Below are 57,671 nucleotides of genomic sequence, written 5' to 3'. Positions count from 1 at the left end.
ACTTCAAAGAAAATTACCGCATGGTGCGGAATTTCTAATAAAAACTGTTTCATCGATTCCTTCATTTTTATAGTTTTAGGTTCTTTGTCTGTACGAAGCATACCAATTCTTTCGTAACTTGATATGATTTCATCGACAAAGAATTTCTTTCCCTTTTCTTGAAATACTTTTATTTGCCAAGGTTCTTTCATGTAATGTGTCGGGGCATAGGAAGCGTAGTGAAAGATATCCAGTAGTACATGATTCTGTACTTCCTCTTTTTTAAAAGTATGTATGGATCGTCTGTTTTTTATCGAGTCTAAAATAGAAATGCGCTTCATCCTCCCACTTATCCTTTTTACAAATAGCATAGCAGGGCTCCCTTTTAATGGTCAATGGGTTAAGTAAAACGTTGGCCACTCATTACAGTCATAAAATCCATAAAGAACTGCTTATAGTTTAACTGGAAGGCAATGTCATGTTTCTTTAGCTCTACTTCTCCATCTGTGAGAAAAGGTCTGATATCGGCAATGCTTTGCCCGCGCTCCGTCCCTTCAGCTGCCTGTACAATATTTACCGGTAATCTTTCATAGGTAAGCATATCTGGCTTGATTACAGCCATTAAAGTTAACACATCGTGCAATGGACTACCAGTTATGGATGGGTTTCTTTCTTTATAAAAATTATAATAATAGTCTAGTAGCGGTTTTACAATGTCTATCGGACCATATGCATCAATATAGTCCACCATTTTTGGTGTTGCAATCGCTTGCTCTGTTACGTTTAGAGGAATTATTTTTAGATTCTCTGCGTATCGGAGTACTACCTGTGCAGCAACCGGATCACCATAAAAATTAGCTTCTGAGACAGCCGTAATATTACCCGGAACCCAAAAAGCCCCTCCCATTACATAATAACCCTTTACCTTACGCATCAAGTCACCATATAGCAGAAACATTGTTGCTAATGAAGTTAAACGACCAATATTAACGATCAGCAAATCGTCATGTTCTTTAATAATATCCACAATTTCATGAAAGTTTTCTGTGACACCATTCATGAAATTTAGCGGAGGAATAATTGGTCCTAAGCCGAACTCGCCATGGATTTCCGGTACGTAAACTGGGAGTTCACCAGTCATTGGTGCTTCAGCTCCTACAATGATGGTTACCTGTTCAGTCATTTCACTACTTAGTAATGTCCGCACATATTGAATATTGGCCAATGCGTTTTCCCTTGAGATATTCCCATAGTCAGCTACAACTCCGACAACGTCAATATCATCATTTAAATAGGCATAAATAAGTGCAACTGTGTCATCTATTCCAATATCGCCAAAAAGCAATACCTTTTGCGCCACTTTAATCTCCCCCTTTATAAAGTGAAACTTCAATCAGTGGGGATTTTCGTTCTTCCCCCACTGATTGTTAGCTGAACGAATCGGGGTGTTAGCGTCCGTTTACTCCCACTAAAAACTAACGGTTTCACTTCATGTTTTGAAGGGGAGGCTTACGGACGGTTGCACCAGGATAATTTTTACATTACATCCTATTTTATTTAACTACAATTTGTCCTATGCTAAGCAGATTGATATCTTCCATTAACAACAGAGACGAGGTTTCTATATAACACAAAAAAGCATCCCCCTTGCTTCTTTTGCAAGGGAGATGCTTCACATTGTGTTTGTTTATTTTTTCAAGTTATAGAATGAATCTAAGCCACCATATACGCCTAGACCAGCTAATTCGTCTTCAATACGAAGTAATTGATTGTACTTAGCTACACGGTCTGTACGAGAAGGTGCACCCGTTTTAATTTGTCCAGCATTTGTAGCTACAGCGATATCAGCGATTGTTGCATCTTCTGTTTCACCTGAACGGTGAGAGATAACAGCAGTGTATCCAGCGCGTTTCGCCATTTCAATTGCTTCAAATGTTTCAGTAAGTGTACCAATTTGGTTCACTTTAACAAGAATAGAATTTCCTACACCTTGCTCAATACCTTGAGAAAGCTTTGTAGTGTTTGTAACAAATAGATCATCCCCAACTAATTGAACGCGGTCACCAAGACGGTCTGTCAATAGTTTATGACCTTCCCAGTCGTTTTCATCAAGGCCATCTTCAATAGAGATGATTGGGTATTTATTTACCATTTCTTCATACCAGTCTACCATTTCAGCAGAAGTACGAACAACACCCTCGCCTTTTAGGTTATATTTTCCATCTTCGTAAATTTCGGAAGCCGCAACGTCCATAGCAAGCTTCACTTCTTCACCTGGTTTGTAACCAGCTGCTTCAATTGCTTCTACAATCGTTTGAAGAGCCTCTTCATTTGAAGCAAGGTTTGGAGCAAATCCACCTTCGTCACCTACACCAGTGTTATATCCTTTTGAGTTAAGAACTTTTTTCAATGAGTGGAAAATCTCAGCACCTGTACGCAATGCTTCTTTGAAAGTCGGAGCAGCTACAGGCATAATCATGAATTCTTGGATATCAACATTGTTATCTGCATGCTCTCCACCATTTACGATATTCATCATAGGTGTTGGCAATGTTTTAGCATTGAATCCACCAAGATAGTTGTAAAGTGGTACTTCTAGATAGCTAGAAGCAGCATGAGCTACAGCCATGGAAACACCAAGAATAGCGTTTGCACCTAATTTTCCTTTGTTTTCTGTACCATCAAGTTCTATCATTAATGCATCAATGATATTTTGACGTGTTACATCAATACCCACTAATTCTGGCGCGATTACTTCATTTACGTTTTGTACTGCTTTCTCCACACCTTTACCTAAATAGCGGTCTTTGTCACCGTCACGTAATTCAACAGCTTCATATTCTCCAGTGGAAGCACCACTTGGTACTAGAGCAGATCCAAATGCACCGGACTCTGTGAATACTTCTACCTCTACTGTTGGGTTACCGCGTGAATCAAGTACTTCTCTTGCATAGACATCTGTAATATATGGCATGTAAATCTCTCCTTTTTTTGGTTTCTCATTCATCTTACCTGACTTTTGTTAAGATAGGCAACTTACTTTAGTAAAGACTTTCCTGTCATTTCCTCTGGTTTGGAAACATCCAGTAGATCAAGTAGAGTTGGAGCAAGATCTGCAAGAATTCCGCCGTCGCGTAATGTTGCATCCTCTTTTGTTACGATAACAGGCACAGGATTTGTCGTATGTGCTGTCATAGGGTCTCCATCCACTGTGATTACTTCATCAGAATTACCGTGATCAGCGGTAATAATTGCATTTCCACCAAGAGAAACGATTTTATCGATTATTTTACCTAAGCATTCATCCACTGTTTCAATTGCTTTTATCGTTGGCTCAAGCATACCAGAATGACCAACCATATCAGGGTTTGCAAAGTTTAAGATAATCGCATTTTGATTTCCTTCATCAAGCTCTTTTAATAACGCGTCTGTTACTTCATATGCACTCATCTCAGGCTGGAGGTCATAAGTTGCAACTTTTGGAGAATCGATAAGAACACGTTTTTCTCCTTCAAATTCTTTCTCGCGTCCGCCACTCATAAAGAATGTAACATGAGGATACTTCTCTGTCTCCGCGATACGTAACTGGTTTAAATTGTTTTGTGCCAGTACTTCACCAATCGTGTTATCAAGATTTGCCGGTTCGTAAGCTACGTAGCCATCCACCGATTCACTGAAATTGGTTAGCATAACAAAGTCAAGATCCTTCGGTACATTTTCTCCCCTGTCAAAATCACGGAAATCTTTATTGGCAAAAGTACGAGAGATTTGAATAGCTCTGTCTGGACGGAAGTTATAAAAGATAATGGAATCTTCGTCCTGTACTTTACCTACTGGTTGGCCACTTTCATCTGTAATCACAGAAGGAAGAACGAATTCATCATAGATGCCATTTTTGTAGGAATCTTCTACTACTTCTTCAGCATTTGTATACGTCGGCCCGTCACCGTGAACCATCGCGTCATAGGCTTTCTTAACACGCTCCCAACGCTTATCGCGATCCATGGAATAATAGCGACCAGAAACCGTTGCAATTTTTCCGATACCCAGCTCTTTCATTTTATCTTCTGTTTGGGCAATGTACTTTTTAGCTGTTTGCTGGCCTACATCACGGCCATCTAAAAATGCATGTACATAAACCTCTTCCAGGCCATTGTCTTTGGCAAGCTTCAGCAATGCGAACATATGGCTAATATGACTGTGGACACCACCATCAGACAATAGACCAAAGATATGCAACGCCTTGCCTTTTTCTTTAGCAGAACGAATTGATTTTAAGAAAGCTTCTTTTTCGAAAAAGTCTCCTTCTTTAATAGAAAGATTAACTCTCGTTAAACTTTGATACACAATTCTACCTGCACCAATATTCAGATGACCTACTTCGGAGTTACCCATTTGACCTTCAGGCAGGCCTACAGCCTCTCCACTGGCGGTTAGCTGATTATGTGCGTACTTCTCCCAGAATCGGTCGAAATTAGGTGTATTAGCTTGTTTTACCGCATTTCCCATCTCTTCATCGCGTATCGCAAATCCGTCAAGGATAATCAATGCAGCTAATTTATTTTGTGTCATTATTTACCAGCCTCCACGAGCTGCAAGAATGAGTCTGCCTCCAGACTTGCTCCGCCAACTAAGGCACCATCAATATCTGATTGAGCAAGTAATTCCTTAATGTTTGCTGGTTTCACACTACCACCATATTGTAGAACAACTTTTTCTGCTGTTTCTTCTGATGTCACATCTTTAACAACATTACGGATATGTGTACAAACTTCATTTGCTTGTTCACTTGTGGCTGTTTTTCCAGTTCCGATCGCCCAGATTGGTTCATACGCGATAATCGTACTAGCCACCTGTTCCTCAGAAAGTCCTTCTAAAGCAGCTTTTACCTGGTTGCCTACATGATTCATTGTTTCATTTGCTTCACGTTGATCAAGTGTTTCACCAACACAAACGATTGGAGTTAGACCGTGTTTAAATGCAGCCTGTGTTTTTTTATTTACTGATTCATCTGTTTCTGCAAAAAGCTCTCTACGCTCAGAGTGTCCAAGTACGACATGTGTAACGCCGAGATCTTTTAACATTCCAGGACTTACTTCCCCTGTGAATGCACCACTTTCTTCATAATGCATGTTTTGTGCCGCTATTTTCACTGGTGAATTTTTTGTTTGCTCCACCAAGCTAGCAAGGAAAGGGAATGGTGCACAAACAATTGCTTCAGTCTGGTCTGATTCGGGCGCTTTATTTACAACTTCTCCTACAAATTCAGTCGCCTCAGACAATACTTTGTTCATTTTCCAGTTACCTGCAATCACATTCTTACGCATACGATCACCTCTTCAATAAATTTTGATTCAAAAACAATTATTTATCGTTTAAAGCTTCCACACCTGGAAGTGCTTTGCCTTCCATGAATTCTAGGGATGCTCCACCACCGGTAGAAACATGATCCATGTCTTCCGCATAATCAAATTTCTCTACTGCAGCAGCAGAATCTCCACCACCAATTACAGTATAACCTTCTGTGTTTGCAAGGCTCTCTGCAACAGCTTTTGTTCCACCAGCAAATACGTTTAATTCAAATACTCCCATTGGCCCGTTCCAAATTACTAGTTTGGAATCTGCCACAATCTGGCTGTATTTCTCACGCGTTTTTGGCCCGATATCTAATGCTTCCCAATCCGCAGGAATTTCTTCAATATCTACAATTTTGGTATTTGCCTCTTCAGAGAAGTCATCTGCTACCACAACATCTACTGGCAATACAAAATTAACGCCGTTATCTTTTGCTTTTTGCATGAATTCTTTCGCAAGATCAAGTTTATCTTCTTCTAATAAAGATTTTCCAATTTCATGGCCTTGTGCTTTGATAAACGTATACGCAAGTCCACCACCAACGATAAGGTTATCTACTTTATCAAGAAGGTTATCTATTACATTAATTTTATCTTTAACTTTCGCTCCACCTATAATGGCTGTAAAAGGACGCTCAGGGTTTTCAAGTGCTTTACCCAGTACTGCAATTTCCTTTTCCAAAAGTTTACCAGCAACTGCTGGAAGCTTCTCCGCAACACCTGCAGTGGAAGCATGTGCACGATGAGCTGCGCCAAAGGCATCATTTACATAGATATCAGCCATATCTGCGAATGCTTGAGCAAGCTGTTCGTCATTTTTTTCTTCTCCTGCTTCAAAACGTACATTCTCTAAAAGTAGAATATCGCCACCACTTAAGCGAGATAGGGCTTCGTTTACTTCACTGCCGTATACTTCGTCTGTTTTTACTACTTCTTTGCCAAGAAGATCGCTAAGACGTTTTGCAACAGGGTCAAGGCGTAACTCTTCCACTGCTTCGCCCTTTGGACGACCTAAATGACTTGCAAGAATAACGGTGGCACCTTGTTCACTAAGATACTGGATAGTCGGCAGGGCTGCCTTAATTCTAGTATCGTCTGTAACCTCTCCGTCCTTCATTGGTACGTTAAAATCGACACGACAAAAGACCTTTTTACCTTTAACGTCAATGTCTTGAAGTGTTTTCTTATTCATTAAAACAACCTCCTGCTTTATTAAATTATGTAGCACTTATAGCTTTTCCCTTAATAGTTTGAGGTTAATCATGTAACAAGCAAAAGACGAAGGAGGATTTATCTCCTCCTCCGCCTGCTTTAATCAACCTGACTGCTGGTAAGGTGAACCTTACAGTCCTTGTTTTTTAAGAAATGCAGCTAGATCCACACAACGTGAAGAATAACCCATTTCATTGTCATACCAAGAGATTACTTTAACCATGTTATCTTCAAGTACCATAGTTGATAGACCATCAATGATTGATGAATGTGAGTTACCTACGATATCAGAAGAAACAAGTGGCTCTTCGCTGTACTCAAGGATTCCTTTAAGGTCGCCTTCTGCAGCTTCTTTCAATGCAGCATTAACGTCTTCAGCTGTAACGTTTTTATCCAACTCTACTACTAGGTCAACTAGAGAACCATCTGGAGTTGGAACGCGAACTGCTCCACCGTTTAATTTGCCGTTTAATTCAGGAAGTACTTTACCTACTGCTTTCGCTGCACCAGTTGTTGTTGGAATAATGTTTTCTGCTGCTGCACGAGCACGACGGTAGTCTTTATGTGGCAAATCAAGGATTTGCTGATCGTTAGTGTAAGAGTGAATTGTTGTCATCAAGCCACGTTTAACACCAAATTTATCATTTAATACTTTTGCATATGGTGCAAGACAGTTTGTAGTACAAGAAGCGTTAGAGATAATGTTATGGCTAGATGGATCGTATTGATCATCGTTTACACCCATAACTAGTGTAAGGTCTTCATCTTGTGCAGGTGCGGAAATAATTACTTTTTTCGCTCCAGCTTCAATGTGTTTCTGTGCATCTTCACCTTTAGTGAAGCGACCAGTTGATTCAATAACAACTTCTACACCAAGATCTCCCCAGCCTAAATCTGCAGGGTTACGCTCAGATAGTACTTTAATTTCTTTTCCACCAACAACAAGGTTGGAACCATTTACTGAAATTTCTTGATCAAGTTTACCATGAACAGAATCGTATTTTAACAAGTGTGCTAACATATTAGCATCTGTTAAATCGTTTACTGCTACTACTTCTACTTCATCATTTTTAAGTGATTGACGAAATACGTTACGTCCAATTCTACCAAAACCATTAATACCTACTTTTACTGCCATGTATATTCCTCCTATAAATAGAAATTAATTTTATATATAAAAGGGTTACCCCTTCAATATCTCTTTCGCAGCTGCTTCATCCGTGATCAGAAGATTACTCTTCCCCTGTTTAAAATAAGAATCGATTGCTTTTCCTTTGGAGCTACCGCCCGCAATGGTCACAACATGATCGATTGTTTGAAGGTCCTCTAATTGAATGCCTACGGTGCGTACCTTATATACAACATTACCCATTGCATCAAAATAGTAACCAAAAGCTTCACTGATAGCCTGTTTGTTATAGAGTTCCACAGAAACCTGCTCGGGTGTTTTTCGACGTTTCGCCATTGTCATGGCGTCGCCAATTCCGTGAAGGACAACTGTTGCTCCCTTAACCTGCTGAAGTGTTTCGTTAATAGATGGCTCGTTAATAATTGTCTGATAAGCAGATTCACTCAAAGGATCTGGTGCGTAAAGCAAACGGTATTGTACGCCGGCCTTTCTGGCCATTTCAGCAACGATTGTGTTGGCTTGGTTTTCTACCTTTTCCCCAATTCCCCCACGCGCTGGTACAAATAAATAACTATTTGCCTTATCTAAAGGGTTCATGACATTCGCTACAGCTGCCATTGTAGTCCCACCAGTAACTGCGATTATATCCTCGTTATCTACTACAGACTGAAGAAAGGAAACACAAGCTTTCCCCATTTCTTGTTTGACCCATTCATATTGATCACTATTTCCAGGCACCACAATGACCTGCTCAATATTCAATTTATCCTTGATTTGCTTTTCTAAAACACTTAAACCTTTAATTTCATTCATAAATTCGGCCAACTGTTCTAGAATTACCTTACCCTCTTTTGAAATATACATTCCTTTTGTGGTAATTTTTATGAGTCCTTGTTTAGATAGGAAGTCGACCTCACTACGGGCATTTCTTTCAGACAAACCAGTGTTTTCCGCCAAACTACGTCTTCCAATTGGCTGAAACAAGTCTACACTGTGCAATACAGCATACCTTTGCTGCATTACTTCCACTAAATCTGGAACTAGTTTTTTCTGCAAATCAATTAGATCACTCATTTAGATCCCCTCTTGCTGGACACAAAAAGTCCCAGATGGTTATATTGTGTCCCAGAAACATCAAAAAAAACTTCCTTCGACATTTATTATAGCAAAGATATAAAATTTCACAACTAAAATGAATTGTTCAGTCCTCCGTCTTCTACAAAAAAGTAGTCACCCGTCATTTTGAAACGCTCGTACAAGTGTGTTCCATCCCATTTGGGAACCATCAACAAAATTCTTTCCGATAATCACACATGGGATAAGTAAATGATAGCGCTCCATCCACTCATCATTCGTTTCGATATCCCTTTCTATTAAATTAAAGCTATAATCCTTTTGAAGAAGCTCCAACATCATTTTTGCTTCATCACATAATGAACAAGGGTTCTTTGTGTATAAAATTACATTTCTCATGTCATGTTTCCTTTCTCTTGCTAGAAGATGGGATTTCCTGGCGCTCACGGTATTTCATTACTGTCCTTCTGGCGATGTGTAGCCCGTACACTGCCTCCAATTTTTCCTTAATCTCTCTATCTGATAATGGCTTCCGTTTATTTTCGTTTTTAACCAGGTCAGCGATTTGTTGTTTCACAACAATGGAAGAAGTTTTCGTACCATCTGATTGTTGAATTCCTGATTGCAGAAAAAAATTTAATGGAAATACTCCACTTGCTGTTTGAATATATTTGTTAGAAACCGTTCTGCTTATTGTAGAAGTATGCAACTCAAGAACATCTGCAATTTCTTTTAGTGTTAAAGGTTGAAGCATGGACAAGCCATTTTCGAAAAAAGGAGATTGCTTCTCTATTATACAATGAATCACCCGTTCTAATGTATTAAGTCTATATGAAATAGCTTTTCTAAGTGATTCAACTTGGCTCCATTTATTATTAAGGTAACGTACAACGTATTTTTCATCTGACACGAATTCTTTATAATTTGGATTTATCTTTATGCTAGGGCTGCTCCAAGAAAAAAACGAAACATGCCATTTTCCCTGTTGCTTATAAATAGAAGCTTCCGGTGTAATATAGTTCGTCATTTTGGTTGTTATCCGCTTCCCTGGTTTTGGATCGCATCTTTTAACCTTTGCCAACAAGCCTTCTACCTCAGGTTTGGACAAACTATAATATTTTGTTATAGATGAAACATCCCCTGCAGCAACCCAATTTAGTTTATCTTCTAACAAGTCTTGTAAAAAGTCAGGATCGGGGGCATCTTGTGCTAGTTGTAGGCAAATGCATTCGCTTAGTGACCTGGCTCCTATACCAGTTGGTTCCAACGATTGAATATACAATAGTGCCTTTTCAGCGCTTTGCAGGGTTATGTCACATGCATTGGCCCAAAATTCCAAATCAATCTCAAGGTACCCGCTTTCATTTAATGAATCAATTCCATATAAAACGGCATGATGTATCTCCTTGGGTATAGTTAGCATATATAATTGCTTTTTTAGTTTCTCATACATGGTTAATTTCTTCGCATTTAATTCGACAGGGGCTACTAGCCCCCCTTTAGATGGATGGGAATAGGAAACACCATCCTGATAAATAACTTCTTCTATTAAAGGATTTTCTTTTTCAATTTCCTTTATATATTCCATTAAATCCATACTCGAATATTGCAGTAATTGGAGAGATTGAAGAAGGGATTGGTTCATTTTATGTTCAAGTACCTGTTCTTGTAGTAAATTCATCCTCATCCCCCTATATATACTCCAACTCTTATTTTGCCATAAAATCACAGTTCCTTCTACGCTTACACCTCATATAGGTGTTAAACCTGAATATGCTTTCAACACTTCTCTCTACTATTCACGATACCCTGTGTTTGCTTTCACCTGGACTTCGGCATACCGTTTCAAGTCAACTTCTTTAGAGAATACTGTCCCTAAATACCCCCCTAAGAAACCTAATGGAACAGATATTATAGCCGGATTAGTTAACGAGAAGATAGGTTCCCCAACAAATAGTGCTGCACCTTCGATAGGGGAAAAAACGTTTGGACTAATTGCCACCAAAATTAATGCAGAAACTAACCCTAATACCATCGCTGTTACAGCACCACTTGTATTAAAACGCTTCCAGTATATCGTGTAAAGAATAACAGGTAAGTTCGCACTTGCCGCCACGCAAAACGCTAACGATACTAAAAAGGCGACATTCATATTTTGAGCAAATAATGCAAGTAGTATGGAAAAGATAGAAACACCTAAAGAGGCATATCGTGCTGCCAGCATTTGCTGCTTATCCGTTGCATTTCCTTTTTTTATAATTTGTCCGTAAATATCGTGTGCAAATGCAGAAGCTCCTGACAAAACTAACCCTGCAACAACTGCAAGTATCGTGGCAAATGCTACTGCTGAAACGAATGACATTAACAAATTACCACCAAGTACTTCAGCCAATAAAGGTGCTGCCATATTACCAGCCGGATTAGCCGCAGCTATAAGTTCCTCGCCCACAAAAGCAGCTGCCCCAAACCCTAGAAAAATCGTTAGTATATAAAAAATTCCAACAACCCATGTAGCGGTAACGACGGAGCTTCTTGCTGTTCTAGCATTTTTCACTGTAAAGAAACGCATTAAGATATGAGGTAAACCAGCAGTCCCTAATACAAGTGCCAACATTAAGGATATCGTGTCCAAAGGAACGGTATACTTTAGCCCTGGGTTTAAGTAATCGGCCCCATGACTCGTCGCTGTTTTCATTTCACTAAACATTCCAAGTATATTAAAGTTAAATTTTGCGAGTACCATAAAAGCAATAATAACAGTACCAATCATTAATAATACCGCTTTAATAATTTGAACCCAACTTGTCGCAGTCATGCCTCCAAATAATACATAAATAGTCATCATTACCCCAACTATTAGTACGGCAATCCAATAATCTATCCCGAATAATAGTTGGATGAGAGCACCTGCCCCTACGAGCTGCGCAATCATATAAAATATAACAATCGTAAGCGTACTTAGGGCAGCAATTCCTCTTACCTTTTTTGCATCAAACCTCGCATTTATCATGTCAGCAAGTGTGTATTTACCTAAGTTTCTCAAAGGCTCTGCCACTAAAAACATAACTACTAAGTACGCTATTAAAAAGCCAATACTGTAAAAGAAACCATCAAATCCATAAAGCGCAATGGCACCAGCAATACCTAAAAAGGAAGCTGCAGACAAATAATCTCCAGCGATAGCAAGTCCATTTTGCCAACCGGTTAATCCGCCACCTGCTGTATAAAAATCACCAGTTGTTTGAGTCTTTTTAGCCGCAAAATAAGTAATAACCAATGTAGCGAGGACGATTACTAAAAAAAGTGTCACAACCGTTCCGTTCATTCTTTCCCCTCCCCTAATTGGTCAGCTATTATCTCATCAGATTGTTTATCAAAATGCGCAGATTTTTTAACATAGATAATACAAAACACCCACGTCATAATAAATTGCGCAAATGCAAAAATCCATGCCCAAGATATGTCACCAATCGCTGGAGAATTTAAAAAAGTAGTGTAAGAGGTTAAAATCGGGAGCAGAAAATAAAACACTAAAAATATAATGGTTAACGGGACAATGAATCTTTTACGCTTTGCAAGTAAATTCTTAAATGAAGAACTTTCGGCGATTTTCTGATAGTCTGGTTTACCTCCTGTAAAATCTTCGTGTTTGTATCCGCTTTCATAGCTCATCCTATTTCCTCCTTGATTACATGCTTCATACGAGTACAAGCATGTGCTGAATAAATTAAATGGTATACTAATTTTTGTTAAGTTACAATAAATTTTAGGAATATTCTTTAAATTGGTAATATAGTCTTAGTCTAGATACTGAGATAGAGGAAGTTTGTCTTAAATGGTAACTTTATGAACAGAAGAATAAATAGAAACCATAGTAGCGTACCTTAGTACCTTATTCCATACTTCAAATCTGAAAATCACGTTTTAATTTGGTATAGTTAAATATGGCGGTTTCGAGGGATTTTCACAAAAGTTTGTCGATTATATAGCCACTAAAACATTAGTAAGGATGATGAATGTATGATAGAAGTTTATACAGATGGCGCTTCTCGAGGAGACCCAGGTAAAAGCGGTGCAGGTATCTACATAAAACAAGGAAAAACTAAATTTGAGTATGCGATACCTTTAGGAGAACTTTCCAATCATGAGGCAGAATTTCTCGCAGTAATAAAAGCTTTGGAGATTTGTGAGGAGAATTTTCCTAATGAGATTATTTCAATCAGGTCTGATTCGAAATTGGTGGTGGACGTTGTGGAAAAGAACTTTACACGCAACCAAAGCTATAAGCCATTTTTAGAAACCATTGTCCAAAAATCTGCTACGTTTCCCTACTTTTTTATTAAATGGATACCCGAGAAGCAAAACTATCATGCAGACAGACTCGCCAAGCAAGCTATAAATTAAAACGAACATTTGGTGGAGTTTCTCCCCCTCTTCAAATGTTCGTTGAACGAATCGGACCTCTACTGGTTGATTCCCCTTGCATTCTAAATCTGGGCCCTACTGCCAGTTAAGTCTAGAAATGAAATACTATAAACAAAGGAGTTTAGTTCATGCCACACCGTAAAAGAAAGAAAGAGAGTATTGTTCATCTTATTTTGAGGTACTTCATGCTTTTCATTGGCGCAGCATTAGCAGCAGCCTCTATTGAGCTTTTTCTCGTCCCTAATGAAATTATTGATGGCGGGATTATCGGTACCTCCCTGTTAATCAACTATTTAACCGGTTTTAGCTTCGGGGTGCTTGTATTACTTATCAATATTCCTTTTTTGTATGCCGGACTAAAACGACTCGGGAAAGATTTTCTGTTTTCCTCACTATTTAGCATTCTCGCCCTTGCTATCGTTGAGTCATCCTTACACCATGTAGCACCCATAACAGATGACACTTTGCTGGCAACAGTATTTGGTGGTCTTTCACTTGGGGCAGGTGTTGGGATTGTCATCCGCAACTCCGGTGCATTGGATGGTACAGAAATCCTGGGTATTATATTATCGAGAAAAATCCCATTCTCAGTCGGTGAATTTGTGATGTTTATTAACATTTTTATCTTTCTCTGGGCAGGATTTGTGCTTGGCTGGGAACAAGCAATGTTTTCCATCCTAACTTATTACATTGCGTCCAAAACAATCGATGCAGTAGGGCAAGGATTTAATGAAACAAAAGCAGCCATAATTGTTTCCAATTTAACAGGCGAGATTGCTGATGAAATAGGAGAGACACTTGGAAGAGGCGTAACCAAGCTGTATGGTCAGAACAGCTACCAGGAAACCGATACGGAAGTGATTTACGTAGTCGTGACTAGACTTGAAGTGGCCAAGCTGAAGGTGCTCATACATGATATTGATCCAACCGCTTTTACGACCATAATGGATACGCAAGAAGTTCATGGAGGTAGATTTAAAAGCGTAGGTCACTAATTTACAAAAAGGTTTACTAGAAACTCCTTAACATGATAGTTCTAAAATCCCAAAATAGTTAATAAAAGCCAAGCGATGTATTATAGTCGCTTGGCTTTTATTTTCAACTTCTCTCTCTCTATGCGAAAAAAGTATTAACATTATTGTCTATTTTCAACCCGGTTTTCTATTTTTCCTATGTTCTCTATCTCGACGGTAACTGCATCACCGCCGTTTAGAAAACCTGGTGGGTCCATAGCAAAACCGACACCATTCGGAGTACCAGTCAAGATAATGTCACCTGGCTCTAATGTCATAATTGAGGATATGAATTCAATTAGGTAAGGAATATTAAAAATAAGATGCCTCGTATTTGATGATTGACGTTCCTCCCCATTCACAAATGACTTTATTTCCAGTTTAGCCGGATCAGTAATCTCATCCGCTGTCACAATCCATGGCCCGACAGGTGTACTGCGGTCAAGGGTTTTTCCCTGCAACCATTGTGGTGTACGTTTTTGTAGGTCTCGAGCAGAAATATCATTTCCAATAGTATAGCCAAGAATATATTCACCTGCATTTTCTTTATGTACATTGGAAGCTTCTTTCCCAATAACAATGGTCAATTCTGCTTCATAATCAAGCTTGCTTGTTAAATGGCTTTTTATAATAACGTCCTCTGGCCCAATCAATGTATTGGCAAACTTGGCAAATAATACAGGGTAGTCTGGTACGTCACTTTTCATTTCTGCTGCATGCTCAGCATAATTTTTCCCAACACAGATGATCTTTCCAGGTCGCGAAATAGGCGTACCCAATTCGACCTCTTCCCTATCAAACTGTAATCGCTCAACGTGTGTACGTTCAACAAAGTCCAAAGCCTGTTTTGCTAGTTCTATTGCATCTGGCCCAGCTAGAAAAAAGGCATTTGGGTCTGCTGGAAAGTTCTCTGTACCTTCTCCCCCATTTGCCATCTCCATTTGTCTAAATGCATACTCCAGGTCCAATACATTCTTTTTATCTAACATTGCCCCAATCCGAAATGGGCTATTTTTTCCTTTTCTATAGCTAACAAGTTTCATATTCTCACCTCTTTATAATTTAGGAGTGTTGATGGATAATGTCTTGTACCTCTCTTAGTTGTGAGACGGAGATCTGGCCGGGTGCAGATTGGTGCTTTCCAGCAGCAAACGTAGCAGCACTTCCAAAAATTTCTCCAGACAGACGGCTTAATAAACCTAGTTTCCCCATCGCCATAGTAATGACAGGCAGTCCTGATTCCTTCGCCTCCTGGGTCACATCCAATAGTGTTAACAAATCCTTCACCGTCTGTGGCATCACCGCAATTTTAGGAATATCCGCACCAAGTGAGGCCATTTTTTGCAAACGAAAAAGCAAGGTTTCCTTTGCAGGCGTGTGGGTGAATTCATGGTTAGACAGGATAATCTTTACGCCTTGCTGTTTTGCATGGTTCATCATTTCTCGTAGCATGGTTTCATCTGTAAGTAATTCCATATCTACGAGTTCTACTAGTTTTGTATCAAGTACAACTTTTGTTAGATTAAAATAGTCGACTAAGGGCATAGGGCAATTACCGCCCTCTTGTTCGGTTCGAAAGGTGAATAAAAGTGGTGTGTTAGGTACCTGCTCTCGAATTAGGCTCAGCATATGCTTTACTGCAGCGTAATCTGCCACTCTTTTAAAAGCATCTGCCCGCCATTCGATAACATCCGGATTCAACTCTTTAATATAATCGATCTCTTCCAGTAATTCGCTCTCAGAGTCTCCCATAATAGGAACTATTATTTTGGGAGTCCCTTCTCCTATTGTAATGTGTTTTACCTTTATTGATTTCATTTGTTATCCTCCAGTAGTATTTCTCTATAACTATTCTATCATTTTTAGCCCAACATTTTCAGATAATTTACTAGCTGTCTCTTTAAAGTATAAAAAAGTGACTCTCTTACCATACAACGTTACAATATGATATCTTTCCCCTATACTAGAATAAATTAATTACATTGCGAAATGAGGGTGACAATGGAGCGAGAAGACAAGAAAAGCATTGCCTTAACTGGATTTATGGGGGTCGGAAAAACATCTATAGGACAAGCCTTAGCGAAAAAAACAGGGAGACAGCTTATCGATATCGATGCAGAGATTGAAAAAGCACATGAGCTTCCTGTGCCGGAAATATTTCGTAAATATGGCGAAGAATATTTTCGAGAAAAAGAAAAAGTAATGATTCAATCCTATAGTCAGGAAAAAAAGAAGGTTCTATCTTTAGGAGGCGGAGCATTTCTGCAGCCAGAAGTGAGAGAAATTTGTATGGCATCCTGTTATGTTATCCATTTGGAACTATCCTGGGATAAATGGGTCGATCGGTGTGAACAACTCATCGAGACAAGACCCGTGCTACAAGGGAAGAGCCTTAATGAAATGAAAACTCTGTTTCATGCTAGAGAAAAAATCTACCAGGAATACCATCTGAAAATTAACACGGACCATTTATCCATCGACGAAGCCGCCGACGAAATAATACAATTATTATAAAGTGAACCTTCAATCAGTGGGGGTTTTCATTCTTCCCCTACTGATTGTTAGTTGAACGAAGATAAATAAAAAAGAGACAGCTCTTGGATTTTCCAAGAGCTGTCTCTTTCTTTTTATAGCGCGCCCGGAGGGATTTGAACCCCCGACAAACCTGGTACCGGAAACCAGTGCTCTATCCAACTGAGCTACGGGCGCAAATTCTATTTTTCAAATAAGACACATAGGCTATTATAACGCCCCTAAATATTAGATACAAGCTTTTTATAAAAAAAAGGCACGAAAGTACTGTTTTTCAACTAGTAAGTTATTAAATCATGGGCATGTTTCATATAATTTATTAGCAGCAATCTATGAGGAGGAGTCCTATGCAAATTGATTCATCACTTCTTGAAGTAAGAAACCTGCATACACATTTTTTTACCAAGTCCGGTGTGGTGAAGGCAGTTGACGGGGTGGACCTTTCTGTGAAACCTGGAGAAACACTAGGAATAGTTGGCGAATCCGGTTCTGGAAAAAGTATCACGGCATTATCTATCCTTGGACTGATACCTTCTCCCCCTGGCCGGATTGTGGACGGAGAGGTTTTATTTAAGGGAGAAGACTTATTAAGAAAATCACCCAAGGAGATGAGAGCCATACGTGGGAAGGAAATTGCAATGGTTTTTCAGGACCCGATGACTTCCCTTAACCCAGTTCTTACCGTAGAAAGACAGCTGGTTGAAACCATTTTGGCACATGAAAAGCTAACTAGAAAACAGGCATTTGATCGGGCATTGGAGTTACTAGATCTCGTTGGAATTCCCGATGCACGAAACAGAATTCGTAATTACCCTCATGAATTCAGTGGGGGAATGAGGCAACGGGTTATGATCGCAATCGCTTTATCATGTAATCCCTCTCTGCTTATTGCAGATGAGCCAACTACCGCTTTAGACGTGACCATTCAAGCGCAAATTTTGGAGTTGTTTAAGAAAATGCAGAAAGAACTCGATATGGCACTCGTTATGATTACACATGATCTTGGAGTGGTTGCCGAAGTTTGTGACAGGGTGATGGTAATGTACGCTGGAAAGCCAGCAGAGTACACGGAGACAAAAAAGTTATTCGATAATGGAAAACACCCTTATACACTTGGTCTCATGCACTCGATTCCTAAGATCACGGAAAAGAAGCAAAAACTTGAAGCTATTTCCGGGATGCCACCTGATTTGCGTTCTCTCCCTACTGGCTGCAATTTTGCACCACGATGTAAATTTGCAATGGAGAGCTGTCTGCATGCAGATCCCGAGTTAAAGAATGTAGAAGATAACCATGCAGTTAGATGCTTCCTTCATGACAAAGTTATTAGCGAGGAGGAATCCTTCAATGAAACCCCTATTGGAAGTGAAAAATCTTAAAAAACATTTTCCTATAAATGGTACTTCGCTATTTTCACGTAATAAAGACATGGTAAAAGCTGTGGATGGAATCTCTTTCACTGTAAAAGCAGGAGAAACACTGGGCCTAGTTGGGGAGAGTGGCTGTGGCAAATCTACTGCTGGTAGGTCTATTTTAAAATTGACTGAACCAACAGAGGGACAGCTCATCTATAAAGGAGAGGATATAACGGCTTTTCGTGGTGAACGTATGCGAAAGCTACGACAGGAAATGCAACTAATTTTTCAGGATCCTTATGCTTCCCTGAATCCAAGGAAGACAATTGAGCAGATCATTACGGAGCCCATGAAAATATTTCAGATGGAAAAAGCAGCACGTAAACAAAAACTGGACCGCTTACTAGATGTAGTTGGCTTAAGTTCCTATCACAAATCTCGCTATCCCCACGAGTTTAGTGGCGGACAGAGGCAACGTATCGGGATTGCCCGTTCTTTGGCACTAGACCCTGAGCTTGTCATATGTGATGAACCGGTTTCCGCCTTAGATGTATCCATTCAAGCACAAGTTATAAACTTGTTAGAAGAACTTCAAGAGGAGTTTAAACTAACGTACATTTTTATTGCCCATGATTTAAGTGTAATCCATCATATAAGTGATCGAGTGGCGGTTATGTATTTAGGTGAACTTGTGGAGATTGGAGATGCAGCTGAAGTCTATCAATCTCCTAAACATCCTTATACACAGGCACTTCTATCCGCTGTACCAAAAGTAAATCCTCATCAAGAAAAGGAGAGAATCATCTTAAAAGGTGATCTGCCATCACCAGCGAATCCACCAAAAGGGTGCAAGTTTCATACTCGTTGTCCATTCGCAGAAGCAATTTGCCGCAGTGAAAAGCCAACTATGAAACAAGTGTCTTTAACAGGGCAAATGGCTGCCTGCCACTTTGCAAAGGAGGTGGTGAATTAATCATACTGCTTCTAGAAACGTTGAAAGAAATCATACGAGGGGGATAAATAGTGATAAACAAAAAATGGTTAGGAATACTAGTCTTGTTGTTTGCAATGCTGCTTGCTGTCAGTGCGTGTACTGGTGATGACACGGATTCTAGTAATGAAGAATCCAATGAGGAATCAGCAAATGAGGATGGCACAGAAGATGTAGCTGGTGAAAAAACACTCATATTCGGCCGTGGCGCGGATTCCATTCAATTAGACCCATCAAAAGTAACCGATGGCGAATCAATCTATGTTACGAATCAAATTTATGACACACTTGTACGTTACGAGGAAGACAGTACGGAAGTAAAACCTGCACTAGCAACAGAGTGGACGCCTAGTGAAGACGGGTTAACCTGGACTTTTAAGCTTAGAGATGATGTAACGTTCCATGACGGAAATGATTTCACAGCAGAAGACGTTGTATTTAACTTCGAGCGTTGGGCTACATCTGCTGAATATATTTATTACGGCTACATGTTCGGAGCTTCTGAAGAGAACTTAGGTGGGATTATAGAATCCGTGGAAGCTACTAGTGACTACGAGGTAACCTTCACGCTAAGTGAGCCTAATGCTCCATTTTTACAAACCCTTGCAATGCCTCCTTTTGGAATTGCGAGCCCTAAAGCTGTTGAAGAACATGGAGAAGATTATTTCAAAAACCCTGTTGGAACAGGACCATTTGTATTCAGCGAATGGGTACCGGATGACAGCATTACGGTTACAAAAAACAATGACTATTTTGGAGATGCAGCAAAGGTAGATAAAGTAATCTTCCGTACAATTCCTGATAATGGTGCGCGTTTTATGGAACTACAGTCAGGTTCCATTGATATGATGACAGGCTTAAACCCTCAGGATATTCAAACGATAGATGCTGATGAAAGCTTACAGATTATCGAGCGCCCATCCATGAATATTAGTTATATGGCGATGAACACGGATAAAGAGGGTCCACTTGCTGAAAAGGCTGTCCGTCAGGCGATTAACTTGGCTATCGATAAAGAAAAGCTTGTCTCCCTTTACGAAGGAATTGGCAAGCCTGCTAAAAACCCTCTTCCACCTTCATTATGGGGATATAATGATGACATTGAAGACTATGGATACGATGTAGAAAAAGCGAAAGAATTGCTCGCTGAAGCAGGCTACGCTGATGGTTTTGATATTACATTAAATACGTTCTCTAACCCAAGACCATACATGCCTCAACCTAAAGTAAGTGCACAAGCAATCCAAGAAATGCTGAAAGAAGTAAATATTAATGTCGAGGTCATTGAAAGTGATTGGGACACACATTTGTCTCTAACAGAAAATGGCGAACATGACATGGCGTTTTTAGGCTGGACCGGCGATAACGGAGATCCAGACAATTTCCTCTATGTTTTACTCGATAAGGACAATGCAAAAATGGGTTCAGCTGGAAATATTGCATTCTATAAGAGTGATGAAGTCCATGATTTATTGAAGGCAGCCCAAACCGAAATGGACCAAGAAAAACGAACAGAATTATACTTGGAAGCACAGGAATTAATTCATGAGGATGCACCATGGTTCCCAATTGCCCATACAACACCGCCAATTGCAGCAAACAGCAAAGTGGTTGATTATGTGCCACACTCAACTGGAAGTGAACCTTTTAATATGCTTGATATTCAAGAGTAATGTAACAGGAGTGGTGCCGTGGAGCTACAACGACACCACTCCCAATAAAAGGAGGTGTGTTTGATGCTGAAATATATTACCAAACGCTTGCTGATGCTCATCCCTGTTCTTATTGGTGTTTCCATTATTACGTTCTCACTCATTCATTTAATTCCTGGCGATCCTGCACGTAGTATGCTTGGAGAAAAGGCAACAGAGGAGCAATTGAGTGCGTTACGCCAAGAGCTAGGGCTGAACGATCCGTACATTGTTCAATACGGCCGTTTTTTAGGGGATATACTTCAGGGAGATTTGGGACAATCTATCCAATCAAAGGAATCCATTGGATATGAATTGTTACATAAGCTACCAGCAACTGTAGAGCTGACCTTATTTGCTATGTTACTTGCTGTCAGCATCGGTATTCTCGCAGGTGTAATTGCAGCAGTAAAGCAATATTCCTGGTTTGATAACATCAGTATGACAGGTGCTTTATTTGGTGTGTCACTCCCCATCTTCTGGCTTGGTCTTATGATGATTTGGTTCTTCTCCGTCAAACTAAATATTCTCCCACCTTCTGGCAGACTGACACCAGGCATCGAAATGAATACCATAACAAATTTCTATCTGCTAGATAGTCTTTTGACAGGGAATTTCCGTGCATTTAAAGATGCCTTTTTACATTTACTAATGCCTGGCATTGCATTAGGGACCATACCCATGGCTATTATTGCGCGAATGACACGCTCCAGCATGTTGGAAGTGATGAAACAAGACTATATTCGTACCGCAGATGCCAAGGGATTAAAAACACGATTGATTATCTTTCACCATGCCTTAAAAAATGCCTTCCTTCCTGTCCTTACAGTTATCGGATTGCAATTCGGTCTATTGCTAGGAGGAGCCGTGCTTACTGAAACGATATTTTCATGGCCAGGCATCGGACGATATGTATATTTGGCCGTTTTAGGAAGGGATTATCCCGTTGTGCAAAGCACGATCTTAATTGTGGCAACGATATTTGTGCTCGTTAACTTATTAACAGACCTACTGTACAAGTATTTTGATCCGAGGATTCGTTATGAATAATTGCGTTGCAGGACATTTGAAAGGATGTGATTACGATGGCGCGCACTCCTGAACCCGTAACAAATACAGCCAGTGGAGAATCCATAAAAGCTTCTAAACCTATTCCCTTATGGCTTGAAGCGGGGTTCCGAATAATAAAGAGTAAAACAGCCCTTATCGGTGTGATTATCATTGTGTTACTTGTTCTAACTGCTATTCTAGCACCTGTGATTGCTACACATAGCCCAACTGCCCAAGATATCGTCAATCGCTATCAGGCCCCCTCTTCAGACCATTTACTCGGAACAGACGAACTTGGCAGAGACATTTTTTCGAGGATTGTTTATGGGACAAGGATCTCTATCCAGATTGGAGTCATTGCGGTAAGTATTTCACTCGCTATTGGTGTTTTACTTGGCGGAATCGCTGGCTATTATGGACGTTGGATTGATCAAATCGTCATGCGCTTTATTGACATTATGATGGCATTCCCAAGTATTCTCATGGCAATCGCATTGGTTGCTGTACTTGGACCGAGTTTACAAAATGCTATGATTGCGGTTGGTATTGTGGGAATTCCACAATTTGCGAGGATTGTACGTTCGGCAGTGTTATCTATCAAAGAGAATGAATATATTGAGGCAGCGAAATCAATTGGGGCTAAACATGGCAGGATTCTTATACAGCACGTCCTTCCAAATTGTGTTGCACCGATTATCGTACAGGCTACACTCGGCGTTGGGACTGCCATATTAGATGCAGCTGGTTTAAGCTTCCTTGGTCTTGGTGCTCAGCCGCCAACACCTGAATGGGGTGCAATGTTAAGTGATGGACGAGCTGCGATTCAAAATGCCCCTTGGGTTGTTGCCTTTCCTGGTCTTGCAATTTTCTTAGTCGTCCTTGGCTTTAATTTATTTGGCGATGGTTTAAGGGATGCCCTAGATCCCCGATTAAAACAATAATTTTATGACAACGTGAATTAAGATCTACTCATCTCTCTATCGTTTCGTACCCATGAAATATCACGATGAGGAGATGGGTTTATTTTCCTGAGAATAAGGGAATGATGGAATGAGTATAAAGTGAAACTTCATTTGATGAGGGGGTTCCCTATCTTCCCTACCAAATGTTAGTTTGAACGAATCGGACCTTTTCTGGCAGTTGCCCCCACTTTGTATGATGGATTTCCCCTACCTTTTTAAAGTGGGGGTATTAAGCCAGTAAAGGCGGAATACATACCGCTCTACTAATAAGGTGAAACCTGTCGAACTATTTTATTTGACCTTTTTTGACCTATTAGGTATGATAAGTATATCCAATCCAAAACATGGATAAAAGTGAAACAATTGAAGGAGGATTTACAAATGAATTTAATTCCTACAGTTATTGAACAAACGAATCGTGGAGAACGCGCCTATGATATTTACTCACGTCTATTAAAAGACCGCATTATTATGCTGGGAAGCGCGATTGATGATAATGTAGCAAATTCAATCGTAGCACAATTGCTTTTCCTTGAGGCAGAAGATCCTGAGAAAGATATTTCCCTATACATCAACTCACCTGGTGGATCAATCACAGCGGGTATGGCTATTTTTGATACAATGCAGTTTATCAAATCAGATGTTTCTACAATCTGTACTGGGATGGCAGCATCAATGGGAGCATTCCTACTTGCAGCTGGTGAAAAAGGAAAACGTTATGCTCTTCCTAATAGTGAGGTTATGATTCATCAGCCACTTGGCGGTACGCAAGGTCAAGCTACTGATATTGAGATTCATGCAAAACGTATCATTCAAATGCGTGAGAAAATTAATGAAATCCTATCTGAACGTACTGGACAGCCAATTGAAGTTATTGAGCGTGATACAGATCGCGATAACTTTATGACAGCTCAAAGATCAGTTGACTATGGTCTAATTGACAAAATTTTAGAACGTAATACAGATAAATAATTTCTGGAAATTAAAAATGTCCACCTTCGCTCAACTTGTAGCGATAGTGGACATTTTTCTTTTACTTAGGATGTCAAAACAGTAATTGAACCGTACTTGCTCAAACAAGCATTTTATCATCCCTAAGATACAAAAATCCCTTTCGTTAAGAAAGGGATTTTATTCTGTTACAAAGGCAGCTAACTCTTGGATAGCTTTTTCTTCGTCTTCTCCATCACCAAAGATAATAATCTCTTCGTCACTGGCAACGGCTAAACTCATTAAGCCCATGATACTTTTAGCATTTACCCGCTTGCCTTCTTTTTCTAAATACAAATGAGAACTGAAACGGTTTGCCAGTTGTACAAATTCTGCAGCTGGTCTTGCCTGCAATCCTGTTGGTAATTCCACCTTAACTTGTTTCTCCTGCATCGCCATCACCCTTCTCTACGTAAGCGTTATCATTTGAAGTGAAAAACTATCCGATTTGGCATCCCCATACCGGATCTATAAAGCATTATATCTTTAAATTTTTTAAATTATTCGTATTATATCATGGAGACCTAAAAAAGAAAATCCTTACCCATTCTCTAATAGGTCTCCACGCTTAATTTTTTCAGCAAATTCATCTATTTTCTTCAGTCGGTGATTAACGCCAGATTTAGAAATTTTGCCACTGCTTACTAGTTCACCAAGCTCTTTTAATGAAACATCCTGATGTTGCACACGCAATACAGCAATTTCACGTAATTTTTCTGGTAGCTGATCTAAGCCTACAGTCCGCTCAATTAAATTAATGTTTTCAATCTGACGGAATGCAGCACCAATGGTTTTATTTAGATTTGCGGTTTCACAGTTAACGAGACGATTAACAGAATTGCGCATATCTCTTACAATTCGGACATCCTCAAACTTAAATAAAGCATTATGTGCCCCAATGATACTTAGAAACTCCGTTATCTTCTCTGCTTCTTTAATATACACAATGAAGCCATTCTTTCGCTCTAACATTCTTGCATGAAGCCCAAACTCATTAATAAGCTCACAAAGTGCATCATTGTGCTCCTGGTAAAAGTTAAATATCTCCAAATGGTAAGAAGACGTTTCTGGATTATTAATCGAACCACCTGCAAGGAAAGCACCACGCAAATAGGATTTCTTGCAACACTTTTTCTTCATATAATTGCTAGAAATGGACCTACTAAATGTATGCTTTGTTGTTAAAATCTCTAGATCTATAAGTAAGTCCTGTACTTCTTCCTTCATCCGTACAATATAAACATTATTCTTTTTTAGCTTCATTTTTTTGCGCACGAGTAGTTCGACAGGCAGATGATAGAGGGATTTAATTAAGGTGTAAATTCTCCTTGCAATCGCAGCATTTTCTGTTTGTACATCGAGCACGTATTTTTGTTTTGATAAGGAAATGGCACCATTCATTCGAATGAGTGAGGCTAATTCTGCCTTTTTACAGCATTCATCCACCTCTATTGCTGTTAATTCCTTCTTTATTTCTGATGCAAATGACATTGGGTATCCCCCCTCTCTATTTCCCAATTACTTTTGCTGGTTTTGTTGACTATCTGCTGAAATTTCTCTATAAAATCGAATAAAGCAACTGTGCTACTTTCGAATTATCATGTCTCAGCATTTTCTGGGAATGGTTAATAATATCCCCTTCAATAATTTGTAGACCCATTTTAAGAAGTTGATCTGTGTCATAAATAACCGGCTCAGCATTTTCTTCCGCATAGATTTCCCGAACGGAACGAACGATTGGCTCATTATGTACCACGATAGCATCTACACTATCCTCTCCTATATGGTCCCGTATAGCCTGTACATGGTTGGAAGCAGTGTAACCAGTTGTTTCTCCGGCCTGGGTCATGACATTACAGACATAGACAACTTTTCCCTTTGTTTCGCGAATTGCCTCATCTATCTTTGGCATAATGACAGTCGGCATAATACTTGTATATAGGCTTCCTGGAGCGATCACCACAAGGTCAGCATTTTCAATCGCTCTAACTGCGTTTGGCAATGGCTGGACCGGTTGTGGACTTAAAAACACCCGATCAATTTGTTTATTGGATAATGGAATATTCGATTCCCCAGAAACAATGGTTCCATCCTTCATCTTTGCGTGAAGTGACATATTATCGTTAGAGATAGGATAGATCTTCCCTTTCACATTCAGTACACGGGAAATCTCTTTTATCCCTGTATTAAAATTACCTGTTATGGCAGTCATGGCTGCCAACAACAAGTTTCCCATTGAATGACCTGATAAGCCATTTCCTGCATTAAATCTGTGCTGAAATAGCTCAATAAGCATAGGCTCGGCATCTGAAAGAGCTGCAATTACATTGCGAATATCTCCCGGTGCAGGGATCGCCATTTCAGATCTTAGTCTTCCTGTGCTCCCACCGTCATCGGCTACCGTCACGAGCGCAGTTAGATGAATTGGTAAATTCTTTAATCCCCGTAAAAGGACTGGCATCCCTGTGCCGCCCCCAACAACGACAACCTTTGGTAAAGCTTGTTGTGTCATATTAATGTCCCTTTCTTTTGTCAATATCTCTGTGGGTTACATGCGTTATATACGCAGATGACAATTCATTGGCAAAAAACTCAGAAAGGGCCACGGAACGATGCTGTCCGCCTGTACAGCCAATAGCTACGACAAGCTGAGATTTTCCTTCTTTTTTATACTGTGGCAGCATAAATTGCAGAAGATCAAGTACCTTTTCATTAAATACCTGCGTTTCAGACCATTTGAAAACATAGGAAGAAACATCTTTATTCAATCCAGTTAGTGGCTGTAATGTTGGTACATAGTGTGGATTAGGAAGAAAACGTACGTCAAAGACTAAATCTGCATCGATTGGCAAGCCATATTTAAACCCGAAAGATACCATGTGCACAGAGAAAATCTCCTGTTTTTCTTCCGTATACTTTTGAACAATTTTGTCACGTAATTCCTTTGGCTTTAAGGAAGTCGTATCAATTATACGTTGTGCTCTTCCTCTTAGTTGGTCAAGAATTTCCCGTTCTTGACGTATTCCATTCAATGGCAATCCGCCAACATCCAGTGGATGCGCTCTTCTCGTTTCTTTATATCTGCTAACTAATTTTTCATCCTTTGCGTCAAGGAAAAGAATATGCTCTTCCAGCCAGTCTTCTTTTCCTAGCACGTCTAAAGCTTCAAACAGGGAGTCAAAAAACTCTCTGCCACGCAAGTCCATAACCAGCGCTACTTTACGAATGTTATTCCTTGAATCCCTCATTAATTCGAGAAATTTCGGCAGTAAAGCTGGTGGCAAATTGTCCACACAGTAGTATCCTAGATCTTCAAAGCTTTGAATAGCTACTGTTTTCCCAGCACCAGACATGCCTGTTATAATAACCAGCGACGTTTCGGTATGTTTACTTTCCATCTGCAATCTCCTCCATTCAGAATTAGCTCCTAGGATGGATCCAACCGGGCATCAAGAAGTTGATAATCCTCCGTATATGTAAAAGCGCCGTATAACAACTCTTGTGAGCGTTTGACATGTTGAAAGATTTTCCGATCCCCTTCTGCCATTGGTAATTGTTCTATTTTCTCCAATGGAACCCATTCTAGCTCACCTTCTGGACTGCTATCTGTCAGTTCTCCATTATATGCATATGCTACAAAGGTAAACATCATCCACTCCTGAATGAAAGTATCTTCTGTATCCACCGAAAAGGTGAAGATACCTGCAAGTTCAGGATTCTGTAGATGGAGATTTGTTTCCTCACAGTATTCTCTGGTGACTGCTTCTTTTATCGATTCCCCGGCTTCCATCTTCCCGCCAGGTATTGCGTACCATCCACGCCTTGGTTTTTTTATTAACAAAACATGATTATCTTCTATAACAATACAATTGGTTACACGTTGCATTCTGTATTCGCCTCTTTCCGTATCTTTTAAGAGGATGTTGTTAGGCTCGGAGAATCCGTTCATCCCGACATTGACCTAGGTCGGAGCGTTTTTTAGTCGGGTTCCTTAACGGGCAATCTCCGCTTTTTTTGTCTAGCTCTGGACGCCCAGAAACTATGCAACTTCGCAAATCGCCTTACAATAAGTCATCAGCGATTCGTCACCTCATCGTGATTCCTTTATCTCAGTTAATTTGCTCCATTTGCTACGTAGGCCCGGAGGATCCGGGTCATGCCGACGTTGACCCAGGACGGGTCGTTCTTTAGTCGGCGTTCCCTCGTACGGGCGACCTCCGCTTTTCTTAAAACACGCTTCTTCTATTATACAATGAAAAAAATCATTCCAACAAGGTAAAGGTTTTATCAATCGCTACATCTATATAATCGGTCAACTTTCGACAAGAGACCGGGACTGACTATTGAGTAGACATGCCTAAATTGAAATCAAGTTTAGGATAACCAAACATCATTAGAAAAACTCGCATTCGCTCGTCCTTTAGCTAATGTGTACGTTTTTCTTATACTTGGAACCTCAAAATTTCAACTGCGTCGAATTTGCTTCCTTGTTAAAATTTTATGCTTTCCTAAATAAAAAAAAGACACAGGTGCATCTGCACCTGTGCAAGAAACTAATCTATCTATTAAAAGGGGGTCAATTAGTTATTTATAGTGTACCCCATTTTTATTGCGTGCGTATTACAGCAGCGTTAAAAAGCAGTTACTTCTTAGTAAAGATAACTTAACAATACTAAGATTGTGTTGTTTTCAATGCTTCTTGAAGGTCTTCAACATACTTAATTGCAGCCTCGGCAGCTACACTTCCGTCTCCTGTAGCTGTCACAATTTGTCGAAGTGTTTTTTCTCGAATATCTCCAGCTGCAAAAACACCAGATACATTTGTTTCCATGTGTTCATTCGTTGGAATATAGCCTTCTTCATTCGTGATACCAAGTGATTTGAATGGCTCACTTAAAGGTACCATACCAATATAAATGAAGACCCCATCAATGTTTTCTTCTTTAACTTCTCCAGTAAGCGTGTCTTTTAATGTTACACTACCTACTTTTCCATCTTTACCATTAATGGTTTCGACAACAGTGTTCCAGACAAAGTCAATTTTATCATTGTCAAACGCACGTTCTTGAAGAATCTTTTGTGCACGTAATTTATCACGGCGATGCACAACGGTAACTTTATCAGCAAATCGTGTCAGATAGATACCTTCTTCGACTGCAGAGTCTCCGCCACCAATTACGATAAGGTTTTTCTCTTTGAAGAATGCCCCATCACAAACAGCACAATAAGAGACACCACGTCCACCTAATTCTTCTTCACCAGGAATGCCAAGTTTTTTGTACTGTGCACCAGTGGTAATAATTAGTGATCTTGTGTTGTATTCCTTTTTACCAGCAACAACAGTCTTATAATCACCATGGTCAATTACCTCTTTAATATCACCATAAGCGTACTCAGCACCAAATTTCTTTGCATGGTCAAACATCTTATTGGATAGATCCGGTCCTAAAATATGGTCATAGCCAGGATAGTTTTCCACGTCTTCCGTGTTGGCCATTTGACCACCAGGAATCCCACGCTCAATCATAAGCGTTTGTAAATTTGCACGAGATGCATAAACCGCTGCAGTCATTCCTGCAGGACCAGCACCTGCGATAATCACATCATACATACGTTCTTCGGACATATCTATCGCCCCTTTTTCCTTCTATTAATTAGCCACATCAAGCTTATAAGACAAACGCAATTTCGTCTAATATAATGCTCAATCCCATGGCACTGATTCTTTAGCTAGCTTAGGATATTTCTTCGTACCTTCTTGCCAAAGCTTATAGGCCCGTTCCTTATCCCCATGATGAAATGCTGCAATACTATACCAGCGAAAATAAGAAGGATGTCCTTTTAGCTTGCCTTTTGAGAGGAGAAGAAAGCGTTGAAACGCTTCTTCAAACCGATTCGTACGGGCAAGGGTAACAGCAATGCGCAGTTTTTGTTGCTCATGGATAGGATATACATTTAGTAATGCCTGAATATGGACTTCATATTCCGTGTATTTTCCCTGTTGGAAATAAAACAAAGCAAGATTCACGTGACTGTAAAGGGAAGTTGGTTCTTCATCAAGAATGTCTTCCTCCATTTGGATCGCTTTTTCTTCATTACCAGAGAAAAATAAGGCCTGTGTATAATCATGCTTTGTCAATTTGTGCTCTGGAAATAGGGTCATCATCTCCTCGATAAGCGGGATTGCCTTTTCCCATTCCATATTTTCCATATGATAAAAGACGGTTTCTTGATAAATAAGGAGTTCATCCTCATCCTCTAAATCCCAGTCTTCCTCTTCATCCTCATCGATATCAATGAGTTCTAACAATCTTTTAGCTTCTTCACTTAAATCCCCTTCAGGCTCTTGCTCAAGGTACGATAACGCAAATTTTTTCGCATCATGAAGCAAACCCAAATGGGCATAATTGTTTGCAAGTAAATAATAACAATCTACATAGTCTGATGATTGCAGGACTTTATTTAATAGCTGATTTGCTGCGTGAAATGCACCGATTTCCGTATATATAACCGACATTTGACAAAGATACAATGGATCTTCTGGCTTTGCTTCTGTTGCTTTCTTCATCCACTTGATTGCAATGTCAAATTTACGTTTTTGAAAAGCCTCTATGCCTTTTGTGAAATAAAAGTCACCTTCAGGAATAAAAGGGATAACATTGTTCTGCTGTTCTTTCTTACCTTTTGTCACCTGTTGCATGCATATCCCCCTAATTAAATTACATACGAAAAGATTATACCACAATACCATGTCAAATTATATAGGTTACAGTTTAGAACTAGATCAGGGAGCTGGCTCATAAAAAGCCGGACAAACATTCTGTCCGGCAATCTATATCAATTCGTATAAAGTGAAACTTCAATCAGTTTTCATTCTTCCCCCACTGATTGTTAGTCTTACGGACGGTTACACCGGGATAAAACACGCAAACAAGCGAAATCTTGAACATCAGTTAGGATTGAACAGGTGTTACAGCATCATGTAAGAGTTGCTCTAACTCTTCTGTGTAAGCCTTGGTTTGATCATCTGTCCATTTCAGTTCTTTTGCCATGTAGCGAATAACATTATCCTTGTGCGCTCGTACCCATCCAATTTCAAAGAACAAAGCACCCGTACGACGAACAAAGAAGTCAACTGGTTTATAGGCTAATTCATATTCCAATGCGTAAACAAGTTCAGCAAATACGATAGGATCAACATCTTCTGTTTTAGCTTTCTCTTGATTCGTAACGTAAAGATCTAAAACCTTATCAAAATTGGATCCGTATCTCTCAATCAACATGAGAGCAGTCTGCTCATCAAGTCCCTGTGCCAAGCCTTCACTTACTTTTCTATTTTTGAAGTCCTTAAATCCTTTTGAGCCGCCAACTTCTCCACCAGAAAGGGCTAAATGCTCTGTTTCAGAAGCAGAATAAATAATTCCTTCTTCTTCTTTCAATTGTTTGGTAACTTTATCGACTGCATGCTGTGCCATTTTTCGGTAACCTGTTAACTTACCACCGGCCATCGATATAAGGCCAGAGTCTGAAACGAAAATTTCATCTTTACGTGAAATCTCACTAGGGTTATCATTATCCGCTTCCGCAATTAAAGGACGCAGACCTGCCCAGCTGGAATCAACATACTCAGCTTTTATATCAAGGGTAGGGAACATATAATTAATTGCATCGATAATATAATCACGATCCGCTTCCGTCATTTTTGGATTAGCTATATCGCCTTTATAGGTTGTATCTGTTGTACCTACATAGGTCACATTATCTCTTGGGATTGCAAAAACCATTCTTTTGTCAGGTGTATCAAAATAAATGGCCTGTTGTAACGGGAAGATTTCTTTACGGAAAACAAGGTGAACCCCTTTTGTTAAATGTAGTGCCTTTCCTTTTTTGGAACCATCTATTTCCCTTAATTCATCGACCCATGGGCCACCTGCATTAATAATTTTCTTGGCATACACTTTATGTTGCTCACCAGTAATTGTGTCTTCCATAACGACACCAGAAATTTTATTTGCATCATTGTAAATGAAGTCCACAACTTTTGTATAGTTAACTGCATGGACACCTTTTTGCACAGCCTTTTTCAGTACCTCAATCGTCAAGCGAGCATCATCTGTCTTATATTCAACATAAAACCCAGCCCCTCTTAACTCATCACGTTTAATAAGTGGCTCTCTTTCCATTGCTTCTTCCGGTTTGAACATTTGTCTACGTTCACCTTTTTTCACACCAGCAAGAAAATCATATACGCGGAGCCCTAAGTTTGTAGTTAGTGGACCGAACGTTCCGCCCTTATGAAATGGCAACATCATCCATTCTGGAGTCGTCACATGTGGCCCATTTTCATAAACAATGGCGCGCTCTTTTCCTACTTCTGCAACCATTTTTACTTCAAATTGTTTTAAATAACGCAGACCTCCGTGTACTAGCTTTGTAGAACGACTTGACGTTCCTGCAGCAAAGTCCTGCATTTCTACTAAACCTGTCTTTAAGCCTCTAGTCACGGCGTCCAGTGAGATTCCTGCACCGGTAATTCCGCCACCGATAACCAGTAAGTCTAATTTTTCCTCTTTAAAATGATTAAATGTAAGATTTCGATCATAACTTGAAAAAACAGTCATGTTTAAGCCCTCCTGTTTATTACAATTGTCTATACATATAAATACCCTATTTTTCGTATTCTAATGTACTTTTCCGCAGAAAAATTGCTCTTCAGGCAAACAAAAAAACCGCAAAGCACACTAATCAAATTATGATTAGCATGTTCGCGGTTTCTCCATTTCTCCGTCCGAGATTATTAACTTAAATTCATTATAACATAGCTCTAATTGGAAGTATAGCAATATGTTAATGGTCTATAGCAGATTAAGAGAGTCTATACCTTTCTCTCAACGAAACCCACTTATTTAAATGCCTGTGCCGCCTTAACGGCTTTTTTCCAGCCATCATAAAGCTGTTCTCTTTCATCCTGATTAATCTCCGATTCAAACGTTTTATCAACTTTCCATTGATTTGCGATTTCCTCTTTACTTTGCCAGAAGCCAACAGCAAGTCCTGCCAAATAGGCTGCACCAAGTGCTGTTGTCTCCGTGACAACAGGCCGCTCTACTTGAAGTCCGAGTATATTGCTTTGGAATTGGACAAGAAAGTCATTCTTAACAGCGCCACCATCCACACGTAATGTTTTCACATCAATACCCGAATCATCTTTCATTACATCTAATACATCGCGTGTCTGATAGGTTAGAGACTCCAGTGTAGCACGTACTAAGTGCTCCTTCTTTGTACCACGAGTCAGACCAAATACCGCACCTCTAACATCACTATCCCAATATGGCGTACCTAACCCAACAAACGCTGGGACGACATATACCCCGCCAGTGTCCTCCACATCTGTAGCAAGGGATTCTGTCTCCTTGGCATCTTTAATAATTTCTAATCCATCACGAAGCCACTGAATTGCCGACCCGGAAACAAATATACTTCCTTCGAGGGCATATTCTACCTTTCCATCAATCCCCCATGCGAGTGTTGTTAATAAGCCATTGTCAGACTTAACACCTTCTTCTCCTGTATTCATCAGCATAAAGCCGCCTGTCCCATAAGTATTTTTTGCCATCCCTTTTTCAAAACATGCCTGACCGAATAGAGCAGCGTGCTGATCTCCAGCAATACCAGCAATTGGAACTTCATGTCCAAAGAAGTGATAATTTACTGTTTTTCCATATACTTCAGAAGACTGCTTTACCTCTGGTAGCATGGATTTCGGGACACCAAGAATATCAAGTAGTTCTTCATCCCATTCTAAGTCATAGATATTGTACATAAGGGTTCTTGATGCATTCGAATAATCCGTTATATGTTGTTCTCCGCCAGTTAACTTGTAAACAAGCCATGTATCAATCGTGCCAAACATTAATTCTCCATTATCTGCTTTTTCCCTTGCACCATCTACATTATCCAATATCCATTTTACCTTGGTTCCAGCAAAATATGGATCGATAAGCAAACCTGTCTTATCTCGGAATAGCTCATTATGACCAGCCTCGCGCAGTTCATTACAGATATCAGCAGTTTGACGCGACTGCCATACTATTGCTCGGTAAATTGGCTTTCCGGTTTGCCGGTCCCAAACAACGGTTGTTTCTCGTTGGTTTGTTATACCAATTCCAGCGATGTCATCTGGCTCAATATCACTCTTTCGCATTGCCTCTGAAATACTAGATAAGATAGATGTCCAAATCTCATTCGCATCATGTTCTACCCATCCTGGCTTTGTGAAATGCTGCTCGAATTCACGTTGGCCTGTTTCTACAACTTTTCCCTCTTGATCAAATATAACAGCTTTTGAGCTGGTAGTTCCCTGATCTAATGCTAAAATGTATTTTCCCATTATAATCTCTCCTCTTGTAAAAATTAGCTTTGGTTAGCAGGTTTCTTTAGTTCCTGTTGTAAACCTACCCCAAATAAAATAAGTATGATAGCACTAACTACCCAAAATATCTCGGTTGGGTTTGTCTCGAAAATTGCTTGATAGAAAAGTCCACCATAGATTCCTCCAATTGCCGGCCCTATAACAGGGATCCAAGAATAACTCCAGTTTGATCCCCCTTTGCCTGGTATCGGCAGGAAAGCATGGGCAATTCTGGGTCCCAAATCTCTGGCCGGATTAATGGCATAACCAGTTGTCCCACCAAGTGACATACCGATCACAACAATAAGCAGCCCAACAATGAGTGGATTTAATCCTTCAGTAAATTCATTTGCCCCAATAAATAAAATTCCCATTACCAATACGAAGGTGCCAATGACCTCACTTATTAAATTTGCGATGGGACTGGAAATCGCTGGACCGGTACTAAAAACCCCTAACTTGGCTCCTGGGTCTGTCGTACCTCTCCAGTGTGGCAAATAGTGAAAAAATACTATGATTGCGCCAATGATTCCACCAATCATCTGTGCTGTAATATAAAGTGGGACTTTACTCCAAGGGAAATCACCCACAGATGCGAGCCCTAAGGTAACGGCAGGATTTAAATGAGCACCTGTTATATTTCCAACTGCATAGACACCCATTGCGACACCTAGCCCCCAAGCAAACGTCACAAGTACCCAGCCAGCACCTTCTGATAGGGTGTTTTTCAATGAGGTACCAGCTACTACGCCCGTACCGAAGATAACAAGAATCATCGTCCCAATTACTTCTCCAGCAAACTCTGACATGACATCTCCCCCAATAACAATATATATATGTTATTCCACAATTTTCAGAGATTACACATCAGGGTTTTAATCAATTGGAAACGAATGAAGGTGAGAAATTCAGATTAGATCGGCTACAAGTGAATGGAGACGTTTTTCTCGTTCTTGGGACTTTCGTCATTGCTACCTTGGTTAATGAAAAAAAGAAACCTATAAAGGTTCCTTTTAAGGATTACCAAAGTGATTTATTCGACGTCGAAACGGCTATTGCTCCCGCTGCTAATGCCATATCTACCTCTTCTCTTGTCTTAATTAGTCCCCCAGCTATTACAGGTATGTTTGTCTGCTCCTGGATGTAATTTATCATTTCCGGTATCAAACCTGGTAGCACTTCAATACAGTCAGGTTTTGTCCGATTAATTAACTTTATATTATGTTCCAAAGCTAAGCTATCTAACAAAAACACTCGTTGAATCGCTAAAAGGTTGTTCTTTTTCGCCATCGAAATTACATTCGCCCTTGTGGAAAGAATGCCATCTGGTTTAATTTCCCTCAACAAAAATTCCATGGCATAATCATCCGCTCTAAGCCCCTGGATTAGATCAAAGTGAACCAACGCTTTTTTATTGGCACGCTTCGTATATTCCACAAGACTTTTAAGCTGTGCCAGCCTTGTTTCTAGAAAGACGATGCTTTCATAGGATGTTTCCAATGCAAAATCGAAATCCTTCATCTTACGTATTGCTGGCAATATCCCTGCAGGAGTATTCATTATTTCCACCTACTTCATGTATCTATTTGACGTTTCTCCATTTCCAATTTTGAGTATATCAGTTTCATTGGATTACCCCCGACAAAAGCGCCTTCTGGTACATCTTTATGTACTAGTGTTGCGGCGGAGACCACTGCACCGTCCCCAATCGTAACACCAGGCAGAATGGTCGTATTTGCACCGATCAGCACATTACTTCCAATTTTTACTTCTCCAATCCGATATTCCTTAATTAAATATTCATGTGCCAAGATAGTCGTATTATACCCAATAACACTATTTGTCCCGATTATGATCTTTTCAGGAAACATAATATCAGGCATAACCATAAGAGCAAATGCTGTTTGCTTTCCTATTTTCATCTTTAAAAAATTCCGATATAGCCAGTTTTTCATCCCTAAAAAGGGTGTATACCTGGCAATTTGAATGACCACAAAGTTTTTAACTACCTTTAGAAAAGGAACTGTTTTATAGATTTGCCAAAGCGAATTAGAATCTTCCACCTGGTAACGTTTGGTTCTTCGCATCCTTTACACCTCTGTAAGTTGAAGTAAATCACGCATATCTTTCAGCATATAGGTGGGATGATAGCCTTCCAAGAAAGAGCTTCCTTTATCAGACCAGGCAACACCTGCTGTTTTAACACCAGCATTTTGCCCAGACTCAATATCATGGTAGTTATCTCCGACCATTAGCGTTGTCTCTAAGTCAGCTCCTAGTGCTTGAACAGCCTTGAGTACCGGCTCTGGGTGTGGTTTAGCTTGCGTTACATCATCCAAGGTAATAATGGTGTCCATGTATGTAGCCAATCCAGTAAGGGTTAGCCCCATGTTTACACCCTTTCGCATTTTTGTCGACACTATTCCTAGCTTGAGCCCTTGCTCTTTTAAAGCTGCAATTGTCTCTGTAACATGAGGAAAGGCTGTCACATAGCTATCATGGACCGTTAAATTATGAGCGCGATATGTTTTAACCATTTCTTCTGCTAGGTCCGGAGCAATTTTTTGAAACGTATCAAGTAATGGTGGCCCGTTAAACTGGACCACCTCTTCCCTTGTATAGGTCATGCCATAATGCGAAAAGGTATGCATAAAGGAAGCAATAATTAGTTCATTGGTGTCAATTAATGTTCCATCTAAATCAAAAAGTATTGTACGAATGCTCATGTTGGTTCGTTTCCTTCCGTTTCTTTTTCTCTAGTCGATTCCATATCATTGCAATTGTCATTGTTAATAAGATAGCAGTTGCTAGCCGTATTAATAAGAGCGGCCAGACTGGGATGCCCAAAGGAATAAAAATAAGTGTATCTTCAACGACAGCATGACAAGCTACAAGAAAAATGAGTGCAAGGGACATATCTTTTTTCGAGACATTGTCCTCCTTCACGGCTTGAATCATAAGGCCTGCACCATATGCTAGCCCAATTGTAAGACCAGCAACCATGGTCATCGAAGTATTCTTTTCCATCCCTAAAAATTTCATGCCTGGAGCCAGTTTGTTGGACAGCATTGCTAACCAACCTTTTTCTCGCATAAACTGCATGATGATCATTAGCGGAATGACAATCAATCCAAGCTGTACGACAGCCATTAATGCAGTTTGCATTCCTTGAAGGGCAATCTCTCCCCAGCCAACTGGCACAGTGTCCGTAGACTGTATTAATCCATATTGAGCTTGTTCCGCTCCCCCGTGCCAAAGTAAATTAATTAATATCCCGCCTAGTAAGGCAAGCCCTATTCTGATCCCAACGATAAGCCACCAGCTGACACCAACTTTTGAGGCAACAGCAGATTCAATAAACAAGTTATGCGAAAAAGATAGCATGACCGCTAGAATAAATACTTCCTTTACCGTAAAATCAAAGGATACAATTGCTGCAATCCCAGCATATAAGTTTAGGGAGTTCCCTAGAACCAGCGGCACAGCTGCTTCCCCTGATAGACCCAATAGCCCCATGACCGGCGTTAACATTTCGATAATCCACGGTAGTACGGGGGTGAATTGTAAAATCGTAATCAATAATGTGATGGGGAAAATGACTTTCCCTAATGTCCAGGTTGTTGTCAGCCCCTGTTGAAAACCACGATATACAATACCAGACATTTCATCCCCTACTTTCTATAAGATGTTGTTCAAAAAATCCGGTAAAAATGACACATCGGTACCGATGACCTTCGACTAAATTCCGACACGTCCTGTGTCGAACGTCGAAGTCAGCACATCCTGTGCAAGCCCGGTACTCAAAGCTACGCCGCCTCGAACTTCTCGGTCCTTTTTATCCTCCTTTTTGAACACGCACTATAAATATTTATTTCTTTTTCTTCTTTTTCTTTTTCTTTGGAGGAATTGGTACATCCTTATAGTGTTCCTTTACTCCTATTTTCCTGCGATAGATGATAAGTAGTATGGCTACTATGATGAGGAAAACGGACAATAACTGTGCCTGACGCAAACCAGCAAATGCATACAAGCTATCTGTTCTCATTCCTTCAATAAAGAAGCGGCCGATTGAATATGTAATGGCATAGCTTAAGAAAACTTCACCTCGTAATGGGTTATATTTTCTTAGTACAAGTAAGAAGGCAAAAACGAGTATATTCCAAACTGATTCATATAAAAATGTCGGATGATACATGACACCATCTATCGTCATTTGGTTCATTATAAAATCAGGAAGGTACTGCAAGAAATTATCATAGGCAGCAATTGAGACTTCGTGTCCATGTGCCTCTTGATTCATAAAATTTCCCCAGCGACCAATCGCTTGACCAAGAATTAAACTCGGTGCAATGATATCTGCAATCTGCCAAAATGTAATATCACGATACTTAGCATATACAATAGCGGTAAGCACGCCACCTATCACAGCCCCATGGATTGCAATTCCGCCTTCCCAGATGGCAAAAATATCAGTCCATGGTCCGTTTGCATAGCGTTCCCATTCAAATACGACATAGTAAATCCTTGCACATAAGATTGCTATAGGGATTGCAAACACGATAAAGTCTATGATTAAATCCTTTTTTAACCCAAGCCGATCCGCTTCTCTTGTTGCTAAATATAGTCCTAAAAATGCACCTGTCGCAATAATTACTCCATACCAATAAACAGTCAATGGGCCTAGTTCAAAAAAGACCCTGTCCAAAGGAGCTGCGGTAAATAGCATAGTGAACCCTCCTATTCGGTTTCATCCTTTTCATTTTTGATCATTGTAGTCAGCCGTTCTGAAAATTCTTCGGCTGCATTAACTCCCATTCTTTTTAAACGAAAGTTCATTGCTGCGACTTCAATAATAACGGCCAGGTTTCTACCAGGACGAACTGGAATAGTGGCTTTCGGAATGTCCACTTCCATGATTCTCATTTTGTCCTCATCAAGACCAAGGCGGTCATATTGTTTCTTCTGATCCCAAATTTCCAGGTTAATGATAAGCGAAATCTTCTTATGACTTCTAACTGATCCGGCACCAAACAATGTCATCACATTAATAATCCCAAGGCCACGTATCTCGAGTAGATGTTCAATAAGAGGTGGTGAATTTCCTACAAGGCTGTCATAATCTTCTTGCCTTATTTCCACACTATCATCAGCAACAAGTCTATGCCCGCGTTTAACGAGTTCCAAGGCCGTCTCACTTTTACCTACACCACTTTGGCCAGTAATAAGCACGCCTACTCCATATATATCTACAAGTACACCATGAATCGCAGTAAATGGAGCGAATTTTGTTTCAAGATAATTGGTTAATCGGCTAATAACCCGTGTGGTTTTCCTTGGAGAGTGTAAAATAGGCACACCAGAATCATTTGCTGCTTCAATTAATGTCTCAGGTATATCCATCCCCCTTGAAATCACAATTCCAGGCGTGATGTCTGTGCATAAATTTATGGCACGATCTCTCTTATCTGCATCACTTAACTCCATAAAGTAAGCCATTTCTGTCTTTCCAATAAGCTGCAATCTTTCTTTTGGGTAATATTTAAAATACCCGGTCATTTCAATACCAGGTCTGGAAATATCACTCGTGGTAATTTCTCTATGTATGCCGTCCTTGCCAGCAACTAGCTCTAAATTAAAATGCTCAAGTAAATCTTTCGTGCGCACTGTTGACATCCAGTATGTCCCCCTAGCTAATTAAGCGTTATTTATTTTATTATCGCCATCCTGTAAGGTTTCGTATTCTTCCCATCAGAATAGATACACTTTATTGTAGCATACGCCAAACAAAAATCGTAGACTGTGCGCCTACGATTTAACGGAATCTTTAATCAAGCTATTAAGTAACAAATTGAGAATTGCCAATATGACGGCAGCAATTAACGCAGTACCAAATCCTCCAATAATAAAACTGCTACCCATAAGACCCTGTGCAATCATTAACGTAATTGCATTTATAACAAAAAGAAACAGTCCAAGTGAAAGAACCGTAATTGGCAAGGTGAGGATAATGAGTATTGGTTTTATAATGACATTTAAGATTGATAGGATAAAACTCGCTAACACAGCTGCCCCGAATCCTTCTAACTGGAACGAATCGAATAGCTGTGACACTACAATTAAGGCCACGGCGTTTAACACAATAGATAATATCCAACGAATAAACATCGTTACATTTCCCTTTCCTTTGGAATGATATAAAGAGCAACCACGTATAGAAGAGATACGGTAAAGAAGCTCATAAATAGTAAAATGACAAATATTAATCGAAGAATCGTTGCATCGACTTGGAAGTAAGATGCCAGTCCACCAAAGATTCCCCCTACCATTTTCTCAGAATTAGATCGATAAAGCTTTTTCATCATGATTCCTCCCACTCTATAATATACCAATCTCTGTTGATATATAAACTATGTTTTGCTTTGATAGTACTTGCTAATCAATGAAGGTCTACATCATTTGAGAAGTTGATCGGGTTGAAGAAAACCTGATTTAGGATTGTGAGCATTTCGGATTCGCTTGCGATGATGTGGGTTCACTCTTTGCGCTTGTTGTTTCAATTTTGAGTGCTGTGGTTTCACTTTCCACGGCTCTCGTTTCACTTTTGAATACTATGGTTTCAGAATCCGTTAGAGATAATACAATATACGTTGTTTCACCTTTAGAGGATTCAAAAAACTCTTCTGCATGAAATACAGAAGAGCTTTCCATTAATATTTCCACGTATAAAATCGTTCTGTGCCAAATTGTTCTACTACTGCATCTCTGTCTTCACTGTTCATCTGCTGGTAGTTTTTAATTTGTCCCAGAATACCACCTGCCTGGGAGTCATGGCAGAGTATAGCTTCCATTTTTTTATCAAAATATTTCCTTACATCATTTACAATATCTGGTGTCCCTAATACTTCTGGGTAATCTCTCGAAATAGCTTGCGCCCATACTACAGGTCGCTGCCCCTCATCCATTAGGCGTACTGCTTCAATCGCGGCAGCACCAAGTGCGTTATGATCTGGATGAACAGCATGCTCAGGATAATGGGTAATAACTAGGCTCGGATCAAGCTTTTCCAACAAGCCTTTGAGATGTTTGGCTACTTCATTACGGTCCTCGTATTCTACTGTCTTGTCACGGTAGCCAAGCATTTGCAAATCAATGTCAAGCACTTCACAAGCTTTAATAAGTTCTTTCTTTCTAATCTCAGGCAACGTTTCCCTGTTTGCAAACGTTGGAGATCCCATATTACGTCCCATCTCTCCTAATGTTCCACATAGGTAGGTTACAGGTACTCCCTCTTCGCGAAATTTTGATATTGTTCCAGCAGCGCCGAATGACTCGTCGTCCGGGTGTGGATATATGACTACAACATGTTTTTCCATCGTATCTCACCTTTCTCCATTCAATCTTCATGCACCCGTTCCTTAATAATGGAAAGGTGTTTCACTAATTTGCAGAGCAACCATTAATCTACCTTCACGATCATGGCCTGCAAGTAATAATTTTGCTTCATCCTCGATAATCCAGTCTGTAAGCCCCTCTGCGTAAATCCATCCCATTTCCATTTTGAGACCCGCTCTGAAGACTTTTCCATCCCCGACAATCTTTGCTTGGCTGAATGTAACGTTAGCATTTCGTACATATGCACCGACATTATATGCCTTATCATTAAAATGGCTTGCGTAAGCGCCATTCGTTGTCTCAACATGGACGTAGACTTTTTTATTAACAAAACGGTCAAGCTTTTCTTGTACTTCATTTATTTTAATTGGCTTCATTATTTGTTCCTCCTACTACGCTTCTCTACTTAGCTTATCGAAATGATCGGGTACCGTCAAAACATTGATACGAAGAAATAAAAAAACGGCCAGTAATTGCTATCCACAAACTGGCCGTTCATCGTTGTTCATTCTATTTTGCTGTTGCTTTTTCCTTTGTTGTGATACTATCTTCCATTCGTTTCCGATCTCTTTCCAGCACGGGTTTTAGATACTTTCCTGTGTAGGAATCCTCTACCTTCACAATTTGTTCTGGTGTTCCTTTGGCAATAATCTGTCCGCCTCTGTCTCCACCTTCAGGTCCAAGATCAACAATATGGTCTGCTGTTTTAATGACGTCTAGGTTATGCTCGATAATTAAGACTGTATCTCCGTTGTCAACTAGTCGCTGTAAAACCGCTATGAGACGCTTAATATCATCAACATGAAGACCAGTTGTTGGTTCATCAAGGATATAGAAAGACTTTCCGTTGGAACGACGGTGCAATTCACTCGCAAGTTTCACACGCTGTGCTTCCCCACCAGATAAAGTGGTTGCAGGCTGTCCCAATCGCACATATCCTAAACCAACGTCAAATATGGTTTGCAACTTGCGTTTGATTTTCGGTATGTTAGCAAAGAAGTCAAGCGCATCCTCTACTGTTAGTTCTAACACATCTGCAATATTTTTACCTTTATATTTTACTTCAAGTGTTTCACGGTTATATCGTTTCCCGTGACAGACTTCACATGGTACATATACATCAGGAAGAAAATGCATTTCAATTTTTATAATGCCGTCTCCACGGCAGGCTTCACAGCGCCCACCTTTCACATTAAAGCTAAATCTACCCTTTTTGTATCCTCGTACCTTTGCTTCATTCGTTTGTGCAAAAACATCACGAATATCATCAAATACACCAGTATACGTAGCTGGGTTAGATCTTGGCGTTCTACCGATCGGCGATTGGTCGATATCGATTACCTTTTCAATATGCTCGATCCCTTTGACCGTTTTGTGCTTACCAGGCTTATGCTTTCCCCGATAAAGCTCTTTGGCGAGGGACTTGTAAAGTATTTCATTTACGAGCGTACTTTTACCAGAACCTGAAACTCCTGTGACCACCGTCATTAATCCAATTGGGAATTTAGCTGATACCTTTTTCAGGTTATTTTCCTCAGCCCCTACGACCTCGATAGCTCGTTTATCGGTTTTTCTTCGTTTAGTTGGTAGTGCGACGAATTGCTCGCCAGATAAGTATTGTCCTGTAAGCGAGTTCTTGTCTTTCATAACCGTTTCAGGTGTGCCACTGGAAACAATATTACCACCGTGCTCCCCAGCACCAGGTCCAATGTCAATAAGCCAATCGGCAGCCATCATTGTATCTTCATCATGCTCAACAACAATCAAGGTATTATCCAGATCACGCATTCGTTTTAAGGTATCAATTAGTCGGTCATTGTCTCGTTGATGCAGGCCAATGGATGGCTCATCCAATACATAAAGCACCCCGGTTAGTGCAGAACCGATTTGAGTTGCTAACCTGATTCGCTGGGCCTCTCCACCTGATAATGTCCCCGCAGCTCTAGATAAAGTTAGATAATCTAAACCAACATTATTTAAGAACTCCAGACGATTGCAAATCTCTTTTAATATCATTTTGGCAATTTGCTTTTCTTTATCCGATAATGCAAGCGTCTCGAAGAAGTCTTTTGCTTCCATAATAGAAAAGTCCGTGACATTGCTAATATGCAAGTCATTCACTTTTACAGCAAGTGCCTCACGCTTTAATCGGTACCCTTTACATGTTGGACAGTGTTTTTGCCCCATGTATTTTTCTAATGATTCCCTTATAAAATCAGAAAAGGTTTCGCGATATCGACGTGCTACATTATTTAATACCCCTTCAAATTGAATTTGATTGTCTCTTACATTCCCAAATTCATTAACATAATGGAAACGGATCTTTTCTTTCCCACTTCCATGAAGAATAATATCCATTTTTTCTTGTGGGATTTTCTTCACTGGTTTATCCATATCTATATTAAAATGGTCACAGACACTTTTAAGTAATTGTGGGTAGTACTGAGAGCTAATCGGCTCCCATGCGGCAATCGCATGCTGATTAAGAGTTAAATTCCAATCCGGAATAACTAGATCTAAATCCACCTCAAGTTTTGTTCCTAAACCGTCACAAGTTGGACAAGCACCATATGGACTGTTAAATGAGAACAGGCGAGGCTCAAGTTCACCTATTGAAAACCCACAAATAGGGCAAGCGAAATTTTCACTAAAAGTTAGTTCCTCTTCGCCTATTACGTCAACGATAATCTTTCCGTCACCAAGCCCTAACGCCGTTTCTATTGAATCACTTAAGCGTCCGGCAATGCCATCCTTTACTACGATTCTATCTACCACTACTTCTATGGAATGCTTTTTATTTTTTTCCAATTTAATATCCTCAGAAACCTCGCGCATTTCCTTGTCAACACGGATACGTACATATCCCTCTTGTCGAAGCTTCTCGAGCGTTTTAACATGCTCTCCTTTACGACCAGATACGACAGGCGCAAGAATTTGCAATTTCGTTCTCTCAGGATATTCCAATATGCGGTCTACCATCTGTTGCACTGTTTGGGAGGTGATCTCTACCCCATGATTCGGACATACCGGATGCCCCACACGGGCATAAAGCAACCGTAAATAATCATAAATCTCCGTAACCGTTCCAACCGTTGACCGTGGGTTTTTACTCGTTGTTTTTTGATCAATTGAAATGGCTGGAGAGAGACCTTCGATTGCGTCAACATCTGGTTTATCCATCTGGCCTAAAAATTGTCGTGCATAGGCGGAAAGTGATTCGACATATCTGCGTTGTCCTTCAGCATAGATGGTATCGAAGGCAAGGGAGGACTTTCCGGATCCTGACAGTCCTGTCATGACAACAAGTTTGTTTTTAGGAATTGTTACATCAATGTTTTTTAAATTGTGTGCCCTTGCTCCTTGAATCTGAATTGATTTACTAGGCATTTCACCATCACCTTCCTGCTTTAAGTTCTAGTATCACATCACGAAGCTCAGCTGCTTTTTCAAAATCAAGCGACTTTGCAGCTTCCTTCATTTCCTTTTCCATCTGATCGATTACTTTTTCTTTCTCGTCTTTGGATAGCTTTGTTAAGCTCTTTGCTTTGCTTTCATATTCTGGCTGATCTTCTGCAGCAACTGTAGCGCGTATAACGTCCCGCACCTCTTTTTTAATGGTTGTCGGGGTAATGCCATGTTCCTCATTATATGCCTGCTGTTTTTCTCGACGTCGGTTGGTTTCGCTAATTGCGATATCCATTGATTTTGTCATTTTATCAGCATACATAATAACCCGACCGTTTTCATTACGAGCCGCCCGGCCCATTGTCTGAATTAAAGACCGCTCTGAACGAAGGAATCCTTCTTTATCCGCATCAAGGATTGCCACAAGCGAAACCTCAGGAATATCAAGCCCTTCACGAAGTAGGTTAATACCTATAAGAACATCGTACTTTCCAATGCGAAGATCTCGAATAATCTCAATACGCTCCAGTGTCTTAATCTCTGAATGCAGATAGGCTACTTTAATGCCGATTTCTTTCATATAATCCGTAAGGTCTTCTGACATTTTCTTCGTTAATGTCGTTACAAGGACACGTTCATTTTTTTCTGAGCGTATGTTGATTTCTGCTAGTAGATCATCAATCTGTCCATCTATTGGCCTTATTTCCACTTCGGGATCAAGCAGCCCTGTAGGTCTAATAATTTGCTCCGTCATCTGTGGAGAATGTTCTAGCTCGTACGGGCCAGGGGTTGCGGAAACATAGACGAGTTGTTTTGTCTTTTCCTCAAACTCGCCAAACATTAATGGTCGGTTATCCATTGCAGACGGAAGTCGAAACCCGTGGTCTACTAACACTTGTTTTCTGGCTTGGTCACCATTATACATTCCTCTTATTTGCGGAAGTGTAACATGGGATTCATCCACTACGACAAGAAAATCATCCGGAAAGAAATCGATGAGCGTATATGGTGTAGCTCCTTGCTCACGAAGCGTAAGATGTCTGGAATAGTTCTCGATTCCTGAACAGAAGCCCATCTCATTCATCATTTCCAAATCATAATGCGTTCGCTGTTCTAAGCGCTGGGCTTCCAATAGCTTGTCATTTTCACGTAACTCTGTTAGGCGTTCTTCTAGTTCCTTTTCAATGTTTTTAATAGCCTTCTTCATTTTTTCTTCCCTTGTAACAAAGTGGGAAGCCGGGAAAATAGCAATATGCTCTCTGTCGCCGATAATTTCGCCTGTTAAAGCATCTACTTCACGTATACGATCAATTTCATCTCCAAAAAACTCTACCCGAAGACAATGCTCTTCTTTTGAGGCTGGTATAATTTCCACAGAGTCCCCTCTTACTCGGAAGGTTCCGCGTTGAAAATTAATATCATTTCTTGCGTACTGAACATCAACAAGTTCACGCAACAGTTGATCCCTTTCCTTCTCCATTCCTACCCGAAGAGAAAGAACGTGGCTTTTGTATTCTTCCGGAGAACCCAATCCGTAGATACACGATACACTGGCAACAACTAATACATCATTTCGTTCAAATAATGCTGATGTTGCGGAGTGGCGTAGCTTATCAATTTCATCATTAATACTTGCATCTTTTTCTATGAATGTATCTGTGGAAGGTACATAGGCTTCTGGCTGATAATAATCATAATAGCTTACAAAATACTCTACTGCATTATTGGGAAAGAACTCTTTAAATTCACTATAGAGCTGGCCGGCAAGTGTCTTATTGTGGGCAATTACTAAAGTGGGGCGGTTAATTTCCTTTACCACATTTGACATTGTAAATGTCTTCCCTGTCCCAGTAGCACCTAGCAACGTCTGATGCCGCTGCCCCTTCATAATTTTTTCTATAATTTCTTTAATTGCTTTAGGCTGGTCTCCGCCAGGCTCGTAGCTTGATACTAATTCAAATGTATTGTTCACATTTTACCTCCGTCCACGTGATAATCTATCTAAAAATCTTATATTAAGAGGCTATTCCCGAAAAAAGTTGCCTACAATACACTGCTAGAACAACTAACAACAAAGAATTGGAAAAAGCCGAATATTCTTATATGGTCATATTTTTATTTTATCATACAACGTTGTAATTATAACATAAACACGAACAAATATTCGATATTTATGCTTTGCCTATCTTAGCATTATACCCTTTTTCCATAGTGAAATATCATAAACCTGCAGATCATTGTTCTCTACCGTAAAAAACATTAGCTATTTAGCTAATGCTCTTTATTAAATATATCTAGGAGGATCTCACCCATCTCTCGCTTATCAAGATGCTCATGGTATTCTCCTACCCGTTGTCTATATCTCTGCATTGCTTTTTCATTTTCCAGGTAGCTAACGATTTGCTCCTCCACTGATTTATCACGCGACAAGGTCAGCATCAGACCATGCTTTTCTAGTTCTTGCATATTAATTCTTTCCTGTCCTGGAAGTCCATGACTAACAAAAATCGGCTTTTGTTTCATCAGACATTCACTAATCGTGACACCACCCGGTTTTGTTAGCACTGCATCCACCTTGTCATACAAAGCGTTCATTTCATACTTACTGTTAATATAAGGTATCGGTATTAGTCGGTCGTGTTTCCTTGCTAGAAGTTTTTTGTAAAGTTTACCATTGTTGCCACAAAGAATATAGTAACGAACGGTGGAAGCCTCGTTTTGTGGTAGCAGATTTTCCATGGATCCTGCCCCCATGTTCCCTCCCGTTACGAGGACAGCATAGTTCCCAGTGTCTTTTCGATTGGGAATGGATCCTTTAAATACGGAATGGACCGGAATTCCAGTTAGATAAATGCGTTCTTCATCTACCCCTAGTTGAATAAGGAAGTCTTTCACAGTATGGGATGGGACCAAATGATAGTCTATTCCGTTAATGCCCCATACACGATTTACAAAAAAGTCAGTGTATACATTTACTGTTATGGCATTTAATTTTCCTTTTTGCTTTAGGATAGAAGTAATATTTGAAGGCAAAGCATGGGTGCAGAACAAGAGAGAGGGATTTTTATTAGCCAGTAGCTTTTGCATATATAGTTTAAAGAGGAACTCATAATGTAGGTGGCGGCTACGCTTGGCAACATTTCGATATGCCAAATAGTAGTAAAGCCGATCATAGGAACTCGGAAAAAGATGGATCCATTTCATATAAAATGACGATACCAATTTTTCTACTGTTCCATAACTATAAGAAAGGATATCTACCTTGCTCGTATTTATATGTTCCTCCAGTTTAGCCGTTTCTTCCATTAGCGTATCTGCTACATGATGATGTCCTGAAGCCATATTCATGAATGGTAGAAATAACGCTTTTTTCGCCATTTTCCTCAACTCCTCTGGCTCGGTATATACCGCTAATTACCAATGATTTACCCAGTTTTCGCATGATATAATAATGCAGGAGGCGATACACCATGACCTATCTAGCAATTGGCATTATACTAATCGTAACCTCGTTTTTATTCTATAAAGCTTATATGAATACAAAGGATATTCAACTGAATAAAGTAAATATTGACTCAGGAAAGGCAGCAACTCTTTCTTCCCTCTCTATTCTTCATCTATCAGATTTACACTTAGAGAACATCTCGATAACCCCTCAAGAATTAGAGCAAAAATTAATGGGCGAAACACCTGATCTTATAGCCCTCACAGGCGATTTTCTTGATAGAAAAAGGTCGATTCCGAAATTACGTCCTTATCTGCGTGTATTGCAGAAATTGCAGCCCAAGTACGGCATGTATGCTGTTTTAGGCAACCATGACTATGTATTGAAGCAAGATGACCTTACTCATTTAAAACGTACGCTGTTGGACTTTGACTGCACCGTTCTACAAAATCAAAATAAAACGGTAAGAGTAGGCGATCAAGCACTAAATATTATTGGTATCGATGATTACAGCACAAATAGAAGTAATCTTGCACAAGCCTTTCTTGATATTCCAGCTGGCATGAATCTTGTTTTAACACATGACCCAACAATCGTTCTTGAAATGTATGAACAATCATTTGATTACCTACTTGCAGGACATTTTCATGGCGGCCAGATTTGCTATCCTAAAGCATATCACTTAGTAAAAATGGGAAAACTCGCTAGAAAAAATATTGTCAAAGGATTGCATATGCAGCACGGAAGCCCTTTTTATATTAGTGAAGGATTAGGACAAACTGGGTTTAATATTCGAATAGGAAGTCGGCCGGAAATCACGTTTCATACAATTAGGGCCTACTGATACAATTGAAGCAGGTTTTGCTTTGACATAAACAAATAAATAGGATCCTTGTCCATACGCTTTTTTCCTGCCATTACATTAATGGGAATAAGCGTTATTTTTTTGTATGTGAGATATAACTTGCTATGAATGGGACTAGTCTCGAAACCAAGCCGATTTACGCCACTATTTAAGAAGGTAATCCCAATTACTCCTTTAATTTGATCGCAATTCTGATGTGCTGAAAGATGTGCTGCGAGTCTTGGCAGGGATTGTTTCATCATATGATATATATACACAGCTCTTTTCATTTCACTAGTGACACCTTCAAGCTCTCTCAGCATCCTCACATTATGCAAATGTATTTTAAGTAACAGATCGTTTTTCTGTATTATTGTTCCATCCTGCAATATTATCTTCGCGCCTTTGTAACGAGTTAGGCGGACACGCAGGATTGTATTTGTTTTATTTGCTTCCTGCAAATACTGTAATCTTGTACACCTATAGTAGATTGGATCAAGATAGTTCCATGCATCCATTAAATAGCTTTTCATCATTGTACCCATTCCATTCTCTAAACTTATATATAGTTTTTGATGAATTTAGCTAAATTATTGAAGGAATAATATGGATTTTAGCGTTTAGCCATTCTACATAAAATGACCGGACATTCGATTTCTTCCGAATGTCCGGTCATTGCCTTGTATTTATTAAGCTTGCTTTCGACGGTATGGGGTATCACTAAAAAGGATTCCCAATTCATGATGATCTCCTTGATAGAGCGCACCTTGGACAAATCGTATTTCACCATTTAAGTCCTCAAGGTCTAATTTAAAATAAGCACCGCTTGCCTGAAGCGACTGGTAAAAGGAATCAATACTGTTTACCATTTGCCCATTTACTTTCATTATATTTTCTCCCACTTTTATTCCTAATCGGTCTGCAGGGGTCCCAGGAATAACTCCAAGCACCTTTAACCCATTATTCATTGGATGGAAATAACATCTTCTCAATCTTTCACTATTACGGTGGCGATAATTAATATATTCTTTTCCAAAAATCGTTACAATAACAGCAGCCAGAGACAAAGGTGCAAAAAAGACGCCCCCGATTGCAATTGCTGTCGCGCCTATCCCTAATAATATAATTGGAACGGCTAACTTGTCAGCAGCTTCTTTTGGATATCTTCCGCGAACCTTATAATCTAACCCAAGTAAAAAGGGAAATAAAATAAGACTATAGGTTTGTTCACCAAAAGAAACATACGGCCAGTAATCAGCAAATGGTGTAATCAAGCCAGATGGAAGGAGAAGAAAAAATGGAATGATGGCCAGCTTTTTAAGATGATGTTCTCCGACCCAGATTCCGCGGTTACTAAGCGATAAACCTGGATATGTATCTCTCATGTTCGTTCGCTTTATCAGCCAACCTTCTGCAATTAATAAGATTCCCAATAATACCGGAAATGCTGCCAAATTAATTGGATCAAAAAGGTCTTCCCTAATCCACTGCTGATTTCCCAGAAGGGTAGGAACAAACAATAATAGTAGGAAAGAAACCCCTACTGTATAGACAGGAGATAATAACATAAACCTGCCTGATAAACTGAATAAAATAGCTACAACGCTTAATAACAGTAATGATGTAAAGGATAGCACAAATCCTGCACCAATCATGACCACAGAGACAAGTAATCCTGTCAAAATGGAAAACAGCCAGGTAGATTTCCATTCAGAGAACAAATCAAATATTTTTGTCCCAAAGTTTTGCCTTTCTCGTTTAATTCGCCTATAGCCGGCAAATAACAAAACGATAATAGACCAATATAGTAACGGGTTTATAAATAGCTTGGCCATCCCTTTCGCAAGCTCAATCAGCCATGCTTCTAACATAACGACCACCTCTTCTGCTCTATCTTAACTAGTACTTTGCTTTTACTAATACTTAAATTCGGTTATGAAATAATTTTACCATATAATAGAGAAGGTTAGTATACAAACCGGATGGTTAATAGAAATTTGCTCGATTGGACAATGGACAAAATCTATCTATGAAAACATAGAAAAAGAGCAAGGAAATAGAAAATCCCTTGCCCTTCTTGGCTTACTAGTATAGTTCTTCTAATGCTTTCTCTAACTGTTTGTCATCTTCGCCATTGCGAATCTTATCAATAATTTGCGCTTCAATTAAGCCAGCAGTTTCTTCATCAACTTTTCCAGTCACATCTAACTCATTGTCTTCCTGGAAGTTATTTACTGCATATTGTGTTTCTTCACTGAAATATCCATCTGTTCTTCCTGGTTCATAACCGAGTCCATCAAGCATAATTTGGACATTTTCAATTTTATCATCCGTCTGGTCGTACGCTAATGGATCCTCAATTTGAATAGGATTCGTATAGAAATAGTCGGCTTGCTTTACTTCTACAGTAGGCTCAATCCCTTTTTCATGGACAGATTTCCCATCTGGTGATAGCCATTTATAGAACGTTAACTTAATAGAACTTCCATCACCCATTGGCACTGCCTGTTGGACGGTACCTTTTCCAAAGCTTTTTTGTCCAACAATGTCATAGTCCATTTCTTTCATGGCCACAGCTAAAATTTCAGATGCAGAAGCACTTCCTTCATCTATAACAACACTTATTGGGTAGTCCTTTTTCTCATCAAGTTCTGAGAAATAAGGTGTTTTCTTACCGTCTCTATCTTCAATTTGTAGATATGGCATATCCTTTGGAACAAACTCTTTAAGCATTTCCTCTACAGCTGTTAAGAGTCCACCCGGATTTCCTCGGACATCAATAACCAACCCTTCTATCCCTTCCTCTTCAAGCGTTGTAAGCTGTTCTGAGAACTCTTGGGCTGTATGTTCAGAGAAGTTCGTTACTTCTAAAACTCCAGTTTTCTTTCCATCTATTTCTTCAATGCTGTTGTACACTGTTTCAAGTGGGATAGTGTCACGGACAATTGTCATATCGAAAGCTTCTGAGGCTCCAGGCCGTTGAATTTCCAAGACAACCTCTGAACCTTTCTCACCACGTATTTTAGCCACAGCTTCATTTAAATCTAGTCCTTCCACACTTTCCCCATCAACACTTAAAACTTGATCATTTGGACGCAGACCTGCTTTTTCAGCCGGAGAGTCCTTTATCGGCGCTACAATGGTTACCATGTTATTTACCATGCTAACTTCAGCACCAATTCCTTCAAACGAAGACTCAATCTGTTCATTGAACTGCGCCATCGTATCTACATCCATATAAGAGCTGTATGGGTCTTCCAATGTGGATAACATCCCCTGAATGGCACCTTCTACTAGCTGCTTATCCTCTACTTCTTCTAAGTAATTTTCTTTAATGAGGGAAAAGGCTTGTTCCACCTTTCCTAACTCAGTACCGCTTATTTGGTCTGAACTCGGGCTTGCCTCTTCACCTTGTTCGATACTTTCCTCACTATTGCCACCCTGATCTGCCAGTTGAACACCCATATAGGCACCCGCAAATCCAAGAACGAGGGCTAAAAGAAGTAGTAGGATAATATGTGATTTTTTCAAACTCATTTTTCCACCTCGATAGTTATTTGTCTAATATTACGTTACATCCTTTTGTACAAAAGCATACCATTATCTTCTACATATGACTATGGTTTTCTTCGACGTTTTATGAACTGCATTTAACGAAATAGAAGAAAAAGACATCACACCAAGAGGGTGATGTCTTTTTATAATGTATGTTTATTAGAAAAATTTCATTGGATTAACGGAATTACTTTTCGCTGCATTCCATCCACCCTCATGTACTTCAAAATGTAGATGGGGACCTGTAGAACCGCCTGAATTCCCAGTTTGTCCAATATTTTGTCCTTGTGATACGGTTTGACCTGCTGATACAGAAATACTGCTCAAATGTGCATACAGTGTTGTATAAGTTTTACCGTTTAAATTATGGGTAATCATAATTGTATTACCATATCCACTCATCCAGCCTGCACGAATAACAACACCGCTAGCTGCAGCTTTTAATGGTGTTCCAGTTGAAGCACCAATATCCATACCTGCATGCAATTTATCAATTCCTTGAATTGGATGGTGTCTCATTCCGTAGTCAGATGTCTTCGGGCCAGCTGCTGGCCAGATAAACAACCCGCTACCACTACTTGACGGAATGGATGAGGTGCTACCTGTACTAGAACTAGAGTTTGACGAAGATGATGAGGCAGACGCAGTCTTTGAAGAAGATGCTTTTGCTTGTTCAGCCTGTCTCTTCTCTGCTTCTCTCTTTTCAGCTTCTTTTCTTGCTGCTTCTTCACGTGCTAATTGCTCTAATTTACCTTTTTCTGATTCTGCTAGATTCTTAGCTTTTTCAACTGCTTCAGCCTGTGCAGCAAGAATCTGTTGCTCATCTTCAAGGCTAATTTTGTATTCTTCAAGATCCGTATACTCTTTTTCTAATTTGGCCATTAATGTTTTCTTTTGATCTTTTTGGTCAGCCAAATCATCTTTAAGTGCTACAAGTTCTTCTTTCTGTCCTTCTAACGCAACTTTCTTTTTCTCAACTGATGCCTTACTTTCTTCTACTTCCGCCTTGTTAGCCTCAAGGGAATCTTTATCAGCCTGTTGTTCTTCTAAAATGGTTTTATCTTGATCCATTATCGTATTAACTGCAGAGCTTCGGTTGATAAAATCTCCAAAGCTTTTGGAACCTAGAATAACTTCGATATATTTCATATCTCCGCCACTCTTTTGAATCGCGCGTAGACGTTTTTTAATAAGCTCGTCCCGCTCTTTAATTCGTTCTTTCAATACCTTTATTTCTTCTTTTAACTCTATCATTCTATCTTCTAACTTTTTAATTTCATCATTTGTTGATGTAATTTCTTGCTCTTTTGTTGCAATATCATTTTGTGTTTTCGTTAACTTGTCGTCAATTGATTTAATTTGGCTGTCAACTGTACTCTGTTCTTCTTCATTCTCGTCCATTTTGCCTTCTGTATCACTCTTATCACCTGAAATACTTCCTTGTTGCTCTTTTAATTCACTCTGTTCTTTTTCTAATTCGTTGATTTTGTTTTCAAGTCCATCAATTGATTCTGCTGAAGCTGTATTCCCACTAAAGGAAATGCCGGTGACTGCCAGTGTTGTTGCAAGCATTAATGAAGCATACTTTTTCATTGTTTTGCTTTCCCCTTCCCTCTGTACAATAATGGTATTTTTTTAAATCGAGCTAGACTTTTAGGAATTTACGTACACTCATCACACTGCCCCATATTCCAATAAAAGCGCCGATTCCCAGGATAATCAGGGAAAGCTGCCATGCGAATGGATTAAATGGTAATATTTCTACAAAGCTGTATGAGATACGTTCACTTACATTGTTTGCCAGATAGTAATAGCCTGTAAGAATTACTCCGATTGGAATGATAGATCCTAATATACCAAGCATTAACCCCTCAATAATGAACGGCCATCTGATAAATCCATTTGTTGCTCCAACGAGTTTCATAATACCAATTTCTCTACTACGTGCCATAATTGTAATTTTAATTGTATTTGAGATTAGGAATATTGCTGTAAATACTAGTCCGATGATTAATGCCAACCCAATATTTCTTGCGTATTCAGTAAAGGTAAATAATCTTTCAACTACGCCTTTACCATAACTCACTTCTTGTACCCCATCTAGATCACTTATTTGATTTGCAACATCTATTGTGTCTTCTGGGTCAGATGTTTTGACGACATAGACGTGATTTAAAGGGTTATCCTGTTCAAATAATTCCCAGGACCGTCCTTCATCTCCCATGCTTTCAATAAGGTTTGCTAGTTCATCATCTTTTGATGAAAAGACGACCGTCTGTACACCATTAATCTGTTCTATCTCATTGCCTAGTTCTGTGATTTCTTCTTCATTTAATGTCAAGTCAATCAATGTACTGATTTCTACGTCTTCTTCTATGTTATCTGCCATTTGATTCAGGTTTAACATGAGTGCCAGGAATGCTCCAACCAAAATTAACGTTGTGGTAACAGCCCCCACGGATGCTACCGTCATCCAACCGTTTCGGGCTATATTTTTGAAACCTTCCCGTAGATGCCGCATTATTGTTTTAAATTTCATAGCCGTAGTCACCTCGGTGTTCGTCTCGTGCAATTAAGCCATCCTCGATTGCAATGACACGTTTCTTGATTGTGTTTACAATTTCTTTGCTGTGAGTCGCCATTAGAATGGTTGTGCCTCTAGCATTAATCTCTTCAAAGGTCTTCATAATCCCCCAAGAAGTATCCGGATCCAAGTTACCTGTCGGCTCATCTGCGATAACAATCTTAGGATTGTTGACTATTGCCCGGGCAATAGATACTCGCTGTTGTTCTCCCCCTGATAGCTCATCCGGAATAAATCTTGCTTTATTCTTTAATCCTACAAGATCTAATACGTCCATAACACGGGTGCGAATTTTACGTGGAGATTCCTCAATAACTTCTAAAGCAAACGCGATGTTTTCATAGACTGTTAGTTTAGGAAGCAATTTAAAGTCCTGAAAGATTACGCCTATATCCCGTCTTAAAAGTGGAATTCTCTTTTCTTTAATGTCACCTATATTGATATCATTAATTAGAATGCTACCTTTGGTCGGTTTTACTTCGCGGTAAATCAATTTAATAAATGTAGATTTCCCGGCACCACTTGGGCCGACAATATAGACAAACTCACCCTGCTTTATATCAATACTAATGCCATTTAGTGCAGTAACACCGTTGGCATATGTCTTATATACATCGTTCATTAATATCATATAATATCACCTTTGCTTTTTTGGTTAACTTCTACTTGGCTGTGTTCTACCCCATTAACAACTATGGTTCGGAGTTTATGTACGCAATACTTACTTAGTATAACATCTTTCGCCACGATTTTTAGACATAAAATTATTACATTTGTATTTCAATGTTACACGCATGGTATTATTTGTCAGTAGTTGTAGGAACATGTATTTTTCCCGCTCTATTACAAGTAATATTCGATCAAAACATTGCTTTTTTGACGTTTGTTACATATATTTTTCTGAACATAAAAAAAGGCCTAACGCTTAGTAAGCATTTAGACCTTTATCCTTTATTTCTTTTCAGCTAACCAATTTGCCAGAAGCTCAACATCGTCTCCGCTTGCTTGTCCAGCAGGCATTGAACCTTGTCCATTTTTAATAATATCTGCAATTTCATCTGCCGAATGCTTTGATCCTACATTGGTTAAAGCAGGACCTACTCCACCAGATAAATCGGCACCGTGACAGCTAGAACAGTTGCTCTGGAAAGCTTCTTCTGCAGCTGCAGTATCAACTGTGCCGCCTTCACTTTCTTCACCTTGATTGGCACCCTCTTCTGTTGCCCCATCGTCTGCTGGTTCTTCTGAAGAATCATCTCCACCACCACAGGCTCCTAATACAAGGGCAGATCCAAATAGTACGGTAAATAACCATTTTTTCATAGCATAGTTACCCCCTTATAAACTTAATTTTACGTTTCAAGGGTTATTATATCCTATTTGCTGTTTTTAAAACCGCTTATTACAGATCCATCCACCAATCCTCATAGAAAAATATGGTTAGAGAACCAACTATGATAAGGCTATTTCAATTTGTAACAAATTTATGACAAAAGCTTAGTTCAAGTTTACACTAGGCTAAGGCAAGCAAACTCCTCCTAACCCATCTGGGAACGTAGGTATGCATCAATAAATGGATCGATTTCGCCATCCATAACCGCCTGCGTATTCCCCATTTCGGTATTTGTACGATGATCCTTTACCATAGAGTATGGGTGGAACACATAAGAACGAATCTGACTTCCCCAACCAATTTCCTTCTGTTCTCCACGAATTTCAGCTAGTTCTTGTTGCTGCTTTTCAATTTCCAGTTGATACAATTTAGACTTTAACATCTTCATTGCAGCTTCTCTATTTTTAATTTGCGACCGCTCATTTTGACAGGTGACGATAACATTTGTAGGTATATGTGTAATACGAACAGCCGAGTCTGTGGTATTAACATGCTGGCCACCTGCACCACTTGCTCTGTACGTGTCCACCTTAAGATCTTCTGTTCTAATATCGATATCCACGTCATCTGACATTTCTGGCATAATATCACAGGAAGCAAAAGAGGTATGTCGTCGACCAGAAGAATCAAACGGTGATATTCTAACAAGTCGGTGAACCCCTTTTTCTGCCTTCAAATAACCGTAGGCATTATGGCCTTTAATTAGAAGGGTAACACTTTTGACACCAGCTTCTTCCCCAGCAAGATAATCGAGCATTTCCACTTTGAAATCTTTTGCTTCGGCCCAGCGTTGGTACATTCGCAACAGCATGCTTGCCCAATCCTGCGATTCGGTTCCCCCTGCACCTGGATGCAACTCTAATATAGCATTGTTTGCGTCAT

General features: G+C 39.7%; 55 protein-coding genes and 1 tRNA gene (2 of these 56 running past the window's edge). 10 read left to right on the top strand and 46 right to left on the bottom strand.

All coding sequences use genetic code 11. The features are described from left to right. From ACTWPF_RS06805 to ACTWPF_RS06750, 12 genes are all read right to left on the bottom strand, one after another. Nucleotides 1-350: the 5' portion of a nitroreductase family protein gene (locus ACTWPF_RS06805; RefSeq protein ID WP_443148760.1), read on the bottom strand. Its footprint begins 289 nt before the window's first position; 350 of the gene's 639 nt are visible here — the first part of the coding sequence; its start codon is at nucleotides 348-350; the stop codon falls past the left edge of the window. A gap of 29 nt (nucleotides 351-379) precedes the next feature. Beyond that, on the bottom strand, nucleotides 380-1,339 hold the full coding sequence (locus tag ACTWPF_RS06800) for a nucleoside hydrolase (RefSeq protein ID WP_443148759.1): 960 nt from the start codon (nucleotides 1,337-1,339) through the stop codon (nucleotides 380-382). 327 nt (nucleotides 1,340-1,666) lie between these two features. After that, complete coding sequence (gene eno, locus ACTWPF_RS06795) at nucleotides 1,667-2,953, bottom strand: phosphopyruvate hydratase (RefSeq protein ID WP_443148758.1); 1,287 nt, start codon at nucleotides 2,951-2,953, stop codon at nucleotides 1,667-1,669. Between the two features lie 62 nt (nucleotides 2,954-3,015). Next, complete coding sequence (gene gpmI, locus ACTWPF_RS06790; RefSeq protein WP_443148757.1) at nucleotides 3,016-4,551, bottom strand: 2,3-bisphosphoglycerate-independent phosphoglycerate mutase; 1,536 nt, start codon at nucleotides 4,549-4,551, stop codon at nucleotides 3,016-3,018. Then, nucleotides 4,551-5,306 carry a triose-phosphate isomerase gene (gene tpiA, locus ACTWPF_RS06785; RefSeq protein ID WP_036574987.1) on the bottom strand — a complete coding sequence of 252 codons (756 nt, stop codon included), beginning with the start codon at nucleotides 5,304-5,306 and terminating at the stop codon, nucleotides 4,551-4,553. Before tpiA ends, gpmI begins: the two co-directional genes overlap by 1 nt. Before the next feature lie 37 nt (nucleotides 5,307-5,343). Further along, nucleotides 5,344-6,525, bottom strand: coding sequence for a phosphoglycerate kinase (locus ACTWPF_RS06780; protein ID WP_443148756.1), 1,182 nt, complete (start codon nucleotides 6,523-6,525; stop codon nucleotides 5,344-5,346). Nucleotides 6,526-6,675: 150 nt separating this feature from the next. Beyond that, nucleotides 6,676-7,683, bottom strand: coding sequence for a type I glyceraldehyde-3-phosphate dehydrogenase (gap, locus tag ACTWPF_RS06775; protein WP_036574991.1), 1,008 nt, complete (start codon nucleotides 7,681-7,683; stop codon nucleotides 6,676-6,678). A gap of 45 nt (nucleotides 7,684-7,728) precedes the next feature. Beyond that, complete coding sequence (locus ACTWPF_RS06770; RefSeq protein WP_106897315.1) at nucleotides 7,729-8,748, bottom strand: sugar-binding transcriptional regulator; 1,020 nt, start codon at nucleotides 8,746-8,748, stop codon at nucleotides 7,729-7,731. A 156-nt stretch (nucleotides 8,749-8,904) separates the two neighbouring features. Further along, nucleotides 8,905-9,147 carry a glutaredoxin family protein gene (locus tag ACTWPF_RS06765; protein ID WP_106897316.1) on the bottom strand — a complete coding sequence of 81 codons (243 nt, stop codon included), beginning with the start codon at nucleotides 9,145-9,147 and terminating at the stop codon, nucleotides 8,905-8,907. Nucleotide 9,148: 1 nt separating this feature from the next. Continuing rightward, a complete protein-coding gene (gene rpoN, locus ACTWPF_RS06760) occupies nucleotides 9,149-10,429 on the bottom strand; it encodes an RNA polymerase factor sigma-54 (RefSeq protein ID WP_443148755.1) in 1,281 nt (426 codons plus the stop codon). 114 nt (nucleotides 10,430-10,543) lie between these two features. Beyond that, the gene (locus ACTWPF_RS06755; RefSeq protein WP_443148754.1) at nucleotides 10,544-12,073 is read right to left on the bottom strand and encodes a solute symporter family protein; all 1,530 of its coding nucleotides are present in this window, start codon (nucleotides 12,071-12,073) and stop codon (nucleotides 10,544-10,546) included. Next, nucleotides 12,070-12,420, bottom strand: a complete 351-nt coding sequence (locus ACTWPF_RS06750; protein WP_161465547.1) for a DUF485 domain-containing protein — start codon at nucleotides 12,418-12,420, stop codon at nucleotides 12,070-12,072. The genes ACTWPF_RS06755 and ACTWPF_RS06750 overlap by 4 nt, the downstream gene beginning before the upstream one ends. A 348-nt stretch (nucleotides 12,421-12,768) precedes the next feature. Here ACTWPF_RS06750 and ACTWPF_RS06745 point away from each other — a divergent pair, with 348 nt between their 5' ends. After that, on the top strand, nucleotides 12,769-13,152 hold the full coding sequence (locus ACTWPF_RS06745; RefSeq protein WP_106897319.1) for a ribonuclease HI family protein: 384 nt from the start codon (nucleotides 12,769-12,771) through the stop codon (nucleotides 13,150-13,152). A gap of 149 nt (nucleotides 13,153-13,301) precedes the next feature. Then, nucleotides 13,302-14,168, top strand: a complete 867-nt coding sequence (locus ACTWPF_RS06740; protein WP_106897320.1) for a YitT family protein — start codon at nucleotides 13,302-13,304, stop codon at nucleotides 14,166-14,168. Nucleotides 14,169-14,308: 140 nt separating this feature from the next. Here the strand turns inward: ACTWPF_RS06740 and ACTWPF_RS06735 are convergent, their stop codons facing one another. Both ACTWPF_RS06735 and aroD read right to left on the bottom strand, forming a co-directional pair. Then, nucleotides 14,309-15,229: a fumarylacetoacetate hydrolase family protein gene (locus tag ACTWPF_RS06735; protein ID WP_443148753.1), complete on the bottom strand. Its 921-nt coding sequence runs from the start codon at nucleotides 15,227-15,229 to the stop codon at nucleotides 14,309-14,311. A gap of 19 nt (nucleotides 15,230-15,248) precedes the next feature. Further along, the gene (gene aroD, locus ACTWPF_RS06730) at nucleotides 15,249-16,004 is read right to left on the bottom strand and encodes a type I 3-dehydroquinate dehydratase (RefSeq protein ID WP_443148752.1); all 756 of its coding nucleotides are present in this window, start codon (nucleotides 16,002-16,004) and stop codon (nucleotides 15,249-15,251) included. A 183-nt stretch (nucleotides 16,005-16,187) separates the two neighbouring features. Here aroD and ACTWPF_RS06725 point away from each other — a divergent pair, with 183 nt between their 5' ends. After that, complete coding sequence (locus ACTWPF_RS06725) at nucleotides 16,188-16,700, top strand: shikimate kinase (protein WP_443148751.1); 513 nt, start codon at nucleotides 16,188-16,190, stop codon at nucleotides 16,698-16,700. A 119-nt stretch (nucleotides 16,701-16,819) separates the two neighbouring features. On the opposite strand, the gene ACTWPF_RS06720 is transcribed toward ACTWPF_RS06725, so the two are convergent. Further along, nucleotides 16,820-16,895, bottom strand: a tRNA-Arg gene (locus ACTWPF_RS06720). 170 nt (nucleotides 16,896-17,065) lie between these two features. Here ACTWPF_RS06720 and ACTWPF_RS06715 point away from each other — a divergent pair. From ACTWPF_RS06715 to clpP, 6 genes are all read left to right on the top strand, one after another. Further along, complete coding sequence (locus ACTWPF_RS06715; protein WP_443148750.1) at nucleotides 17,066-18,097, top strand: ABC transporter ATP-binding protein; 1,032 nt, start codon at nucleotides 17,066-17,068, stop codon at nucleotides 18,095-18,097. Continuing rightward, complete coding sequence (locus ACTWPF_RS06710; protein ID WP_443148749.1) at nucleotides 18,066-19,046, top strand: ABC transporter ATP-binding protein; 981 nt, start codon at nucleotides 18,066-18,068, stop codon at nucleotides 19,044-19,046. Before ACTWPF_RS06715 ends, ACTWPF_RS06710 begins: the two co-directional genes overlap by 32 nt. 50 nt (nucleotides 19,047-19,096) lie before the next feature. Further along, the gene (locus ACTWPF_RS06705) at nucleotides 19,097-20,737 is read left to right on the top strand and encodes an ABC transporter substrate-binding protein (protein ID WP_443148748.1); all 1,641 of its coding nucleotides are present in this window, start codon (nucleotides 19,097-19,099) and stop codon (nucleotides 20,735-20,737) included. Nucleotides 20,738-20,800: 63 nt separating this feature from the next. Next, nucleotides 20,801-21,805: an ABC transporter permease gene (locus ACTWPF_RS06700; RefSeq protein WP_058950492.1), complete on the top strand. Its 1,005-nt coding sequence runs from the start codon at nucleotides 20,801-20,803 to the stop codon at nucleotides 21,803-21,805. Nucleotides 21,806-21,840: 35 nt separating this feature from the next. Further along, nucleotides 21,841-22,746: a nickel transporter permease gene (gene nikC, locus ACTWPF_RS06695; protein ID WP_161465025.1), complete on the top strand. Its 906-nt coding sequence runs from the start codon at nucleotides 21,841-21,843 to the stop codon at nucleotides 22,744-22,746. A 384-nt stretch (nucleotides 22,747-23,130) separates the two neighbouring features. After that, complete coding sequence (clpP, locus tag ACTWPF_RS06690) at nucleotides 23,131-23,739, top strand: ATP-dependent Clp endopeptidase proteolytic subunit ClpP (RefSeq protein ID WP_259343651.1); 609 nt, start codon at nucleotides 23,131-23,133, stop codon at nucleotides 23,737-23,739. Between the two features lie 159 nt (nucleotides 23,740-23,898). Here the strand turns inward: clpP and ACTWPF_RS06685 are convergent, their stop codons facing one another. From ACTWPF_RS06685 to ACTWPF_RS06575, 23 genes are all read right to left on the bottom strand, one after another. Next, nucleotides 23,899-24,150, bottom strand: a complete 252-nt coding sequence (locus ACTWPF_RS06685; protein ID WP_106897328.1) for an HPr family phosphocarrier protein — start codon at nucleotides 24,148-24,150, stop codon at nucleotides 23,899-23,901. 147 nt (nucleotides 24,151-24,297) lie between these two features. Beyond that, nucleotides 24,298-25,248 carry a DNA-binding protein WhiA gene (whiA, locus tag ACTWPF_RS06680; protein ID WP_443148747.1) on the bottom strand — a complete coding sequence of 317 codons (951 nt, stop codon included), beginning with the start codon at nucleotides 25,246-25,248 and terminating at the stop codon, nucleotides 24,298-24,300. Between the two features lie 67 nt (nucleotides 25,249-25,315). Continuing rightward, entirely contained in the window at nucleotides 25,316-26,269 is a 954-nt protein-coding gene (locus ACTWPF_RS06675) for a gluconeogenesis factor YvcK family protein (protein ID WP_106897330.1), read from the bottom strand. A 1-nt stretch (nucleotide 26,270) separates the two neighbouring features. Next, a complete protein-coding gene (gene rapZ, locus ACTWPF_RS06670; protein ID WP_106897331.1) occupies nucleotides 26,271-27,155 on the bottom strand; it encodes an RNase adapter RapZ in 885 nt (294 codons plus the stop codon). Nucleotides 27,156-27,184: 29 nt separating this feature from the next. Further along, nucleotides 27,185-27,643, bottom strand: a complete 459-nt coding sequence (locus ACTWPF_RS06665) for an NUDIX hydrolase (protein WP_443148746.1) — start codon at nucleotides 27,641-27,643, stop codon at nucleotides 27,185-27,187. 786 nt (nucleotides 27,644-28,429) lie between these two features. After that, a complete protein-coding gene (gene trxB, locus ACTWPF_RS06660) occupies nucleotides 28,430-29,383 on the bottom strand; it encodes a thioredoxin-disulfide reductase (RefSeq protein ID WP_106897333.1) in 954 nt (317 codons plus the stop codon). Between the two features lie 78 nt (nucleotides 29,384-29,461). After that, complete coding sequence (locus tag ACTWPF_RS06655) at nucleotides 29,462-30,457, bottom strand: tetratricopeptide repeat protein (protein WP_238020943.1); 996 nt, start codon at nucleotides 30,455-30,457, stop codon at nucleotides 29,462-29,464. Between the two features lie 253 nt (nucleotides 30,458-30,710). Further along, entirely contained in the window at nucleotides 30,711-32,378 is a 1,668-nt protein-coding gene (locus ACTWPF_RS06650) for a glycerol-3-phosphate dehydrogenase/oxidase (RefSeq protein WP_443148745.1), read from the bottom strand. A gap of 281 nt (nucleotides 32,379-32,659) precedes the next feature. Further along, a complete protein-coding gene (glpK, locus tag ACTWPF_RS06645) occupies nucleotides 32,660-34,150 on the bottom strand; it encodes a glycerol kinase GlpK (RefSeq protein WP_238020949.1) in 1,491 nt (496 codons plus the stop codon). 23 nt (nucleotides 34,151-34,173) lie between these two features. Beyond that, nucleotides 34,174-34,980 carry an MIP/aquaporin family protein gene (locus ACTWPF_RS06640; RefSeq protein WP_443148744.1) on the bottom strand — a complete coding sequence of 269 codons (807 nt, stop codon included), beginning with the start codon at nucleotides 34,978-34,980 and terminating at the stop codon, nucleotides 34,174-34,176. Between the two features lie 211 nt (nucleotides 34,981-35,191). Next, entirely contained in the window at nucleotides 35,192-35,731 is a 540-nt protein-coding gene (locus ACTWPF_RS06635; protein ID WP_058950956.1) for a glycerol-3-phosphate responsive antiterminator, read from the bottom strand. A gap of 14 nt (nucleotides 35,732-35,745) precedes the next feature. Then, nucleotides 35,746-36,258 carry an acyltransferase gene (locus ACTWPF_RS06630; RefSeq protein WP_443148743.1) on the bottom strand — a complete coding sequence of 171 codons (513 nt, stop codon included), beginning with the start codon at nucleotides 36,256-36,258 and terminating at the stop codon, nucleotides 35,746-35,748. 3 nt (nucleotides 36,259-36,261) lie between these two features. After that, complete coding sequence (gene ppaX / locus ACTWPF_RS06625; RefSeq protein WP_443148742.1) at nucleotides 36,262-36,897, bottom strand: pyrophosphatase PpaX; 636 nt, start codon at nucleotides 36,895-36,897, stop codon at nucleotides 36,262-36,264. Beyond that, a complete protein-coding gene (locus tag ACTWPF_RS06620; RefSeq protein WP_106897341.1) occupies nucleotides 36,872-37,834 on the bottom strand; it encodes a nucleoside recognition domain-containing protein in 963 nt (320 codons plus the stop codon). The genes ppaX and ACTWPF_RS06620 overlap by 26 nt, the downstream gene beginning before the upstream one ends. A gap of 205 nt (nucleotides 37,835-38,039) precedes the next feature. Beyond that, on the bottom strand, nucleotides 38,040-38,897 hold the full coding sequence (gene lgt, locus ACTWPF_RS06615; RefSeq protein WP_443148741.1) for a prolipoprotein diacylglyceryl transferase: 858 nt from the start codon (nucleotides 38,895-38,897) through the stop codon (nucleotides 38,040-38,042). Nucleotides 38,898-38,908: 11 nt separating this feature from the next. Beyond that, nucleotides 38,909-39,844, bottom strand: a complete 936-nt coding sequence (gene hprK, locus ACTWPF_RS06610; RefSeq protein WP_443148740.1) for an HPr(Ser) kinase/phosphatase — start codon at nucleotides 39,842-39,844, stop codon at nucleotides 38,909-38,911. A gap of 132 nt (nucleotides 39,845-39,976) precedes the next feature. Then, a complete protein-coding gene (locus tag ACTWPF_RS06605; RefSeq protein ID WP_106897344.1) occupies nucleotides 39,977-40,336 on the bottom strand; it encodes a phage holin family protein in 360 nt (119 codons plus the stop codon). Nucleotides 40,337-40,338: 2 nt separating this feature from the next. Further along, nucleotides 40,339-40,530, bottom strand: coding sequence for a PspC domain-containing protein (locus ACTWPF_RS06600; RefSeq protein ID WP_106897345.1), 192 nt, complete (start codon nucleotides 40,528-40,530; stop codon nucleotides 40,339-40,341). A gap of 348 nt (nucleotides 40,531-40,878) precedes the next feature. Beyond that, on the bottom strand, nucleotides 40,879-41,544 hold the full coding sequence (bshB2, locus tag ACTWPF_RS06595; protein WP_161464531.1) for a bacillithiol biosynthesis deacetylase BshB2: 666 nt from the start codon (nucleotides 41,542-41,544) through the stop codon (nucleotides 40,879-40,881). 42 nt (nucleotides 41,545-41,586) lie between these two features. Beyond that, nucleotides 41,587-41,940: a YojF family protein gene (locus ACTWPF_RS06590; RefSeq protein ID WP_161464530.1), complete on the bottom strand. Its 354-nt coding sequence runs from the start codon at nucleotides 41,938-41,940 to the stop codon at nucleotides 41,587-41,589. A gap of 133 nt (nucleotides 41,941-42,073) precedes the next feature. Next, the gene (gene uvrA, locus ACTWPF_RS06585) at nucleotides 42,074-44,950 is read right to left on the bottom strand and encodes an excinuclease ABC subunit UvrA (RefSeq protein ID WP_443148739.1); all 2,877 of its coding nucleotides are present in this window, start codon (nucleotides 44,948-44,950) and stop codon (nucleotides 42,074-42,076) included. Between the two features lie 7 nt (nucleotides 44,951-44,957). Further along, nucleotides 44,958-46,940: an excinuclease ABC subunit UvrB gene (gene uvrB, locus ACTWPF_RS06580; protein ID WP_443148738.1), complete on the bottom strand. Its 1,983-nt coding sequence runs from the start codon at nucleotides 46,938-46,940 to the stop codon at nucleotides 44,958-44,960. Nucleotides 46,941-47,239: 299 nt separating this feature from the next. After that, nucleotides 47,240-48,346, bottom strand: coding sequence for an MGDG synthase family glycosyltransferase (locus ACTWPF_RS06575; RefSeq protein WP_443148737.1), 1,107 nt, complete (start codon nucleotides 48,344-48,346; stop codon nucleotides 47,240-47,242). A gap of 92 nt (nucleotides 48,347-48,438) precedes the next feature. Between ACTWPF_RS06575 and ACTWPF_RS06570 the strand changes: the two genes are divergently transcribed. Further along, nucleotides 48,439-49,257 (top strand): metallophosphoesterase, encoded by an 819-nt coding sequence (locus ACTWPF_RS06570; protein WP_443148736.1) that lies wholly within the window; start codon nucleotides 48,439-48,441, stop codon nucleotides 49,255-49,257. Here ACTWPF_RS06570 and ACTWPF_RS06565 read toward each other — a convergent pair. The 8 genes from ACTWPF_RS06565 to prfB all read right to left on the bottom strand — a co-directional run. After that, nucleotides 49,251-49,793 (bottom strand): YkoP family protein, encoded by a 543-nt coding sequence (locus ACTWPF_RS06565; protein WP_443148735.1) that lies wholly within the window; start codon nucleotides 49,791-49,793, stop codon nucleotides 49,251-49,253. The genes ACTWPF_RS06570 and ACTWPF_RS06565 overlap by 7 nt on opposite strands. A gap of 153 nt (nucleotides 49,794-49,946) precedes the next feature. Further along, nucleotides 49,947-51,128, bottom strand: a complete 1,182-nt coding sequence (locus ACTWPF_RS06560; protein WP_443148734.1) for a PDZ domain-containing protein — start codon at nucleotides 51,126-51,128, stop codon at nucleotides 49,947-49,949. A gap of 214 nt (nucleotides 51,129-51,342) precedes the next feature. Beyond that, on the bottom strand, nucleotides 51,343-52,794 hold the full coding sequence (locus ACTWPF_RS06555; protein WP_443148733.1) for a S41 family peptidase: 1,452 nt from the start codon (nucleotides 52,792-52,794) through the stop codon (nucleotides 51,343-51,345). 177 nt (nucleotides 52,795-52,971) lie between these two features. Next, nucleotides 52,972-54,405 carry a murein hydrolase activator EnvC family protein gene (locus tag ACTWPF_RS06550; RefSeq protein WP_443148732.1) on the bottom strand — a complete coding sequence of 478 codons (1,434 nt, stop codon included), beginning with the start codon at nucleotides 54,403-54,405 and terminating at the stop codon, nucleotides 52,972-52,974. A gap of 52 nt (nucleotides 54,406-54,457) precedes the next feature. Beyond that, nucleotides 54,458-55,351: a permease-like cell division protein FtsX gene (ftsX, locus tag ACTWPF_RS06545; RefSeq protein ID WP_106897356.1), complete on the bottom strand. Its 894-nt coding sequence runs from the start codon at nucleotides 55,349-55,351 to the stop codon at nucleotides 54,458-54,460. Then, complete coding sequence (gene ftsE, locus ACTWPF_RS06540; RefSeq protein WP_036575092.1) at nucleotides 55,341-56,027, bottom strand: cell division ATP-binding protein FtsE; 687 nt, start codon at nucleotides 56,025-56,027, stop codon at nucleotides 55,341-55,343. Before ftsE ends, ftsX begins: the two co-directional genes overlap by 11 nt. Before the next feature lie 320 nt (nucleotides 56,028-56,347). Next, complete coding sequence (cccB, locus tag ACTWPF_RS06535; RefSeq protein ID WP_036575094.1) at nucleotides 56,348-56,719, bottom strand: cytochrome c551; 372 nt, start codon at nucleotides 56,717-56,719, stop codon at nucleotides 56,348-56,350. A gap of 215 nt (nucleotides 56,720-56,934) precedes the next feature. Beyond that, nucleotides 56,935-57,671 (bottom strand): peptide chain release factor 2 gene (gene prfB, locus ACTWPF_RS06530; RefSeq protein ID WP_106897358.1) (it continues 365 nt past the right edge of the window). Within the gene, nucleotides 56,935-57,671 belong to an annotated coding region that runs on past the window's edge; the region does not span the whole gene.

This window comes from Oceanobacillus sp. M65 (assembly GCF_052246275.1).
GTDB classification, from domain to species: domain Bacteria; phylum Bacillota; class Bacilli; order Bacillales; family Amphibacillaceae; genus Oceanobacillus_B; species Oceanobacillus_B jordanicus.
This window is presented reverse-complemented; position numbering and strand designations above follow the sequence as displayed.

Excerpts from the sequence above, each read along its gene's own strand:
- eno (WP_443148758.1), bottom strand. The coding sequence starts at position 2,953 with ATGCCATATATTACAGATGTCTATGCAAGAGAAGTACTTGATTCACGC.
- gpmI (WP_443148757.1), bottom strand. The coding sequence starts at position 4,551 with ATGACACAAAATAAATTAGCTGCATTGATTATCCTTGACGGATTTGCG.
- tpiA (WP_036574987.1), bottom strand. The coding sequence starts at position 5,306 with ATGCGTAAGAATGTGATTGCAGGTAACTGGAAAATGAACAAAGTATTG.
- ACTWPF_RS06780 (WP_443148756.1), bottom strand. The coding sequence starts at position 6,525 with ATGAATAAGAAAACACTTCAAGACATTGACGTTAAAGGTAAAAAGGTC.
- gap (WP_036574991.1), bottom strand. The coding sequence starts at position 7,683 with ATGGCAGTAAAAGTAGGTATTAATGGTTTTGGTAGAATTGGACGTAAC.
- ACTWPF_RS06770 (WP_106897315.1), bottom strand. The coding sequence starts at position 8,748 with ATGAGTGATCTAATTGATTTGCAGAAAAAACTAGTTCCAGATTTAGTG.
- ACTWPF_RS06765 (WP_106897316.1), bottom strand. The coding sequence starts at position 9,147 with ATGAGAAATGTAATTTTATACACAAAGAACCCTTGTTCATTATGTGAT.
- rpoN (WP_443148755.1), bottom strand. The coding sequence starts at position 10,429 with ATGAATTTACTACAAGAACAGGTACTTGAACATAAAATGAACCAATCC.
- ACTWPF_RS06755 (WP_443148754.1), bottom strand. The coding sequence starts at position 12,073 with ATGAACGGAACGGTTGTGACACTTTTTTTAGTAATCGTCCTCGCTACA.
- ACTWPF_RS06750 (WP_161465547.1), bottom strand. The coding sequence starts at position 12,420 with ATGAGCTATGAAAGCGGATACAAACACGAAGATTTTACAGGAGGTAAA.
- ACTWPF_RS06745 (WP_106897319.1), top strand. The coding sequence starts at position 12,769 with ATGATAGAAGTTTATACAGATGGCGCTTCTCGAGGAGACCCAGGTAAA.
- ACTWPF_RS06740 (WP_106897320.1), top strand. The coding sequence starts at position 13,302 with ATGCCACACCGTAAAAGAAAGAAAGAGAGTATTGTTCATCTTATTTTG.
- ACTWPF_RS06735 (WP_443148753.1), bottom strand. The coding sequence starts at position 15,229 with ATGAAACTTGTTAGCTATAGAAAAGGAAAAAATAGCCCATTTCGGATT.
- aroD (WP_443148752.1), bottom strand. The coding sequence starts at position 16,004 with ATGAAATCAATAAAGGTAAAACACATTACAATAGGAGAAGGGACTCCC.
- ACTWPF_RS06725 (WP_443148751.1), top strand. The coding sequence starts at position 16,188 with ATGGAGCGAGAAGACAAGAAAAGCATTGCCTTAACTGGATTTATGGGG.
- ACTWPF_RS06715 (WP_443148750.1), top strand. The coding sequence starts at position 17,066 with ATGCAAATTGATTCATCACTTCTTGAAGTAAGAAACCTGCATACACAT.
- ACTWPF_RS06710 (WP_443148749.1), top strand. The coding sequence starts at position 18,066 with ATGAAACCCCTATTGGAAGTGAAAAATCTTAAAAAACATTTTCCTATA.
- ACTWPF_RS06700 (WP_058950492.1), top strand. The coding sequence starts at position 20,801 with ATGCTGAAATATATTACCAAACGCTTGCTGATGCTCATCCCTGTTCTT.
- nikC (WP_161465025.1), top strand. The coding sequence starts at position 21,841 with ATGGCGCGCACTCCTGAACCCGTAACAAATACAGCCAGTGGAGAATCC.
- ACTWPF_RS06685 (WP_106897328.1), bottom strand. The coding sequence starts at position 24,150 with ATGCAGGAGAAACAAGTTAAGGTGGAATTACCAACAGGATTGCAGGCA.
- whiA (WP_443148747.1), bottom strand. The coding sequence starts at position 25,248 with ATGTCATTTGCATCAGAAATAAAGAAGGAATTAACAGCAATAGAGGTG.
- ACTWPF_RS06675 (WP_106897330.1), bottom strand. The coding sequence starts at position 26,269 with ATGACACAACAAGCTTTACCAAAGGTTGTCGTTGTTGGGGGCGGCACA.
- rapZ (WP_106897331.1), bottom strand. The coding sequence starts at position 27,155 with ATGGAAAGTAAACATACCGAAACGTCGCTGGTTATTATAACAGGCATG.
- ACTWPF_RS06665 (WP_443148746.1), bottom strand. The coding sequence starts at position 27,643 with ATGCAACGTGTAACCAATTGTATTGTTATAGAAGATAATCATGTTTTG.
- trxB (WP_106897333.1), bottom strand. The coding sequence starts at position 29,383 with ATGTCCGAAGAACGTATGTATGATGTGATTATCGCAGGTGCTGGTCCT.
- ACTWPF_RS06655 (WP_238020943.1), bottom strand. The coding sequence starts at position 30,457 with ATGCAACAGGTGACAAAAGGTAAGAAAGAACAGCAGAACAATGTTATC.
- ACTWPF_RS06650 (WP_443148745.1), bottom strand. The coding sequence starts at position 32,378 with ATGACTGTTTTTTCAAGTTATGATCGAAATCTTACATTTAATCATTTT.
- glpK (WP_238020949.1), bottom strand. The coding sequence starts at position 34,150 with ATGGGAAAATACATTTTAGCATTAGATCAGGGAACTACCAGCTCAAAA.
- ACTWPF_RS06640 (WP_443148744.1), bottom strand. The coding sequence starts at position 34,980 with ATGTCAGAGTTTGCTGGAGAAGTAATTGGGACGATGATTCTTGTTATC.
- ACTWPF_RS06635 (WP_058950956.1), bottom strand. The coding sequence starts at position 35,731 with ATGAATACTCCTGCAGGGATATTGCCAGCAATACGTAAGATGAAGGAT.
- ACTWPF_RS06630 (WP_443148743.1), bottom strand. The coding sequence starts at position 36,258 with ATGCGAAGAACCAAACGTTACCAGGTGGAAGATTCTAATTCGCTTTGG.
- ppaX (WP_443148742.1), bottom strand. The coding sequence starts at position 36,897 with ATGAGCATTCGTACAATACTTTTTGATTTAGATGGAACATTAATTGAC.
- ACTWPF_RS06620 (WP_106897341.1), bottom strand. The coding sequence starts at position 37,834 with ATGTCTGGTATTGTATATCGTGGTTTTCAACAGGGGCTGACAACAACC.
- lgt (WP_443148741.1), bottom strand. The coding sequence starts at position 38,897 with ATGCTATTTACCGCAGCTCCTTTGGACAGGGTCTTTTTTGAACTAGGC.
- hprK (WP_443148740.1), bottom strand. The coding sequence starts at position 39,844 with ATGTCAACAGTGCGCACGAAAGATTTACTTGAGCATTTTAATTTAGAG.
- ACTWPF_RS06605 (WP_106897344.1), bottom strand. The coding sequence starts at position 40,336 with ATGTTTATTCGTTGGATATTATCTATTGTGTTAAACGCCGTGGCCTTA.
- ACTWPF_RS06600 (WP_106897345.1), bottom strand. The coding sequence starts at position 40,530 with ATGAAAAAGCTTTATCGATCTAATTCTGAGAAAATGGTAGGGGGAATC.
- bshB2 (WP_161464531.1), bottom strand. The coding sequence starts at position 41,544 with ATGGAAAAACATGTTGTAGTCATATATCCACACCCGGACGACGAGTCA.
- ACTWPF_RS06590 (WP_161464530.1), bottom strand. The coding sequence starts at position 41,940 with ATGAAGCCAATTAAAATAAATGAAGTACAAGAAAAGCTTGACCGTTTT.
- uvrA (WP_443148739.1), bottom strand. The coding sequence starts at position 44,950 with ATGCCTAGTAAATCAATTCAGATTCAAGGAGCAAGGGCACACAATTTA.
- ACTWPF_RS06575 (WP_443148737.1), bottom strand. The coding sequence starts at position 48,346 with ATGGCGAAAAAAGCGTTATTTCTACCATTCATGAATATGGCTTCAGGA.
- ACTWPF_RS06570 (WP_443148736.1), top strand. The coding sequence starts at position 48,439 with ATGACCTATCTAGCAATTGGCATTATACTAATCGTAACCTCGTTTTTA.
- ACTWPF_RS06565 (WP_443148735.1), bottom strand. The coding sequence starts at position 49,793 with ATGATGAAAAGCTATTTAATGGATGCATGGAACTATCTTGATCCAATC.
- ACTWPF_RS06560 (WP_443148734.1), bottom strand. The coding sequence starts at position 51,128 with ATGTTAGAAGCATGGCTGATTGAGCTTGCGAAAGGGATGGCCAAGCTA.
- ACTWPF_RS06555 (WP_443148733.1), bottom strand. The coding sequence starts at position 52,794 with ATGAGTTTGAAAAAATCACATATTATCCTACTACTTCTTTTAGCCCTC.
- ACTWPF_RS06550 (WP_443148732.1), bottom strand. The coding sequence starts at position 54,405 with ATGAAAAAGTATGCTTCATTAATGCTTGCAACAACACTGGCAGTCACC.
- ftsX (WP_106897356.1), bottom strand. The coding sequence starts at position 55,351 with ATGAAATTTAAAACAATAATGCGGCATCTACGGGAAGGTTTCAAAAAT.
- ftsE (WP_036575092.1), bottom strand. The coding sequence starts at position 56,027 with ATGATATTAATGAACGATGTATATAAGACATATGCCAACGGTGTTACT.
- cccB (WP_036575094.1), bottom strand. The coding sequence starts at position 56,719 with ATGAAAAAATGGTTATTTACCGTACTATTTGGATCTGCCCTTGTATTA.